The sequence below is a fragment of the Massilia sp. YIM B02763 genome, assembly GCF_030412015.1.
Classification (GTDB): domain Bacteria; phylum Pseudomonadota; class Gammaproteobacteria; order Burkholderiales; family Burkholderiaceae_D; genus Telluria.
The window spans coordinates 57672-115342 of sequence record NZ_JASNRD010000012.1 but is presented as its reverse complement, the minus strand read 5'-3'; the positions used below and the strand labels follow the sequence as shown (position 1 = coordinate 115342).

General features: G+C 65.2%; 47 protein-coding genes and 1 tRNA gene (1 of these 48 only partly in view). 26 read left to right on the top strand and 22 right to left on the bottom strand.

Annotation, left to right across the window (positions count from 1 at the left end):
• The 5 genes from QPK32_RS16270 to QPK32_RS16250 form a co-directional block, all read left to right on the top strand.
• Window positions 1-2375 carry the 3' portion of a DUF4214 domain-containing protein gene (locus QPK32_RS16270; RefSeq protein WP_290413836.1) on the top strand. The gene continues 523 nt to the left of window position 1, outside the view, so 2375 of the gene's 2898 nt are visible here — the last part of the coding sequence; its start codon lies beyond the left edge, outside the window; the stop codon is at window positions 2373-2375.
• A 561-nt stretch (window positions 2376-2936) separates the two neighbouring features.
• Window positions 2937-4733 carry a type I secretion system permease/ATPase gene (locus QPK32_RS16265; RefSeq protein ID WP_290413835.1) on the top strand — a complete coding sequence of 599 codons (1797 nt, stop codon included), beginning with the start codon at window positions 2937-2939 and terminating at the stop codon, window positions 4731-4733.
• Window positions 4734-6092, top strand: a complete 1359-nt coding sequence (locus QPK32_RS16260) for an HlyD family type I secretion periplasmic adaptor subunit (RefSeq protein ID WP_290413834.1) — start codon at window positions 4734-4736, stop codon at window positions 6090-6092.
• A 14-nt stretch (window positions 6093-6106) separates the two neighbouring features.
• Complete coding sequence (locus QPK32_RS16255; protein ID WP_290413833.1) at window positions 6107-7453, top strand: TolC family outer membrane protein; 1347 nt, start codon at window positions 6107-6109, stop codon at window positions 7451-7453.
• A 274-nt stretch (window positions 7454-7727) separates the two neighbouring features.
• Window positions 7728-8315, top strand: a complete 588-nt coding sequence (locus QPK32_RS16250) for a DUF4214 domain-containing protein (protein ID WP_290413832.1) — start codon at window positions 7728-7730, stop codon at window positions 8313-8315.
• A 170-nt stretch (window positions 8316-8485) separates the two neighbouring features.
• On the opposite strand, the gene QPK32_RS16245 is transcribed toward QPK32_RS16250, so the two are convergent.
• The 3 genes from QPK32_RS16245 to QPK32_RS16235 all read right to left on the bottom strand — a co-directional run bounded on the left by QPK32_RS16245 (window position 8486) and on the right by QPK32_RS16235 (window position 10169).
• Entirely contained in the window at window positions 8486-9358 is an 873-nt protein-coding gene (locus QPK32_RS16245) for a sulfurtransferase (RefSeq protein WP_290413831.1), read from the bottom strand.
• Between the two features lie 78 nt (window positions 9359-9436).
• Entirely contained in the window at window positions 9437-9766 is a 330-nt protein-coding gene (locus tag QPK32_RS16240; RefSeq protein ID WP_290413830.1) for a DNA-binding transcriptional regulator, read from the bottom strand.
• On the bottom strand, window positions 9747-10169 hold the full coding sequence (locus tag QPK32_RS16235; protein WP_290413829.1) for a type II toxin-antitoxin system RelE/ParE family toxin: 423 nt from the start codon (window positions 10167-10169) through the stop codon (window positions 9747-9749). Before QPK32_RS16235 ends, QPK32_RS16240 begins: the two co-directional genes overlap by 20 nt.
• Before the next feature lie 157 nt (window positions 10170-10326).
• Between QPK32_RS16235 and dnaE the strand changes: the two genes are divergently transcribed.
• Complete coding sequence (dnaE, locus tag QPK32_RS16230; protein WP_290413828.1) at window positions 10327-13821, top strand: DNA polymerase III subunit alpha; 3495 nt, start codon at window positions 10327-10329, stop codon at window positions 13819-13821.
• 222 nt (window positions 13822-14043) lie between these two features.
• Here the strand turns inward: dnaE and QPK32_RS16225 are convergent, their stop codons facing one another.
• Window positions 14044-14871 carry a glycosyltransferase family 2 protein gene (locus QPK32_RS16225; RefSeq protein ID WP_290413827.1) on the bottom strand — a complete coding sequence of 276 codons (828 nt, stop codon included), beginning with the start codon at window positions 14869-14871 and terminating at the stop codon, window positions 14044-14046.
• A gap of 55 nt (window positions 14872-14926) precedes the next feature.
• Between QPK32_RS16225 and QPK32_RS16220 the strand changes: the two genes are divergently transcribed.
• Genes QPK32_RS16220 through waaF form a run of 3 tightly spaced genes read left to right on the top strand, consistent with a single transcriptional unit; the run spans window position 14927 to window position 18934 of the window.
• Window positions 14927-16168, top strand: coding sequence for an O-antigen ligase (locus QPK32_RS16220; protein WP_290413826.1), 1242 nt, complete (start codon window positions 14927-14929; stop codon window positions 16166-16168).
• Complete coding sequence (msbA, locus tag QPK32_RS16215) at window positions 16146-17891, top strand: lipid A export permease/ATP-binding protein MsbA (protein WP_374046757.1); 1746 nt, start codon at window positions 16146-16148, stop codon at window positions 17889-17891. Before QPK32_RS16220 ends, msbA begins: the two co-directional genes overlap by 23 nt.
• Window positions 17888-18934 carry a lipopolysaccharide heptosyltransferase II gene (waaF, locus tag QPK32_RS16210; RefSeq protein ID WP_290413824.1) on the top strand — a complete coding sequence of 349 codons (1047 nt, stop codon included), beginning with the start codon at window positions 17888-17890 and terminating at the stop codon, window positions 18932-18934. The genes msbA and waaF overlap by 4 nt, the downstream gene beginning before the upstream one ends.
• Window positions 18935-19111: 177 nt before the next feature.
• Here the strand turns inward: waaF and QPK32_RS16205 are convergent, their stop codons facing one another.
• The gene (locus tag QPK32_RS16205; protein WP_290413823.1) at window positions 19112-20065 is read right to left on the bottom strand and encodes a VirK/YbjX family protein; all 954 of its coding nucleotides are present in this window, start codon (window positions 20063-20065) and stop codon (window positions 19112-19114) included.
• A 548-nt stretch (window positions 20066-20613) separates the two neighbouring features.
• Here QPK32_RS16205 and QPK32_RS16200 point away from each other — a divergent pair.
• Complete coding sequence (locus QPK32_RS16200; protein WP_290413822.1) at window positions 20614-22035, top strand: RHS repeat-associated core domain-containing protein; 1422 nt, start codon at window positions 20614-20616, stop codon at window positions 22033-22035.
• A gap of 12 nt (window positions 22036-22047) precedes the next feature.
• A complete protein-coding gene (locus tag QPK32_RS16195; RefSeq protein ID WP_290413821.1) occupies window positions 22048-22515 on the top strand; it encodes a hypothetical protein in 468 nt (155 codons plus the stop codon).
• A 121-nt stretch (window positions 22516-22636) separates the two neighbouring features.
• Here QPK32_RS16195 and QPK32_RS16190 read toward each other — a convergent pair whose 3' ends face one another.
• Window positions 22637-24898: a family 1 glycosylhydrolase gene (locus tag QPK32_RS16190; protein WP_290413820.1), complete on the bottom strand. Its 2262-nt coding sequence runs from the start codon at window positions 24896-24898 to the stop codon at window positions 22637-22639.
• Between the two features lie 213 nt (window positions 24899-25111).
• Here QPK32_RS16190 and QPK32_RS16185 point away from each other — a divergent pair, with 213 nt between their 5' ends.
• The gene (locus QPK32_RS16185; RefSeq protein ID WP_290413819.1) at window positions 25112-25348 is read left to right on the top strand and encodes a hypothetical protein; all 237 of its coding nucleotides are present in this window, start codon (window positions 25112-25114) and stop codon (window positions 25346-25348) included.
• 314 nt (window positions 25349-25662) lie between these two features.
• Here QPK32_RS16185 and QPK32_RS16180 read toward each other — a convergent pair whose 3' ends face one another.
• Window positions 25663-27216: a class I adenylate-forming enzyme family protein gene (locus QPK32_RS16180; RefSeq protein WP_290413818.1), complete on the bottom strand. Its 1554-nt coding sequence runs from the start codon at window positions 27214-27216 to the stop codon at window positions 25663-25665.
• A 159-nt stretch (window positions 27217-27375) separates the two neighbouring features.
• Here QPK32_RS16180 and QPK32_RS16175 point away from each other — a divergent pair, with 159 nt between their 5' ends.
• Genes QPK32_RS16175 through QPK32_RS16165 form a run of 3 tightly spaced genes read left to right on the top strand, consistent with a single transcriptional unit; the run spans window position 27376 to window position 29917 of the window.
• The gene (locus QPK32_RS16175; protein WP_290413817.1) at window positions 27376-28479 is read left to right on the top strand and encodes a hypothetical protein; all 1104 of its coding nucleotides are present in this window, start codon (window positions 27376-27378) and stop codon (window positions 28477-28479) included.
• The gene (locus QPK32_RS16170) at window positions 28479-29189 is read left to right on the top strand and encodes an ABC transporter permease (protein WP_290413816.1); all 711 of its coding nucleotides are present in this window, start codon (window positions 28479-28481) and stop codon (window positions 29187-29189) included. The genes QPK32_RS16175 and QPK32_RS16170 overlap by 1 nt, the downstream gene beginning before the upstream one ends.
• Window positions 29186-29917, top strand: coding sequence for an energy-coupling factor ABC transporter ATP-binding protein (locus QPK32_RS16165; protein WP_290413815.1), 732 nt, complete (start codon window positions 29186-29188; stop codon window positions 29915-29917). Before QPK32_RS16170 ends, QPK32_RS16165 begins: the two co-directional genes overlap by 4 nt.
• 44 nt (window positions 29918-29961) lie before the next feature.
• On the opposite strand, the gene QPK32_RS16160 is transcribed toward QPK32_RS16165, so the two are convergent.
• The 7 genes from QPK32_RS16160 to hemF form a co-directional block, all read right to left on the bottom strand.
• The gene (locus QPK32_RS16160) at window positions 29962-31065 is read right to left on the bottom strand and encodes a glycosyltransferase family 9 protein (protein ID WP_290413814.1); all 1104 of its coding nucleotides are present in this window, start codon (window positions 31063-31065) and stop codon (window positions 29962-29964) included.
• Between the two features lie 364 nt (window positions 31066-31429).
• On the bottom strand, window positions 31430-32893 hold the full coding sequence (rng, locus tag QPK32_RS16155; protein ID WP_290413813.1) for a ribonuclease G: 1464 nt from the start codon (window positions 32891-32893) through the stop codon (window positions 31430-31432).
• Between the two features lie 238 nt (window positions 32894-33131).
• A complete protein-coding gene (locus tag QPK32_RS16150) occupies window positions 33132-33752 on the bottom strand; it encodes a nucleoside triphosphate pyrophosphatase (RefSeq protein WP_290413887.1) in 621 nt (206 codons plus the stop codon).
• 22 nt (window positions 33753-33774) lie between these two features.
• Entirely contained in the window at window positions 33775-34245 is a 471-nt protein-coding gene (gene rlmH, locus QPK32_RS16145; RefSeq protein ID WP_290413812.1) for a 23S rRNA (pseudouridine(1915)-N(3))-methyltransferase RlmH, read from the bottom strand.
• 6 nt (window positions 34246-34251) lie between these two features.
• Window positions 34252-34950 carry a ribosome silencing factor gene (gene rsfS, locus QPK32_RS16140; protein WP_290413811.1) on the bottom strand — a complete coding sequence of 233 codons (699 nt, stop codon included), beginning with the start codon at window positions 34948-34950 and terminating at the stop codon, window positions 34252-34254.
• Window positions 34950-35648 carry a nicotinate-nucleotide adenylyltransferase gene (locus tag QPK32_RS16135; protein WP_290413810.1) on the bottom strand — a complete coding sequence of 233 codons (699 nt, stop codon included), beginning with the start codon at window positions 35646-35648 and terminating at the stop codon, window positions 34950-34952. The genes rsfS and QPK32_RS16135 overlap by 1 nt, the downstream gene beginning before the upstream one ends.
• Complete coding sequence (gene hemF, locus QPK32_RS16130; protein WP_290413809.1) at window positions 35645-36556, bottom strand: oxygen-dependent coproporphyrinogen oxidase; 912 nt, start codon at window positions 36554-36556, stop codon at window positions 35645-35647. The genes QPK32_RS16135 and hemF overlap by 4 nt, the downstream gene beginning before the upstream one ends.
• Before the next feature lie 190 nt (window positions 36557-36746).
• Between hemF and QPK32_RS16125 the strand changes: the two genes are divergently transcribed.
• The gene (locus QPK32_RS16125) at window positions 36747-37040 is read left to right on the top strand and encodes a GIY-YIG nuclease family protein (RefSeq protein ID WP_290413808.1); all 294 of its coding nucleotides are present in this window, start codon (window positions 36747-36749) and stop codon (window positions 37038-37040) included.
• A 69-nt stretch (window positions 37041-37109) separates the two neighbouring features.
• Here the strand turns inward: QPK32_RS16125 and QPK32_RS16120 are convergent, their stop codons facing one another.
• From QPK32_RS16120 to QPK32_RS16100, 5 genes are all read right to left on the bottom strand, one after another.
• A complete protein-coding gene (locus QPK32_RS16120) occupies window positions 37110-37634 on the bottom strand; it encodes a cytochrome b (protein ID WP_290413807.1) in 525 nt (174 codons plus the stop codon).
• Complete coding sequence (locus tag QPK32_RS16115) at window positions 37631-38743, bottom strand: catalase family peroxidase (RefSeq protein WP_290413806.1); 1113 nt, start codon at window positions 38741-38743, stop codon at window positions 37631-37633. Before QPK32_RS16115 ends, QPK32_RS16120 begins: the two co-directional genes overlap by 4 nt.
• Before the next feature lie 188 nt (window positions 38744-38931).
• Window positions 38932-40197 (bottom strand): phosphoribosylamine--glycine ligase, encoded by a 1266-nt coding sequence (purD, locus tag QPK32_RS16110; protein WP_290413805.1) that lies wholly within the window; start codon window positions 40195-40197, stop codon window positions 38932-38934.
• 16 nt (window positions 40198-40213) lie between these two features.
• Window positions 40214-40939, bottom strand: a complete 726-nt coding sequence (locus QPK32_RS16105; protein WP_290413804.1) for a YebC/PmpR family DNA-binding transcriptional regulator — start codon at window positions 40937-40939, stop codon at window positions 40214-40216.
• 69 nt (window positions 40940-41008) lie between these two features.
• Window positions 41009-41404, bottom strand: coding sequence for a DUF2182 domain-containing protein (locus tag QPK32_RS16100; RefSeq protein WP_290413803.1), 396 nt, complete (start codon window positions 41402-41404; stop codon window positions 41009-41011).
• Between the two features lie 174 nt (window positions 41405-41578).
• Here QPK32_RS16100 and QPK32_RS16095 point away from each other — a divergent pair, with 174 nt between their 5' ends.
• Genes QPK32_RS16095 through QPK32_RS16075 form a run of 5 tightly spaced genes read left to right on the top strand, consistent with a single transcriptional unit; the run spans window position 41579 to window position 44720 of the window.
• Complete coding sequence (locus tag QPK32_RS16095; RefSeq protein ID WP_290413802.1) at window positions 41579-42496, top strand: DMT family transporter; 918 nt, start codon at window positions 41579-41581, stop codon at window positions 42494-42496.
• Window positions 42497-42518: 22 nt separating this feature from the next.
• On the top strand, window positions 42519-42896 hold the full coding sequence (locus QPK32_RS16090) for a methylglyoxal synthase (RefSeq protein WP_290413801.1): 378 nt from the start codon (window positions 42519-42521) through the stop codon (window positions 42894-42896).
• A 30-nt stretch (window positions 42897-42926) separates the two neighbouring features.
• A complete protein-coding gene (locus tag QPK32_RS16085; RefSeq protein WP_290413800.1) occupies window positions 42927-43910 on the top strand; it encodes a quinone oxidoreductase in 984 nt (327 codons plus the stop codon).
• 21 nt (window positions 43911-43931) lie between these two features.
• Window positions 43932-44078 carry a hypothetical protein gene (locus QPK32_RS16080; RefSeq protein ID WP_290413889.1) on the top strand — a complete coding sequence of 49 codons (147 nt, stop codon included), beginning with the start codon at window positions 43932-43934 and terminating at the stop codon, window positions 44076-44078.
• A 6-nt stretch (window positions 44079-44084) separates the two neighbouring features.
• Window positions 44085-44720, top strand: a complete 636-nt coding sequence (locus QPK32_RS16075; RefSeq protein ID WP_290413799.1) for a VOC family protein — start codon at window positions 44085-44087, stop codon at window positions 44718-44720.
• 109 nt (window positions 44721-44829) lie between these two features.
• Here the strand turns inward: QPK32_RS16075 and QPK32_RS16070 are convergent, their stop codons facing one another.
• Entirely contained in the window at window positions 44830-45471 is a 642-nt protein-coding gene (locus QPK32_RS16070) for a DUF4136 domain-containing protein (protein ID WP_290413798.1), read from the bottom strand.
• A gap of 358 nt (window positions 45472-45829) precedes the next feature.
• Here QPK32_RS16070 and pepN point away from each other — a divergent pair, with 358 nt between their 5' ends.
• The 5 genes from pepN to QPK32_RS16045 all read left to right on the top strand — a co-directional run bounded on the left by pepN (window position 45830) and on the right by QPK32_RS16045 (window position 53000).
• Entirely contained in the window at window positions 45830-48496 is a 2667-nt protein-coding gene (gene pepN, locus QPK32_RS16065; protein WP_290413797.1) for an aminopeptidase N, read from the top strand.
• 102 nt (window positions 48497-48598) lie between these two features.
• Window positions 48599-49600, top strand: a complete 1002-nt coding sequence (locus QPK32_RS16060) for a class 1 fructose-bisphosphatase (RefSeq protein ID WP_290413796.1) — start codon at window positions 48599-48601, stop codon at window positions 49598-49600.
• A 157-nt stretch (window positions 49601-49757) separates the two neighbouring features.
• Window positions 49758-49833: transfer RNA gene (locus QPK32_RS16055), tRNA-Thr, on the top strand.
• Between the two features lie 443 nt (window positions 49834-50276).
• Window positions 50277-50963: a hypothetical protein gene (locus QPK32_RS16050; protein ID WP_290413795.1), complete on the top strand. Its 687-nt coding sequence runs from the start codon at window positions 50277-50279 to the stop codon at window positions 50961-50963.
• A 348-nt stretch (window positions 50964-51311) separates the two neighbouring features.
• Complete coding sequence (locus QPK32_RS16045; RefSeq protein WP_290413794.1) at window positions 51312-53000, top strand: methyl-accepting chemotaxis protein; 1689 nt, start codon at window positions 51312-51314, stop codon at window positions 52998-53000.
• Between the two features lie 105 nt (window positions 53001-53105).
• On the opposite strand, the gene QPK32_RS16040 is transcribed toward QPK32_RS16045, so the two are convergent.
• A complete protein-coding gene (locus QPK32_RS16040) occupies window positions 53106-56222 on the bottom strand; it encodes an efflux RND transporter permease subunit (RefSeq protein WP_290413793.1) in 3117 nt (1038 codons plus the stop codon).
• Between the two features lie 7 nt (window positions 56223-56229).
• Window positions 56230-57360: an efflux RND transporter periplasmic adaptor subunit gene (locus tag QPK32_RS16035; protein ID WP_290413792.1), complete on the bottom strand. Its 1131-nt coding sequence runs from the start codon at window positions 57358-57360 to the stop codon at window positions 56230-56232.
• Between the last annotated feature and the right edge of the window lie 311 nt (window positions 57361-57671).

Sequence of the window (57671 nt, the reverse complement as noted above, 5' to 3'; positions counted from 1 at the left end):
CTGCTGCAACCGGCCGTTCGCTGCTGCAAGGCGTGAACAGCAGCACCGACGTGACCGCATACCAGTCGAACATCAACGATGCGATCAACACCATCGTTAACGTGTCGGTTCCGGGCTCGACCACCGGTCTGACCATCGGCGTCGATACCTTCAACGGCACCGCTGGCGACGACGTGTTCAACGCCATCCCGCAAAACGCGCAAGGCACTGGTGCCAATACCCTGGGCGCATTCGACACGATCGACGGCGGTGCAGGTAAAGACACGCTGAACATCTACACCGGCACTGGCACTGTCGACGGCGCTGCTGCTAAGTTCAACGTTGTCCAGCAAGGCACGGTGAAGAATGTTGAAACCATCAACATCTACAACCAGACTGGCGCTGTGTTCGGCACCACCACCAACGGCACCACCACTGTTGATGCATCGAAGTTCGTCGGCGCAACCAACATCAACCAAGTTGGCCTGGCTACTGGCGTGACCAAGCTGGCTGCCGGCACCACCGCAACCTTCACCAACGTGTCGGCCACCGGTGCTACCGCTCTGAGCGTTGCAGCTGCTGACGCTGCTACCTCGGCCAAAGTGGCTCTGAGCGGCGTGACTGGCGCTACCGCCAACAATCAAGCTACCCTGAACGTGTCGGGTGCTTCGCTGTCGTCCGTCACCGTGTCGGGCTCCATCGCTCAAGCTGACCCCGAAGGCGACGACGCTGCTTCGCTGGCACTGAACGTCAAGACTGGCGCATCGTCGACCGGCGTTTCGGTTTCGACCCTGACGGTTAACACCGCAGTGAAGACCACCCTGACCGTTGATGACACCGATGCAGACAGCGGTAACGTAACCACGATTGACGCATCGGCTTCGACCGGTGGCATCACCTTCGCTGGCGGCACTGCGGCTGTTCCGGAAGTTCCGGCGGATGAAGATGGTAATGGTGGTTCTGATGCTGTTGATGCTGTTGCGACCAAGGTTCTGACCATCCGCACCGGTACCGGTAACGACAACATCAACGCCATCTTCGCTACCGCTGCTGCTGCTGGCAGCGACGCTGCCAAGAACGCATCGATCTCGACCGGCGCTGGCAAAGACACGATCACTGTCGTGTCGACCGGCTCTGGCGGCTCGATCACCGTCGATGCAGGTGCTGGCGACGATACCATCAACGTCACCAAGACCGCTGGCGTCGCGCTCAACATCATGGGCGGCGAAGGCAACGACACCATCGCTCTGACCGGCACCCTGGCAACTACCGATGTCATCGACGGTGGCGCCGGTACCGACACCATCTCGGTCGCTGGTTCGAAGACCGCTCGTACCGCTGACGACTTCATCGTCTTCAACAAGCTGGTCAAGAACTTCGAAACCCTGAAGCTCACCGGCGTCGAAGGTTCGTCGACCGTCTCGTTCGACGCATCGAAGCTGGCTGCCACCTACACCACGATCAACCTGGGCGCTGGTTCGTACATCGAAAAAGTCGGCTCGCAAGCGATCGTTGCCAACGGCGACCTGCACGTGTCGGCTTCGGGCTACAGCGCAGCGACCGTGGCTGCAGGCAGCACCCCGGCAAAAGACGCTGTCTATGCTGGCACGCTGAACATCACCGAAAAAGCCACCGGCACCGTGACCGCCAACGCCGACATCGTCAAACTGACCGTCTCGGCAGGCACGACCGCCGCTGGCGTTGTCGGTACCCTGGCGGGCGACGCTCAGTCGGCTATCGTTACCGTGACCAACGGCCTGACCGCCGATGGCGAAACCGACACCGTCGCCAAGTTCGTGCTGAATAACAGCGCAACCGACGCAGCACTGAAGTCGGTTACCGTGTCGGGCACCGGTTCGGCAACCATCACCAACGCAGACGACACCGCGCTGGTTTCGGTTGATGCATCGGGCCTGGGTGGCAAGTACACCGTCGGTACCGACGCAGGCAAGGCAATCGCTGGTCTGGAGTACATCTCGACCAACACCGCAGCTGAAACCATCAAGCTGGGTGCTGGCGTTGACAAGATCAGCCTGGGTGCTTCGAACTACGGCGCAATCGACACGGTTACCGGCCTGAACCTGGTTCTGGCTGCTGATGGCAAGTCGCTGGATGCCAAGTCGGACTCGCTGATCCTGACCGGCGTGACCACCACTGACGTCGTCAAGTTCACCACGACCCAGACCGACCTGGATCTGGCCCTGAAAGATGCGGCCGCTGCCATGACCTCGACGGTTCACACCGTTGTGTTCGCCCTGGGCGGTGACACCTACATCTACCACGATGCCACCACCGGTACCGTGGGCGGTGTGGACGCAGCTGACACCATCGTCAAGCTGACCGGCACCATCGATCAGAATGCTCTGATCGTGGATCTGGGCGGCAAGGTTGCTTAATTAAGCGTCGTTTTTGCGGGACCGAGCTTTGCGGGGTTCCGCGAAAACTAAGGTGTTCTTGTTTTGTCGGTCGGTCAGTTTGACTTTCTGTAGTGCTGTCGAATGCGGAGCATTGCTCTGCTGAGTGTCGGCCGGATGGAATAACGTAACGCGAACGCATAACAACGGTACCTTCGAGGGGTCATGCTGAAAAGCATGGCCCTTTTTCATACGCGCCTGACGGCCGGCATTCATCTATTTGCAAGCATCGTACAAGCTAGCCTTGGCGTGAACTGCAACGGAAAAGGGCAGTCGAGTGCGGGCGGAAAGCGGGGGATAAGCCCAACAGCGATATGTCAGCAGCGTCTCCGGTGCAGCCCGTATGCGGATAGAAAATGGTAGGTCACGCTAGCGTCGCCAACGCCTACTGTCGTAACGATCCCGGCACCACAAATCCGCAACATTCTTCTTGGTAAAATGTGATGCTCGTCACATTTCTTGGCGTTTTTAGGCGATAATGTTCCGTCTGCTCGATGCTGGCCAGAATCCAGCTATCAAGCACCTCTTCCTGACGGCCTAAAAATGATCAATAAACTATCCGAAGCAAAGAACGAGATCGCGGTGGCCTTGCGCGGTTTCAAAAGCACGTTCGTCACCGTTGGCACCTTCAGTGCCATTACGAACCTGCTGGCACTGGTGCCTTCGCTCTACATGCTGCAGGTCTATGACCGTGTGCTCGCCAGCCGCAACGAAATCACGTTGCTGATGCTGACGCTGATGATGCTCGGCGCCTATCTGCTGATGTCCTCGCTGGAAATGATGCGCAGCTTCGTGCTGGTGCGTGTCGGCGCCAAGTTCGATATGCTTCTCAACAAGCGCGTCTATACGGCGGCGTTCGAGCAGAACCTCAAGCGTGCTGGTGGTAACGCGGGCCAAGCGTTGAACGACCTGACCAACCTGCGCCAGTTCTTGACCGGCAATGCGCTGTTCGCGTTCTTCGACGCGCCGTGGTTCCCGTTCTACATCATCGTCATCTTCTTCTTCGAACCCTGGCTGGGCCTGTTCGCGCTGTGCGGGACGGCCATCCTAATCGTCCTGGCCGTCGTCAACGAACGCGTATCGCGTGGGCCGCTCAGCGAAGCCAATACGATGGCGCTCGCCGCCGGTAACCTGGCGACCAACAACCTGCGCAATGCCGAAGTCATCGAATCGATGGGCATGCTGCCCAACCTGATGCGCCGCTGGTTCAAGCTGCACAGCCGCTTCCTGAACCTGCAAGCCGAAGCCAGCCAGAAGGCCGGTGTCGTCGGTGCAATCACCAAGTTCTTCCAGACCTCGCTGACCTCGCTGGTGCTCGGTTTCGGTGCGCTGCTGGCGGTCGAGGGCCGTATTACGCCGGGCATGATGATTGCCGCGTCGATCCTCGTCGGTCGCGCATTGGCACCGGTGCAGCAGGTGATCTCCGTCTGGAAATCGTGGGCCAGTACCCGCAGCGCCTACGAGCGTCTGGCAAAACTGCTGAACGACAATCCGGAGCGTAGCGCCGGCATGGAGCTGCCGAAGCCGCAGGGTGCGGTTACGGTCGAAAGCGTGACCGCGGCGCCGCCAGGCGCGCAGCAGGCCGTGTTGCGCGGCCTGTCGTTCGGTATTGTGCCGGGCGATGCGCTGGGCGTCATTGGTCCCTCCGGTTCCGGCAAGTCGACTCTGGCGCGCCTGCTGGTGGGTGTGTGGCCTGCCGTGGGTGGCAAGGTACGCCTCGACGGCGCCGACATCTACAGCTGGAACAAGGCCGAACTCGGCCCGAACATCGGCTACCTGCCACAGGATATCGAGCTGTTCGGCGGCACCGTCAGCGACAACATCGCCCGCTTCGGTGAAGTGGATGCGGAAAAAGTCGTCGAAGCCGCCAAGCGTGCCGGCGTCCACGACATGATCCTGCACCTGCCCAAGGGCTACGATACGCCGCTGGGCGATGGTGGCGCCGGCTTGTCGGGCGGCCAGAAGCAGCGTTTGGGCCTGGCACGTGCCATGTACGACGATCCGGCACTGCTCGTGCTCGATGAGCCGAATTCGAACCTGGATGAAGTGGGCGAACAGGCACTGGTCCAGGCCGTGCTCGACATGCGCCGCCGCGGCAAGACCGTCGTGCTCATCACGCACCGTACCAGCATCATCGGCGCGACCAACAAATTGCTCCTTCTCCGCGACGGTGTCGCCCAGGCATTCGGCCCGACCGACCAGGTGCTGGCGGCCATCCAGGAAGCGAACCAGAAAGCACAGGCGCAAGCCCAGGCTCAACAGCAGGCGGCGCAGCAGGCACGCCAGGCGCAGCTGCAGGCACAGGCAGCTGCTGCCGCGACTGAACAAGGAAGCAAATAAATGAAGCTGATTCAACAGAAGGATGCGGCCACCGAAGTCATCAGCCATGACGTTGCGCCGCTGACCGTGAACACCGATGCGCGCTCGTATGCGCGCATCGGCTGGCTGATCGTGCTGTTTGGCTTTGTCGGTTTCCTGGTCTGGGCGTGCTTCGCGCCGCTCGACAAGGGCGTGCCGATGTCGGGTACCGTGGCTAAAGAGTCGAACCGCAAGAGCGTGCAGCACCAGACGGGGGGCACCATCCAGGAAATCCTCGTCAAGGACGGCGACGTCGTGAAGGCAGGGCAGGTGCTGGTGCGCATGAATGCGATTACCGCCAAGGCCGGCTACGACATCACCGAAGCGCAGTACCTGACGGCGCGCGCCACCGAGGCGCGATTGATGGCCGAGCAACTCGGTCAAAAAACCATCCGCTTCCCGGAAGAGCTGACCAAGCGTGCCAATGATCCGCGCGTGGCCGAGATGATGACGCTGCAAAGCCAATTGCTGGCTTCACGTCAGGCATCGCTGCAGAATGAGCTGGGCGGCGTGGATGAGAACATTGCTGGTCTGAAAGTGCAGATCCAGGGCCTGCAGGAATCGCGCGACAGCAAGAAGGCCCAGGTAGGCTTCCTGAAGGAGCAACTCGAAGGCATGCGCGACCTGGCCAAGGACGGCTACGTTGCCCGCAACCGCCTGCTGGACCTTGAGCGTACCTACGCGCAGCTCCAGGGTGAGATTTCCGAGGACATCGGCAACATCGGCCGTGCCCAGCGTCAGGTCATGGAAATGACGCTGCGTAAATCTCAGCGCATGCAGGAATACCAGAAGGAAGTGCGCACGACGCTGGCCGACACGCAGAAAGAGGCGGAAGCCCAGGGCGCCCGCATGAGCGCCCAGCAATTCGAGCTGTCGAACGTCGACGTCAAGGCGCCGGTCAGCGGCACCGTGGTCGGCCTGGCCGTGTTCACCAATGGCGGCGTGGTGCAGCCGGGCTTCAAGATGATGGACATCGTGCCGACCGACGATCCCCTGATCGTTGAAGGCCAGCTGCCCGTCAACCTCGTCGACAAGATCCATGATGGTCTGCCGACCGAGCTGATTTTCTCGGCATTCAACGCCAACCGTACACCGCATATTCCGGGCATTGTCGAAACGGTGTCGGCCGACCGTAGCGTCGACGAGCGTACTGGCGCTGCTTACTACAAGGTCCGCGTAAAAGTGTCGCAGGAAGGTGCCAAGATGATCGCCCATCATAAGATGGATATTCGTCCAGGCATGCCAGTAGAATTGTTCGTCAAGACTGGCGAGCGCACGATGATGAGCTACCTGCTTAAGCCGGTATTTGACCGCGCCCATTCTTCAATGAGCGAGGACTGACTGTGGCGAAAGTGATGAACAAGGCGAGCGTTTTAAGTTGGAAAGCGTTGGTCACCTCGGCATTGCTGGCGTTTGTTGCCGGCAATGCGGCCGCGGTGAGCCTGCAACAAGCATATGAAGCGGCACTGAAGAATGATCCGCAGTACCGGATGAATTATTATGAAAACGAGTCGGCCAAGGAAAATGTAATCATCGGTCGTTCTAACTTGCTGCCACAGGTGTCGGCAAGTGTTACTGCGAACCGAAATATTGCGGATCGGTATCAGTGCTGTACGAGGGAAGGCGATCGTGTCTTTGACCAGCCACGGTATATCAGTCGTTCTTCGGTAATCCAGGTGAGGCAGCCTATCCTCAACCTTGACGGCATTGTGCGTTATCGACAAGGTAAAGTGCAGACTCAGCAAGGATCGAAAAAGTTCGAATCCGATACGAATGAAGTGATCTTACGTGTCGTCGGCGCGTACGCAGATGCCTTGTTTGCCGAAGATCAGGTGGAGCTCTCCAAGGTGCAGCGTGACATGTACCTTGAGCAGATGAAGGTAAATAATCGTCTGTTCGAAAAGGGCGAAGGGACGAAAACCGACATGCTGGAAACCCAAGCTCGGTTGGATTTGGCCGAAGCGCAGCTGGTGGAGGCCCAGAACAATGCAGTAGCCCAACGCAATACGCTTGCTGGCATCATCGGCATGGACCCGGGAACGCTTGATAAGCTTGGAGAGAATTTCCACTTCCAAGATCTCCCGCTTAAGTCGTTCGACGACTGGCGTACTACCGCGCTGGAGCGAAATCCGCTGCTCGCGGCTGGGCGTCTGGCGATCGAAAACGCTCGCCTGGAAGTCCAGCGTGACAAGGCAGGACATCTGCCTCGTCTTGACCTTGTTGCGTCCTATGGTAAAGACGAATCGGCTACGCTAACGAGCTTTAATCAGGATGTATTGAACCGTGCTGTCGGCGTACAACTAAATATCCCTATTTACCAAGGTGGCGCGATTAGTGCGACGACACGTCAAGCTGCCGCGAATCTGGAACGTACCCGAGCCGATCTCGATAATCGCTCCAACCAGATCATGGTGGAGTTGCGAAAATCTTTCGACCTAGTGCAAAACAGCGTCGCTAAGATCAAGGCGTTGGAGCGTGCTGTCGCTTCCGGTAAGGAACTCATGACTGCCACTGAACAGAGCATCAAGGGGGGAGTTCGTATTAATCTTGATTTGTTGAATGCTCAACAACAGCTATATACGAGCCAGCGAGATTTGGCGCAGGCGCGATATGCTTACCTGATCGGTTTGCTGCGCTTGCGTGCAGATGCTGGTACGTTAGATGAAAGCTCTGTACGTGAGGTGGCAGCGTACTTTCGCTGATTAATAGGTTCGCTTATTCTTTAGAAGAGCAAATTCTACATAGTGACCGCTCATTTAACAGCTCTGTAGAATCACCAAACCGCTGCTCACGCAGCGGTTTTTTTTATTCCCGGAAATTTAATATACGTAACAATTCCATTCGGAAATGTAAGCAATCACTTCCTCCAAGAAATAGTATCCATGAGCAACTAGCTCAGCACGATTGAGCTCGCTTTGCGCCGCCTTATTGTCGAATCGGGTAGTATTTCTTTACATTGTGATATAGGAGGCAGTCATGGCAGATAACACCCAAGCAGTACAAAAGCTGTACATCGAATACTTCCAACGCCCGGCCGACCCGGAAGGCCTGAAGTTCTGGGTCGATGCCCTGAACGGCAACTCCAATCCGAACCTGCTGGCCCAGATCGAGCATGATTTCGCTACCTCGGCGGAATACAACGCCACCTACAGCGGCATGAGCAACCGCGAGATGATCCAGAAGGTCTACAACAACGTGTTCGGCCGTACGGCCGATACCGAAGGCCTGAACTTCTGGACCAATGCGCTCGACACGCATTCGATCAGCGTGGAAACCATGGTGCGCGAAATCGTCAAGGGTGCGCAGACCGCGCAGAACGCGGATGCCGTCGTGTTCAACGGCCGCGTCGCCGTGGCTACCGAATTCACCACCCATATCGACACCCAGGCGGAAATCGACGCCTACCTGAAGCCAAATGGGTTCAAGATCGCGTCGGACTATGTCGGCGACGTCGTCGACCTGGGCAGCGCCGCCCGCGCCATGCAGCCGAGCCTGATCGACGACGCCATCGCGCAGATCGTCGGTACGCAGACGGCCACGGCCGAAGTCGCGCACATCGCCTGAAGCGGCATCCAATGAAAAACGCCCCGGCCGCATGACGCGGTCCGGGGCGTTTTCTTGCGCAGGCAGGCCCCAATTTTGCGAGCGTCTCGATAACGCAGGCGGCAATTGGGTGATAGTGCCGGTGGCACTATCACGCCTGCGCAGGGACGACGTTTTTTCAAGCCGCTTGATTAATACGCGGCAGTGCCTTCGGCTTCCTTGCTGGCCGCCTGCTTGCCCGCACAATGCGGACACGATTTACCAACCACATACTCCGGCGCCAGCTGCTGGCGCGGCGTCACCACGGCGCGGCAGGCGAAGCACTGCACGGTCTCGGTCGGTTCCAGTTTCGGGTTCAGCGCGGTACGGTAGTCGAACACGAAGCAATCGCCCGTGTAGTGGTCGCCGCCGACTTCCTCGAAGTACTTCAGGATGCCGCCATCGAGCTGGTAGACGCGGTCGTAGCCGATGTTCTGCATGTGGATGGCCGCTTTTTCGCAACGGATGCCGCCGGTGCAGAAGGTCACCACGGTCTTGCCCTGCAATTCGTCCTTGTGCGCGGCGACGACGTCCGGGAACTCGCTGAACTTGTCGATGCGGTAGTCGAGCGTGTTGTTGAAGGTGCCGACGTCGACTTCGAACGCGTTGCGGGTTTCCATCATGACGACGGGGACGCCATCGTCGTCGTGGCCCTGGTCGAGCCAGCGCTTCAGGGTCTTCGGGTCGACCGACGGGGCGCGGCCCAGTTCCGGCTTGATGAGGGGCATGCGCATCGTGATGATTTCCTTCTTGATGCGGACCAGCATGCGGCGGTGCGATTGCTCCGTCGATAGGCTTTCCTTCCACTCCAGGTCGGCCAGGCGCGGGTCGCTGCGCACCCAGGCCAGGTACTGGTCGATCTGCGCGCGGGGACCGGAGACGAACATATTGATGCCTTCCGGCGTCAGCAGCACGGTGCCCTTGAGCCCGAGCTCGTTGCACAGCGCCTGGTATTGCGGGCGCATCTCTTCGAGGTTGTCGAGGGTGATGAATTTATAGGCGGCAATGTTGACGTGCGTGGTCATGGTGATCGGTTCGGAAGGCGGAAAGACAGCCGGCTATTATAAGGCAGGGAGGCGGCACAGTCAGCCGAGCGGCAACGCTCACACCATCAGTACTTCTATCCCACGATTTTTCACTACTTGCAGCATTTTCAAGGCAAGCCCGCTTGGGTGCTTTTGGCCGGATTCCCATTTCTGGACGGTGCTTGCACTGGTATTGATCAAGCGCGCAAAAAGCGCCTGGCTCAATTTGTTTTCCACACGAATAGTCTTGATTTCTTCAGGGGCCAAGTTGGCCACAGGTTGAAGACACAGCGCTTCAAAGTGCCGCATCGTCTTGTCGTCCATGGCACCGACGCTGTGTAGTGCAGCTGCGGACGCATGCATTGCAGCGAGCCGAGCGCTCTTCGGGTCAGTCTTCTTTGCAGTCATTGCAAATCTCCAGTAACTTTTTATGGGCAATCAGCTGGTTGAGCTGAGTATCAGTAAGCGCAGCATAACTTTTCGCCAGCATCTTGTAGCCTTGCTCTTCGTCGTTATCGATGTTGGCGCGTTCGTTCTTGGCAAAAAGGTATTCGTACACCCAGCGCTTGCCGGCTTTGGCAAGGATGATTGAACGATGCATATTTTTGTTCAGGCGCTTTTTGTACACCCCGCCGCCCAGATCCGCATCATATTGCCCTTTCATGACCTCTTCGATGGCGACGCATAGATCTTTGTCGGTAATGCCGTCCTTGCGCGCCGACTTCGCAAACAGCGCAGTTTTGAACACGCGCATTGTTTTCGGCGCGCGGTCTGCCGTTGCTGGAGCTTGGATGGATTTCTTCGTCGGCATCCAGTAAGTATAGCACCAAGTCCGTTAGTTGGCCTTTGCGGCTCGTCCGGTGACGCGGCATGCTTGTCAAGATCCTTGCTGTTTGTAAATCGCCACGGAGTATGCAATCCGGCAAGCCGGGATCCCGGACCCGGCCCGGTCGCGGTAAAATGCCCGGATGACTTCCCCGACTTTTACCCACCTTCGCGTTCACTCGGAATACTCGATCGTCGACGGCCTGGTCCGCATCGACGACCTGGTCGCGGCCGCCGTCAAGGACCAGCAGCCGGCCGTGGCGGTCACCGACCTGGCCAATGCGTTCGCCCTGGTCCGCTTCTATAAAGCGGCGCGCGGGAAGGGGGTCAAGCCGATCGTCGGGGTCGATGCCTGGATCACCAACGACGACAACCGCGACAAGCCGTTCCGCCTGCTCATCCTGTGCAAGAACCGCACCGGCTACCTGCAGCTGTGCGAACTGCTGTCGAAGGCGTGGCTGACCAACCAATACAAAGGCCGGGCCGAGATCCGCGTCGAGTGGCTGGAGGCGCTGGCGACCTCGGTCTCCACGCTCGAGCCGGAGGTGCCGCAGGCGAACGGCCTGATCGTGCTGTCCGGCGCCCAGTTCGGCGACATCGGCCAGGCCATCGACAACGGCGACGTAGCCAAGGCCGAGGCCTGCGCGCGGCGCTGGGCGCAGATCTTCCCGGGGCATTTCTATGTCGAGATCCAGCGCGCCGGCCAGCCGAACCAGGAGCAGCAGGTGCGCCATTCGGTGGCGCTGGCGGGCCGCCTGGGGCTGCCGGTGGTCGCCACGCATCCGGTCCAGTTCATCAGCAAGGACGAATTCATCGCCCACGAGGCGCGCGTTTGTATCGCGGAAGGCGAGATGCTGGCCAACGCCAAGCGCGTGCGCCGCTTCAACGAAGGCATGTGCTTCAAGTCGCAGGCCGAGATGGCCGAGCTGTTCAAGGACTTGCCGGGCGCGCTGGCCAACTCGGTGGAAATCGCCAAGCGCTGCAACGTCACCCTCACGCTGGGCAAGCCGCAGCTGCCGAACTTCCCGACCCCGGGCATGACCATCGACGAGTTCCTCGTCGCGGAAACGAAGAAGGGCCTGGAAGAGCGCCTCGTCCAGCTGTATCCGGACCCGGAGCAGCGCGAGAAGGAACGGCCACGCTACGAGGCGCGCCTGCAGTTCGAGAACGAGACCATCATCAAGATGAAGTTCCCGGGCTACTTCCTGATCGTGGCGGAGTTCATCCAGTGGGGCAAGAACAACGGCGTGCCGATCGGGCCGGGCCGCGGCTCCGGCGCGGGTTCGCTGGTCGCGTACGCGCTCAAGATCACGGACCTGGATCCGCTGAAGTACAACCTGCTGTTCGAGCGCTTCCTGAACCCGGAACGCGTCTCGATGCCCGACTTCGACATCGACTTCTGCCAGGAAAAGCGAGAGCTGGTCATCCAGCACGTGAAGGACCTGTACGGCCGCGACGCGGTCTCGCAGATCGCCACCTTCGGTACGATGGCGGCCAAGGGCGCGATCCGCGACGTGGGCCGCGTGCTCGATTTCGGCTATACCTTCTGCGACGGCGTGTCGAAGCTGATCCCGTTCAAGCCGGGCAAGCCGGTGTCGATCGCCGAGGCGATCGAGGAGGAGCCGCTGCTCAAGGAGCGGCTGGAGAACGAGGAGGAGGTCAAGCAGCTGCTCGACCTGGCGCAGCAGGTCGAAGGCATCACCCGCAACATCGGCATGCACGCCGGCGGCGTGCTGATCGCCCCCGGCAAGCTGACCGACTTCTGCCCGCTGTACACGCAGGGCGGCGATGCCGGCGTGGTCTCGCAGTACGACAAGGACGACGTGGAGGCGGCCGGCCTCGTGAAGTTCGACTTCCTGGGCCTGACCACGCTGACCATCCTGGACCGCGCCGTCAACTACATCCGCGCGCTCGATCCGCAGGATGCGGAGTTCGACCTGGCCAAGGTGGCGCTGACCGACCGGCCGTCGTACAAGCTGCTCACCGAGGCGAAGACCGTCGCCGTGTTCCAGCTTGAATCGCGCGGCATGCAGGGCATGCTGAAGGATGCGCGGCCCGACCGCTTCGAGGACATCATCGCGCTGGTGGCGCTGTACCGTCCGGGCCCGATGGACCTGATCCCGGACTTCTGCAAACGCAAGCACGGCGAGAAGTTCGACTACCCGGACCCGCGCACCGAGTCGATCCTGTCCGAGACCTACGGCATCATGGTCTACCAGGAGCAGGTGATGCAGATGGCGCAGATCGTCGGCGGCTACTCGCTGGGCGGCGCGGACATGCTGCGCCGCGCGATGGGCAAGAAGAAGCCGGAAGAGATGGCGCAGCACCGCGAGATCTTCCGCGCCGGCGCGGCCAAGGATGGCCTGACGCAGGAAAAGGCCGACGAGATCTTCGACTTGATGGAGAAGTTCGCGGGCTACGGCTTCAACAAGTCGCACGCGGCCGCGTACGCGCTGCTGTCGTACCACACGGCCTACCTGAAGGTCCACCATACCGCCGCGTTCATGGCAGCCAACATGTCGCTGGCCATGGAAGACACGGAGAAGATCAAGATCCTCGTCGAGGATTCGATCGACGTCTGCAAGCTGACGATCCTGCCGCCGGACGTGAACGAATCGCAGTTCCGCTTCACCCCGGAAGGCCAGCCGCGTTCCGTCACCGGCAAGCAGGTGTCGAACATCCGCTACGGCCTGGGCGGCGTGAAGGGCGCGGGGCAGGGCGCGATCGAGGCGATCATCGCCGCGCGCGAGGAAGGCGGCAAGTTCAAGGACCTGTTCGACTTCTGCAAGCGCGTCGACCGCAAGCAGATCAACCGCCGCACGATCGAATCGCTGATCCGCGCCGGCGCCATGGATTGTTTCGGCGTGGACCGCGCGGTGCTGCTGGCCTCCGTGAGCTTCGCCATCGAAGTGGCCGACCAGGCCGCGGCGTCCGCCAACCAGGTCAGCCTGTTCGGCGGCGACGACAGCGACCTGGTGGCCCCGCCGGAATACGTGAAGGCCACGCCGTGGACGGACCGCCAGAAGCTGTCCGAGGAAAAGATCGCGCTGGGCTACTACCTGTCCGGCCACATGTTCGACTCCTACGCGAAGGAGGTGCGGCGCTTCGCCAAGACCAAGCTCTCCGACCTGGAACCGTCGCGCGACCCGCGCATGCTGTGCGGCGTCATCACCGGCGTGCGCACCCAGCTGACGCAGCGCGGCAAGATCCTGATCGTCCAGCTCGACGACAAGTCGGGCGTGGTCGAAGTCACGATCTACAACGAGCTGATGGAGCAGAACAAGAACATCTTCCGCGAGGACGAGTTCCTGCTGGTGGTGGGCAAGGTATCGGAAGACCGCTTCAACGGCGGCCTGCGCATCACGGCCGAAAAGGCCTTCGACATCGCCGCGGCCCGCATCCAGTATGGCCACAAGCTGGAGATGGACCTGGCCTGCACGGCCTCACCGTCCAAGCTGGCGGAGATCCTGCAGCCCTACCGCCAGACCGACGGCCTCCCGGTGAGCCTGCGCGTGACGCCGCAGGGCATCCCGTGCACGCTGCAGCTGGGCGACGACTGGCGGGTGGCGCCGTCGGATGAGCTCAAGCATGCGCTCGAGTTGCAGCTGGGGGCGAAAGAGGTGGCGGTCGAGTACTAGGACGCGGCGCTAATACCGTCGCCCCAAAAAATACCGTCGCCCATGCGAAAATACCGTCGCCCCTGCGAAAATACCGTCGCCCCTGCGAAGGCAGGGGCCCAATTTTTCACGCGCAACTGCAACGCATACAAGATTGGGTCCCTGCCTTCGCAGGGACGACGGCGCTTTTTATTGCGGAGGTAACGTAGGGTGGGCACCACGTGCCCACCGCACCGCATGCGGTCACGCGGCCTGGTGTTCCCGCAACCCCACCGTCGCCTGCGTCACCTTCGCCTCCGCCCGCTCCAGCACCACGCGCCGGTTGCTCGATTCCTGGTCCCGCTGCGCTTCCCGATGCCACAAATGAAATACCTCGGTGGCAAACGCGCCATCCTTGCGCAGTACGCCGCTGTGGAACAGGCGCACGACCAGGTCGGAATCCTCGTGGCCCCACCCCGTGAAACTCTCGTCGAAGCCGTTGACACGCTCGAGGTCGCTCTTCCAGACGCCCAGGTTGCAGCTCTTGATACGGCGCCAGCTGAATTTCTTCGTCGTGCGGCCCAGGTCCGGCCAGCGCACGGCGAGCTGCAAGACCTTGTTCATGTGGCCGCGCAGGCGCCAGCCGAGGCGCGTCGCCAGCGGCGCCACGGCGACGTCGACACCCTCGTCGAGCACGCGCCGCGTCAGCGCCTCGTCCAGCAGGATGCGGCTGCCGGAGACGAGGCAGCCGGGTTCGGACAGCGCCCGGTGGCGCGCGATGAAGTCGCGCTGGGGAATGCAGTCGCCGTCCAGGAAGACGATGTACTCGCCCGTGGCGGCCAGCGTGCCCCGGTTGCGCGCCATGGCCGCCCGGAATCCCTGGTCCGGCTGCCAGACATGTTGAACAGGCACGGGGCTGCCTTGCGCCAGGCGCTCGATGCAGGTTCGCGTGTTGGCAGTCGAGCCGTCATCAGCGATAATGATTTCGAAATTCTTGTCGTTCTGCATGAAACATGCCCGAACCACCGCCTCCAGCGCGTCTGGCCGGTTATAGGTGGTGATCACGACCGAGATTGTCTGTGCGTGCCGCATAAGGTCCGATGTACACTGCTGTATTCAGGGGCATGAGTATCCCACAAGAACATCAATGAACAGTAATTCGACGAATATGGGGGCGCCGGCCCGGAACTGGATCGGCGCCCTGGCTTTCTTGTTACCCTTTTTGAGCCTCGTCACGCTGTTCGGCGTCAGTCTTGTCAGTTTTCTGTTCCTGATCAGCGCTTTGATCTGGTTCAAACCCAGTCGGGATGCGCTGCGCAGCCATTGGCCCCAAGTACGGTGGGTAGTGCTGGCATTCCTGTTGTACTTCGTGTTCGTGCAGGGTTGCGCGCTGGTGCGCGGGGCCTCGATGGGGCCGGTGGAAAAGCCGGCCCGCATGTTCCTGGCGCTCACCGCGCTGGTGGCCGTGCTGGTGTCGAACGCGCCGCGCCGCGCCCTCTGGTGGGGCGCGAGCACGGGCGCGCTGGCGTCGCTGGCCTTCATCGGCTGGCAGCGCCTGGCGCTGCACATCGACCGTCCGGGCGGCTTGATCAATGCGATCACCTTCGGCGACCTGGCCCTGCTGCTCGGCTTGCTGTCGCTGGCCGGCGCGATCGACCTGCGCGCGTCCCGGCGTGAGACGCTGCTGTGCGGCGCCGGCGTGCTGGCCGGGCTGGCGGCCTCGATCCTGACGGGCACCCGGGGCGGCTGGATTTCGCTGCTGCTGGTGGCCCTGGTGCTGGCGCCGCGCGTGCGCATGATCGACAGCCGCGCGCTGAGCGGCTTGCTGGCCGCCGGATTGTTGCTTCTGGGCACGTCGTGGTTCGTGCCGGCACTGGGTGTGCAGGAACGCTTCGCCGAAGGCGTGCGCGACGCCGAGACCTGGTACGAAGGCGGCAGCGTCTGGACGAATGTCGGCACCCGCCTCGAGCTGTGGAAGGGCGCGGCGATGCTGATCGAGGAAAAACCGCTGCTGGGACGCGATTTCGATGCTGCAAGGACACGTCTTGCCGAATTTGCACAACAAGGACGCCTCGATCCCTTGGTACTGGAGCTGCCGCACCTGCATAATGACGGGTTGCAAGCGCTGGCGACGGGGGGCGTGGTCGGGTTCGTGCTCTGGGCCAGTATCTTGGTGGCACCGTTGGCGTTTTTCCTGCGCCGCCTCGGCCGCGATGCGCAGGCGCCGCAGTTCGCCGCGGCGCTGGCCGGGACGTTCGTCGTGCTCGGCTATATTGGATTCGGATTGACCGAAGTGATCTTCTGGTCGATGAAAGGCAGCCTGTTCTATGCGCTCATGGTGTTCATGCTGATGGGCTTCTGCCTGAATGCGAAAGATAAAATTGGATAACCGTATCATCATCAAGCGCCTGTGGGCGATCCTCAAGCCCTATCGGGGGCGCGCCTTCCTGTCGCTGCTCGCGATGGCGCTGACGGCCGCCACCCAGCCGCTGCTCGGCAAGGCTTTGGAATTGCTGATGGACAAGGGCTTCAACGACAAGGTCGAGTTCTCGCTGTGGTGGATCCCGGGCGTGCTGGTATCGATCTTCGTCCTGCGCGGCATTGGCACCTTCGCCACCGCCTATTACAACAACTGGGTGCTCAGCCGCGTGCTGAACGATTTGCGCGCCAAGGCCTTCGAGCGCCTGCTGCGCCTGCCCGTAGCCAGGTTCCATGAAGAATCGACCGGCAAGGTGATCAATACGGTGGTCGGCGACGTGCGCCAGGTCGTCGACATGATCAATTCCGTCTTCATTTCCTTCGTGCGCGACGTGCTGGTCGTGATCGGCTTGCTCGCCTCGCTGCTGTACCTGAACTGGAAGCTGACGCTGGTCGCCATCGTCGTCGTGCCGCTGACGGCCGTCATCGTGCGCACCACCAGCAAGCGCCTGCGCCACCTGAACCGCGAGAACCAGCGCGTCACGGCCGAGATGACGCAAGTGGTCGAGGAGGCGGCGCGCGGCCACCAGGTGATCCGCGTGTTCTCGGGCGAGCGCTACGAGAGCCGCCGCTTCTACCTGCGCAGCGAGGCGCTGCGCGGCTTCTCCCAGCGCATGACGGTGGCCTTCGCCGCCACCACGCCCGTCACCCAGATCGCCACCTCGCTGGCGCTGTCCCTCGTCGTCGTGCTGGCCCTGCAGGCCGGCATGACGGTGGGCGAATTCACCAACTTCGTCACGCTGATGCTGATGCTGCTCACGCCGCTGAAGGCGCTGGCCGAGGTCAACGGTCCCATGCAGCGCGGGATCGCCGCCGCCGAGACCGTGTTCGAGATGATCGACGCGCCCGTCGAGCACGATCCGGGCACCCGCACGCTCGGCCGCGCGCTGGGCAACGTGCGCTTCGAGAACGTCGTGTTCCGCTACCCGAACGCCCATGCGAACGCGCTGGATGGCGTGTCGCTCGACGTGCGCGCCGGCCAGACCGTCGCGCTGGTCGGCATGTCGGGCGGCGGCAAGTCGACCTTCGTGAACCTGGTGACGCGCTTCTACGAGCCGAACGCGGGCCGCATCCTGCTGGACGGCATTCCCTACCAGGACATCAAGATGGCGTCGCTGCGCGAGCAGCTGGCGCTGGTGAGCCAGAACGTGGTGCTGTTCGACGACACGCTGCGCGCCAACATCGCCTACGGCGTCGAGCACGTGGACGAGGCGCGCCTCATGGCCGCGATCCGCGCCGCCCACCTGACGGACGTGGTCGAGCGCCTGCCGGAAGGCGTCGACACGATGATCGGCGAGAACGGCATGCGCCTGTCGGGCGGCCAGCGCCAGCGCGTGGCGATCGCGCGCGCGATCTACAAGGATGCGCCGATCCTGATCCTGGACGAAGCCACGTCGGCCCTCGACAACGAATCCGAACGCGCCGTGCAGGCCGCGCTCGACACCCTGATGGCCGGCCGCACCACCTTCGTGATCGCGCACCGCCTGTCGACCATCGAGCGCGCCGACCGCATCGTCGTGATGGAACACGGCCGTATCGTCGAGCAGGGCACGCACGACGAGCTGCTGGCGCTGGGCGGCATGTACGCCAACCTGTACCGCCTGCAGTTCACCAACGTGGCGGAAGCGTCATGAACGGGAACGACATGAAGAACGGGCCGCGCACCCTCGTCATCTCGCCGAACTGGATCGGCGACGCCGTGATGGCCCAGCCGCTGCTGCGCATGCTCAAGCAGCAGCATCCGGAGCGCCCTATCGACGTGCTGGCGCCGCCGCAGGTGGTGCCCGTGTGGCGCCGCATCCAGGAAGCGGACGACATCCTCGTGACGCCGTTCCGCCACCGCGCCCTGCAGCTGGGCGAGCGCTTCAAGTACGCGCGCCTGCTCAAGGAGCGCAACTACAGCGACGCCTACGTGCTGCCGAATACCCTGAAATACGCGTTGATCCCCTGGCTGGCAAGGATCCCGCGCCGCATCGGCTACAAGGGAGAGATGCGCTACGGGATGGTCAACGTGATGCACCACGACGACGTCCCGCGCCGTTCGATGGTGCCGTTCTACTCGGCGCTGGCGCGCGAGCCGGAACTGCCGTCGCCGCACGCGGTGCGGCCGATCCTGATCGTGGGCGGAGAAGAATCGAACGACGTGCGCGCGCGCCTGGGCCTGGACCTCGACCGCCCGCTGGTGGTGTTCGCGCCGGGCGCGGAGTTCGGCATCGCCAAGCGCTGGCCGCCGGCCCACTACGGATCGCTGGCCGAGCGCGTCGCGGCCCAGGTGCCGGGCGTGCAGATCGCGCTGCTCGGCTCCCCGAACGACCGCGAGACCTGCGACCAGGTGCAGGAATGCGCCGGCCAGGCCGCGCCCGCCGTCGTCAACCTGGCCGGCCAGACCTCGCTGGACGACGCGATCGCCCTGATCGCCCAGGCCGGCGCCGTGGTCTCGAACGACTCGGGCCTGCTGCACATCGCCTCGGCGCTGAACCGCCCGGTGGTGGCGCTGTACGGCTCCACCGACCCGGACTACGCGCCGCCGCTGTCCGACCTGTCGCGCACCGTGTCGCTGCGCCTGGAATGCTCGCCGTGCCGCAAGCGTGAGTGCCCGCTGGGGCACCACGATTGCATGAACAAGATGAGTGTCGACCGGGTGTGGCGCGAGCTGGCGCCGATCCTGGGCGGGTGAGCGATGTGCGCCCGGGCGGGCGTATGGGAAACACGGAACAAACACCACGTCGTCCCTGCGAAGGCAGGGACCCATGCCGAGTTTCCAACGTCCGCATATTGGATATACCGGAGTGTATTCGACGTACTGAATTCTGATGCTCAGTATGGGTCCCTGCCTGCGCAGGGACGACGGGAATCAGATGCGTGCATCCCGTGCGCGCAACGCCACGCACACCCCCTCCGCCAGCGCACTGACCAGCGCATGCCGCCTCCTCGCCTCCGACCGCTTCTTCGACGCAATCGCCTCCAGGTCCGGCGCCTCCAGCGGCGCGCAATCCAGTTCGTAGTCGCCGTCGGCGCGCCGCACGGCGCCCAGCTCTTCCCACAGCTGGTCGTAGTCGGCCAGCACGCGGCCGTGGCGGATCGCCTTGTAGATCACGCGGTTGCGGTTCGAGACCAGCAGCATGCGCTCGCAGCCGTATTCGTGGCCCAGCTGGCGCGCCAGCGTCACCATCAGCTGCTTCGGGCGAATGCCGTGCAGCTCGCGCGTGGCCAGGCGGATCGCCTCGCGCGCATCCTCCGTCTTGCCGCCCTGGACGCAGCCGATCGAGAGCGTGGGGCGGCCGTCGCGCGGCGCCACCGTGAACGCCACCGTGTAGACGATCTTGTCGTCCTGCGCCAGCTGCAGCACCAGTTCGCCCTCGCGGTCGAAGCGGTCGATCGTACGCAGCTGCACCTGATAGGGCAGGCCGCTCCGGCCGGCCGCCTCGGCCAGCACCACCGGCCCGCGGCTGGCGCGCGCCACCGTGTCGCCCAGGCCGCGCCGGAACATGAACAGGTAGTGGGCGTGGATCGCCTCCAGGCGCTGTTCCGGCGTGATGGCGTGGGTGCAGTAGGGCCGGAAGGCCTTGTACAGGAAGCGCGGGCACTGGCGCACGTAGTCGGAAAACGCCGGGTGCGAATTCAGCAGGGTCAGCCAGTCCCGGGCGAGGCGCCGGTGCTGCAGGGCGCGCAGGCGGATCTTGCCCAGTTCGCGCCAGCGGCGCATGCCGGCGAGGTGCGGCGGCACGGCGCAGGCGAGGGTCACGGATGGGAGGGCGATGGCGACCAGGCGTTCGGCCAGGCCGCGTTCCGGGCTGTACAGCTTCATGCGCGCCGCTCCGGCGCGAGATCGGCAGGGAGGCAACGCAGGACGGCAGGCATGTGGACCTCGATACACGTTAAGTGACGCAGGGTAACGTCATGTAACGCAGTGTATCAATGCGAAATGCTTGCCGTAAATACCATGGACAAATTGTAATGTTCAGAAACAACGGCCGGGGCGTCGCTACCCCGGCCGCCCGCTTACGCTTCCTTGCTCTTCGCAAACCCCGCGGTGCCAGTTTCGGCCCTGGCCTGCACCGCTTCCCGGTCGCTCAGGTAACGCGCCAGGGTGGCCTGGTGTTACCAATCCCTACAGGCTCGGGTCGCAAAACCCCCCAAGACAATCAGATCTGGGGAACTGGCCGGGTAGAACTCGCCAGCGTAGTCACACCGAAAAGTCAGGCAGTTTTCGGTTTCACGATTACGGCCCCGTCGACACCCGGAACGTACAGCTTCAGTTGGGGCATGTTAAGAGAGGGCGCGTACTGGTTCGGCCCAGTCGCCTCTACAACGATCACCGTCACTGCCCCGTCACCAGTCTACGATGCCCAAGTCGTGTCCGCCAATGTACCTTCGCGGGTAACGGCAGGCAGTTATTACAATGTGTCGCTGACCTTGAAAAACACGGGGAACGTAACGTGGACGACGCCTGACTATCTTCTTGCGAACCCGGACGACAACATGATCTGGGGGGTGAATCGTGTCAGCATGAATACGTCGAGTGTCGCACCTGGTCAGAATACGACTTTCAGCTTCCAAATGCGTGCGCCGACGAGCTCTGGCACATATCCCTTCCAGTGGGGGATGGTGTGGGAATACCACCAGCGTTTCGGCCAGACAAGCACCACTTACATCGTCGTCGATCCGGTCACTAGTACGCCGGCGCCTACGATCAGCGCATCGCACACGGCCATGACGGCTGGACAAGCTTTCTCCATGACCTGGGGCACTTCCAATGCGACATCGCTCGTGCATACGTGTTCGGCCGGAGGGACCGGCTATACCGTCAATGAATCGCTCGCAGTCAATGGATCGCGCACGATGACGGCGCAATCGGGATGGGTCAACTATCCGTCGACCTGTACTTGGACGGCCAGCGGCGCTGGCGGAACAGCGACCTATACGGAAACAATGACGACTGCCGCTGGCTCGACCGCGTCAAACGGCGTCACGTACATCCATACCGATGGCCTTGGTAGCCCTGTGGCACGTACCGACGCCAACGGCCAGGTCGTGAGCCGCACGAGCTATGAACCCTATGGCTATGTCGCAGCCGGTACGACGCCCACGATTGGGTTCACGGGACATGTGAACGATGCGGATACTGGCCTGACGTACATGCAGCAGCGGTATTATGATCCGGTGGCCGGACGATTTTTGAGTAACGACCCAGTAGCGGCCGACGTGCTTACGGGAAGTAACTTCAACCGCTATAGCTATGTGAACAATAATCCGTACAGCTACGTTGATCCTGACGGTAGGAATGCAATCGTAGTGGGATTTGTAGGCGGAGCTACCGTGCTCGCAGTCGGTGCCTGGAAATACGCGACCGACCCGCAGGCCAGAGCCGTCATGAACCGTGCATTTGACGTGTGGCGTAACCATTCGGGACCCAAGAGAAGTGACTCGGCAGACGCCTCAAAGCCGAACAAGAACAGCCCGCCGCCAGTTCCCAGCGACTTGGTTGGCGACCAAAGCGACCCGCGTGCAGGCCCAAGTAATAGCGGAAAGCGCCATACGAGCGGACCACTTACGCCAGAAAATGGTGGAACTGGCGATGCTGAAAAGGATTTTGATAAGTTGACTGGTGGTACAGGAAAACCGTTCCCAGATAGTGATGGCCGAAGCAAAATTCCTGGCGCGCAGGTCGGCGATAATGGTGTTTGGATTCGCCCCGGCACCAAGAACCCAGGCGACGGCCCTCGCATTGAGATACCCGGTAATGACAACAAGCTGCCTGAAACCCTTCACTATTAATTAGGAGATATTGTGAAGAAGGTAATGTGTTTTGATGTGGTTTCTGCCCCCGCATTGGCAGCGGGATTGTCCAATGGCTTAAGTGCTTATGCAATTAATACCCCAAAGGTCGGGCCGCCAGCGACATTGTGGCTGCGGTTATGCGATGGCCGAACTCTCAAGGTGGGTGTAGATATGCACGGCATCGGCGGTTGGGAAGAGATTGGCACGCTCACGTTCGAAGTGGTCAACGCGGACGACGCTCCGGAAATGGTGAGCCTGCCTCTATCTTGGTCGGAGGTACGGAGAATTCAAAAGCTTGTCTACCTTTCAGATGAGTACGAAGCTGAATGTGGATTTATGTTATGCACGGGCAATGGGGACGATCTTATAGTCGTGCCTGGCGCAGATGTCTACACTTTGGCAATAAAAGCGCCATTTTACTGGCTGCCTTTTACCCCGGAAAACGATTTAGCGGCCTATGTGTGTAAGGATTTCTAGAGGATTTCGCGGGTGCTGAGCTATCAGCTACCACATGTTGTCGAAGCAGTGAACGAAAAAGGGCCCCTTTCTGAAAGAGAAAGGGGCCCTCTGCTTGTCTTTGCGCCACTTAAAATCGCATTCAAGCCTCTTTCGTGTGCACGTACTCGAACATTCTGCTGCCGTCCGCGGCATTAACTGCCTCCCGGTCACTCAAGTAACGCGCCAGCGCGTCGTCGAACGAGGGAAGCAGCATGCCGCGTTCGCTGCTCAGGGCACTTGCCGCCGGGCGCGGCGCGCGCAGGCCCATGTCGGCGGCGGAGATCTCGCGCAGGCCGCCTGCATCGACGCCTGCGGCCTCCGCGGCGCGGCGCGCCAGGTCCGCCCAGCTCATCGCCTCGCCGTTGCTCAGGTGCCAGATGCCGCATTCGCGGTCGATCAGCAGGTCGAGGGTGGTATTGACCAGGTCCGGCACATAGGTCGGCGTGACCATCATGTCGCCGGCGGCGGCGAATTCGCGGCCGTTGCCGAGGGCGTCGAGCGCTTGCGTGACGAAGTTGTGCTCGTCCCACGGGCCGAAGAAGGCGCTGGTGCGGATGACGAGGGCCTGCGGGTCGGAATCGAGCACGCGCCGTTCGGCGTCGGCCTTGCTGCGGCCGTACACGTTCAGCGGAGATACCCGGTCGGACTCGACGTAGGGACGGCCCAGGGTGCCGTCGAACACCAGGTCGCTGGAGAAGGTCGCGAAGCGCAGCGCATGGCGGATCGCGGCCAGCGCCAGCACCGTCGGGCCGTGCGCGTTCTCGCGCATGCAGCGTTCGACGTCCTCCTCGGCATCGTCGACGCGCACGTAGCCGCCGGCGTTGATGATCGCCCAGGGCTTGAAGCGCACGATCGCCGCCTCCACCGAGGCCGGATCGGCGATGTCCATCTCCTGGCGCGTCAGCACGTGGCAGGCCAGGTTGCGTTCCGCGCAGATGCGGGCGAAGGCGCGGCCCAGCGTGCCGGTGGCGCCCGTGATCAGGATCGGTTGCGGGAAGGTGGAGCGGAAGGCGCCGCGTTCGGCGATGTCGGCCACCGTCGTGCGGGTCGCCACGGGCTTGGCCAGGAAGCGTCCCGGCCGGCGCCACCAGCCCTGGCCCTGCAGCACCGGGGCCGACAGCGGACGGCCGCTGGCCAGCTCGCGCATCAGGGTGGCGACGGCGGTCGGGCGCGGCTGCGGGCCGCGCACGTCGTACGGGCCGGATTCGTAGTAGCCGTTGCAGGCCGTGACCAGGCAGTTCCAGTCGTAGGAGCCGAGCAGCGCCCACACGGTGACGGCGCGGATGTCGGCGCCGCCCTGCTGGACCTTCTTGGCCGCATTCCACATCTCGACGAGCCAGCGCAGCTGGTCTTCGCGGTTGGCGTCGATGTGGGCCTCGGTGATCGCGATCGGCAGGCCGTAGCGGTCCCAGGTTTCCTGCAGCAGCGGGCCCACGCCCGGCGTCGGCGTGGCCAGCACGCGCGGGCATTCGATGTCGGCGTGGGGGATGCCGCGGTACTGGGTGCGGCGGCTTTCCGGATAGCGTTCCAGACGGTGGTCGAGCCAGCGCTCGCTGGTGATGTAGTAGTTGACGCCGATGATGTCCGGCGGGCAGGGGTTCTCCTTGAACCACAGCAGCTCCTCGGCCGTGGCCTCGTTCTCGAGCAGGTAGTTCCACAGCGCGTGCTGTTCGTCGACCTTGCCGCACAAGAGGTCCCAGCCGAGCCAGCGGCGCTCGTTGAAGAAGTTGGTGATCTCGGCCATTTCCGGCGTGCCGTAAGTGCGCGACAGGTCGTCGGTCTGCACCAGCTTGGCGTCCGGGTTGACGGCGCGGATCGCCTGCATCGACAGCACCACGGCACGGCACTGGTTGATCAGCGCGCGGATGAATTCCGCCTCGCTGCTGCCGTGCGGGTACCAGACGCCGTTCAGGCCGGAGAAGCGCGCGGTCGTGCAGGGTTCGTTGACCGGGGTCCAGTACTCGACCCACGGATAACGGCGCGCCACGGCGCCCGCGTATTCGGCAAGCTTGTCGGCGAAATCGGGGGCCATCAGGCTCGTATGGCGCGGGCCGCTGCCGTGGTGGATCAGGCCGACGATGGGCGAGACGCCCAGTTGCTGCAGCACGGGCAGGCGTTCGTCGGACCATGACCAGTCGGCCGACTCGATGCCGTCCGGCGCCGTGCGTTCCCATAGCACGGGGTAGCGGATGGCCTTGATGCCGAGCGAGGCAAAGCGCTCCAGGTCCTGCAGGCGCTCTGCATGGCCGTTGCGGTCCATCTGGGAAAAGTATTCGTCGCGTACGCGGTTGACGGTGCATTCGAGACCGCCCCAGACCTGGAGCGGAGAAGTTGCTGGCTGAATATGACTGTTGAGGTTCATGAGCGTTTCCTGCGTATTTGATCCAAGGCCTTAGCCTAGACAAGCGATCCACCTCCTTGTGTGGGGTGGCCCACATATAGGAAAGATTTAGGAGTAGTCCTACGTGCATAGTCAATTTATATATGACACTGGCCGCTGGACACGCTCCTTGACAGGACACGGGGCGCGCCGACATGCTGCCGGAGGAAGCGCCGAGGCGCAAAAGGAGAAACGATGTACATGGTTTATTGGACGATCGCCGATGCCGCCGGCAGCACGCCGCATGCGCAGGCCTTCGGGACGGACGCGATGGTGGATGCGATGCGCTTCATGGAGGACCTGCGCCGGCGCCAGCGCGAAGGCGAGGGCGTGCGCTTCGTGACGATGTGCTCGGAGCATCCGGACGTGGTGGGGCATCCGGGGGTGGACGTGACGGGGCCGGACTACAACTGGAAGAAGCGGCGCAGGTAGCGGAAAACGGCGGTGGGAAACGGCTACGGAAAACGGCAGCGGAAAACGGCAGCGGAAAACCCCGTCGCCCCTGCGCAGGCAGGGGCCCAATTTTGTCAGAGCGCCACCGAGGTCAAATTAGGCCCCTGCCTGCGCAGGGGCGACGGTAACGTGCGTTAATCACCGTGGCGTAGGGTGGGCACCACGTGCCCACCATCCGGTAACGTGCGTTAATCACCGTGGCGTAGGGTGGCACCACGTGCCTACCATCCGGTAACGTGCGTTAATCACCGTGGCCGTCGGGTGGGCACCACGTGCCCACCATTGCGTACCGCTTACGGCAATTCCAGCGCCATCTTCGCCAGCACGTGCTTGAGGACCTTCCCGCTCGGCGCCGCCGGCAGCGCCGCCAGCGCCACGATGCGCGCCGGCCGCTTGTACGGCGCCAGGCGCGCGGCCGCCCAGGCGGCCAGTTCGTCGGGCGCGGGCGCCTCGCCCGGTGCCGGCTGCACGAACGCCACCACTTCCTCGTTGCCGTCCGCGCACGGCCTGCCCACCACCGCCGATTGGGTGACGCCCGGGTGGCTGTTGAGCGCCGTCTCGACTTCCAGCGGGAACACGTTGAAGCCCGAGCGGATGATCAATTCCTTGCTGCGCCCGACGATGGACAGCGCGCCGTCCGCCGCGCGGGTCGCCATGTCGCCCGTGTTCAGCCAGCCGCCGGGACGCAGCGCGGCCGCACTCAAGGCCGGTTCGCGGTAGTAGCCGCGCATCAGGTTCGGGCCGCGCACCCATAGTTCTCCCGGCGTGCCGTCGCCGGCCAGGTCGTTGCCGTGGCGGTCGACCAGGCGCACCTCGACGCCGGGGATCGGCAGGCCGACGGCCGTGTCGGCGCGGGGCGCGTCCAGGCGGGTCTGGCTGACCGTGGGCGCGGCTTCGGTGAGGCCGTAGCCGTTGTGCAGGGGCGTGCCGAGCAGCGCCTCGACGCGCTCCTTGAGCTGCGGGTCGAGCGGCGAGCCGCCGGCATAGGCGAAGCGCAGGCGCGACGGCAGGTGTAACGGCGAGCGGGTGCCGGCGATGCCGGGCAGCGCCAGCAGGCGCGCGTACATGGCCGGCACGCCCTGCACGATGGTGAGGCCCTCGTCGCGGATGGCGGCCAGCATCTCCTGCGGCGCGAAGCGCGGCGCCAGCTGCAGGCAGGCGCCCGCGCTCAGGGTGCCCAGCATCACCGAGGTCAGGCCGTAGACGTGCGAGATGGGCAGCACGCCCCAGGCGCGGTCCTGCGGCACCAGGCCGCGCAGGCGGCTCGACACGGCGGCCACGTACAGCAGGCTGCGGTGGCTCAGCATCACGCCCTTCGGCTGGCCCGTGGTGCCCGTCGTGTAGACGAGGGCGGCGACGGGGTCGTCGCCGTCGGCTTCCGGCATGCAATCGTCGCTGCGCGGCCCCGCCATCAGGCCGTCGAAGCCGGGGCAGGCCTGCGCACCCGCGCGCGCCGCATGCGTCGCCGCCTCGGCCGACACCCCCGCCGTGTACAGCGCGATGCGCGCGCCGCTGTGCACGGCGATGCCATCCAGCTCGGGCGCGGTCAGGCGCGGATTGACGTTGACGATCCACGCGCCCACGGTCGATGCCGCGAAGATCAGCGCCACCTGGGCGGCGCAGTTCTCGCTCGCCAGCAGCACCCGGTCGCCGCGGCGCACGCCGAGTTCGCGCAGCAGCGCCGCGTGGCGGTCGACGGCGTCGACCAGGGCGCGGTAGGTGACGGTATGGCCGGCTTCGGCCAGCGCCGGGGCGCCGGGCGTGCGCGCGGCGACGGCGCGGGGAATGGCGTCGATGCGGGCCGGCAGGCCGGCCAGCAGCTGCGCCACGTCGAATTCCTGGTTCATGCGCTTCCTTGCTGGGGTCCGGCCGGGCCGGAGAACCGGCGATGATAACCGGGCCGTGCGTCCCTGTCATGCGCCCCCCATCCGCCCGGCGGTTTATGATCCTGCCGACAAGAACCGCTCAGGAACAGCGGCAGGACGAGAACGGACGAGGGGACACGCATGGGAGCGATCGACGACAAGGCAGTGGATGCCGGCTATGTGGACCACGCGGCCTACCGCGCCGCCGGCGGCTACCGCCTGCTGCAGGCCTGCCTGGGCGGGCGCATGCATCCGGAAAGCGCGATCGTGACGATGATGGCCGCCGGCCTGCGCATTCCCGACGCCGGCGGCGGCACCGTCCCGGCCGGCCGGCGCTGGCGCCAGGTGCGCAGCGCGGCCGGCCCGCGCACGCTGCTGCTGGGCGTCGACGGCGGCGGGCCCTGGGCCTTCCGCGACCGCCACTACCTGGGCAGCGACCCGCACCGGGTGCTGGAAGGCGCGCTGGTTGCCGCCTGGGCCGCAGGCATCGACCACGTGCAGCTGCGCCTGCCCGACGGCGAACCCGGCCTGCGCGCCATGCTGCGGCAGGAGCTGGCCCATCTGCGCGCCGATCCGCCGGCGAGCGGCCTGGCGCACATCGCGGTCGACGAGGCCTCGCCGGCCACCGGCACCCTGCTGGAACAGGACGCCGAAAGCCTGCACTGGGTGCGCGACATCCTCGAGCGCGGCGCCGACTGGTTCACGAGCCAGGGCCGGCACGGCAAGCGCGGCCTGCGCTCCTTCGCCGTGTCCGGGGCCGTGCGCGTGCCCGGCGTCAAGCTGGTACCGGCCGGCACCACGGCGCGCGAACTGGTCGACGACTACTGCGGCGGCCTGCGCGAAGGCGCCCGGCTGTACGCCTGCCTGCCGGGCGGCGCCGCGGGCGCGATCCTGCCCGCCGCCATGGCCGACATCCCGCTCGACGCCGATACGCTGGGGCGCCACGGCGTCGACGTGCATCCCGGCACCGTGCTCGTGCTGGCCGAGGGAGAGCGCGCCTGCGACGCCGCCTGCGCCGTGCTGGCGCATTGGCGCGCATCCGCGGGCAATGCCGGCCGCGACGCCATCGACGAAGCGCTGGCGCTGCTGGCGCTGCCTACGCCAGGCGGCACCGCCGCGCGCCTGGCCGCACTGGCGCAGGCCCTGCGCGACGGCAGCCCGGCCGCGTCCCGCGCCATCGACTCCGTGCTCGTCCACTTCGGCCATGAACTGGACGGCCGCGGGGACGTGGCACGCGCCGCGTGATGGCCGCCCTGGACGCCACCCTGCGCGCCTTCGGCCTGCTGTTCACGGGCGATGCCGCCCTGTGGCACCTGGTCTGGGTGTCCCTGATGACCAGCCTGGCCGGCCTGCTGCTGGCCGCGCCGCCGGCGCTGCTGCTCGGCTACCAGGCCGCGCTGCACCGCTTCCGCTGGCGCCGCGCCGTCGTCTGGCTGGCCGAGGCGATGCTGGCCGTGCCGACGCTGCTGGTCGGCCTGCTGCTCTACCTGTTGCTGGCGCCCGCGGGACCGCTGGCCGGCCTGCGCTGGCTGTTCGCCGAACCCGGCATGGTGCTGGGCGTGTTCGTGGTCACGTTTCCCGTGCTGTTCGCCTACACGCTGGCGGCCGTGCAGGCCGTCGACCCGCTGTATGCGGAGACGGCGCTGGCGCTGGGCGGTACGCGCAGCCAGGTGATGCTGCGCGTGCTGCACGAAGCGCGTTTCGGGGTCATGGCGGCCATCCTGCTCGGCTTCGGACGCGCGATCGCGGAGATCGGCTGCGCGCTGGTCCTGGGCGGGAATATCGCGGGGCACACGCGCAGCCTGGGCACGGCGCTGGCGCTGGAGGCGGGCCGTGGCGACGTCGACCAGGCCATCGCGCTGGGCATCGTGCTGCTGGCGTTCGCGCTGCCCCTCACGGGCGTGCTGGCGTGGCTGCAGGGCGCGCCGCGCGTATTGCGGAGGCAGCCGGCATGATCCAGAGCATATCGATCCAGAGCATGCTGGCAAGCGTGGACGTGCGCACCGGCGACGAGCGCCGCAAGGCGCTCCTGGGCGTGCGCGGCCTGCGCAAGCGGCTTGGCGCGCATCCGGGCGAGCGTCTGCTGCTGGACATCGACCGCATCGAGATCGCCACCCACGGCGCCTACCTGCTGACGGGCATGAACGGCGCCGGCAAGAGCACGCTGCTGCGCGTGCTGGGCGGCCTGGAGCGGGCCGAGATCGACAGCCTGCGCTTCGAAGGCCTGGACGTGATCCCGCATCCCTACCCGTGCGCCATGCGCACCGGCATCGTCTACGTGCACCAGCATCCGGTGCTGTTTTCCACCAGCGTGGCCCACAACATCGGCTACGGCCTGGCGGTGCGCGGCGTGGCGCCGGCGGAGATCGCGGCGCAGGTCGAGGACGCCATGGCCTGGGCCAACGTCGCCCACCTGCGCGACATCGATCCGGCGCGCTTGTCGCGCGGCGAGCAGCGGCGCGTGGCGCTGGCCCGGGCCAAGGTCCTGAAACCGAAACTGATGCTGCTGGACGAGCCCACGGCCGACCTGGACGAGGTCGCGCGCGAGCGGCTGTTCGGGTCGATCGCCGCGCTGATCGATGCGGGGGGCAGCGTGCTCATTGCGTCGCACGACCGGAACCTGGTGGGGCAGGAGGGGGTGCAGCTGATGGAGCTGCGGGAGGGAAGGTTGGAGATCAGTTAGCACGTCGTTCCCGCCTTCGCGGGAACGACGTATTGTCGTTTAACTTACGCCAGCGCGTGCATCACCGCCTGCACCGGAATCGCCTTGACCCAGTCGCGCCGCTGGTCCGCCGTGATGACGGTGGAGTTGGCCTTGTCGACCGGCGCCCATTCCGGCGTCTTCTGGCGCATCAGCGCGACGACCGGCACGCCCACGGCATTGGCCAGGTGCATCACGGCCGTCTCGACCGAGACGATCAGGTCGCACTGGGCCAGCATGGCCGGCAGCTGGAAGAAATTCTCGTTGGCGCTGAACAGTTCGGTGCGGTCCAGCTTGCGCTCGGCCAGCATCGCCTTCACGCGCTCGACTTCCTGCGGCACCGCATTGACGATGAAGCAGGCGTCGCGCCATTCCGGCTGGGCGCGCATGGTCGTGATCAGCTCGGCGACGCGCTCGACGGGCCAGCAGCGCTTGCGGGTCTTGGCGAACGGGTTGATGAAGACCAGCTTGCCCTGGCGGCCGTCGAAGCCCCAGTCGTGCAGGCGCGCGCGGGCGCCTTCGATGAATTGCTGCGGAATATGCACGAAGGGAATGCGTGCCGTCGGCGGGATGTCGACGTTGGCCAGCTGGCGGAACCATTCGGCATGCACGTCGCTGATGTGCGGTGCGCTGTTGCGGTCGGCCACGTCCGGGTTCAGGCTGGCGTCCAGCTTGCGGTAGGCGAACCAGTGCGGCAGGTCGAGCAGGCCCAGCGGCTTCTTGAGGCCGACGACGAAGCCGTCCGGGCTGATCTCGCGCGCCAGGTTGGCATAGAAATGCGGACGCAGCGTGCCGAGCGAGACGACGATCGGGTAGCGTTCCTGCCGGGCTTCCTTGATGGAGGCCTGGAACAGCTCGGGCGAATAGTTGCGGTCGTAGACCTTGTCGATGAAATCGCAGGCCGCCAGCCAGTCGTACAGCACGTTCTTCTTCAGGTGCGGCCACTGCGAGGCGTCGCCCGTGCGGCGCACTTCGTCGACCCACAGGTGCAGCTTCAGGTGCGGATACGCTTGCGCGAACGCCTGGAAGCAATTCTGCAGGTACGTGTAGTCGCCCAGCGCCAGGTGGGCGATGAACAGGATTTTGTCCGACTTCTGCAGCAGTTCGGAAGGAATGAGAGGTACGTTCATTGTCTCTTACGGGTCGCCTGCCTGTGTGATGACGCCGCCAGTGGTCCATTCAGGGGAGCCGCGGCGTACAAGCTGCGCCAGCAGCACCAAACGGGAACCGCGACACCCCGTTGTTCGTCAACAATGACGTCTCTCCACGGTTGATCAAGGTTCCCTGCCGGTCGGCTGGCCGCATCCCGCAAACGTCGCTGGAAACGCGCTACCGCCAACTCTCTAATTCAGCAAATTGTCACGAATTGTAGTCTAAACCGGGGAGCGGCGTGTCCGCCAGCCCTATTTTCGGACGCTTTGTCCATCGGCAGCAACAAGCCTTGAACTGCTTGGCAAGTGTTTGTCGCGCCCCGTACATTTTACAGACAAAATTTCACATCAAAATGACATCGTACTGCTCCTGGTGGTAGCCTTTTTCCACCTGCAGCGAGATTTTCTTGCCGATGAAATCACCCAGCATGGCCAGGTGCTGCGACTCTTCTTCCAGGAACAGGTCGACCACTTCCTGCGAGGCCAGGATGCGGAATTCGCGCGGGTTGAATTGCTTGGCTTCGCGCAGCAGTTCGCGCAGGATCTCGTAGCAGATCGTGCGCGAGGTTTTCACTTGGCCCTTGCCGCTGCAGGCAGGGCAGGGCTCGCACAGGATGTGCGCCAGCGATTCGCGCGTGCGCTTCCTCGTCATCTCGACCAGGCCCAGGGCCGAGAAGCCGCTCACCGACACCTTGGTGCGGTCGCGCGACAGGGTTTTCTTGAGCTCCGCCAGCACGGCATTGCGGTGCTCGTTGTTCTCCATGTCGATGAAGTCGAGGATGATGATGCCGCCCAGGTTGCGCAGGCGCAGCTGGCGCGCGATGGCGTGGGCCGCTTCCAGGTTGGTCTTGAAGATCGTGTCGGCGAAATTGCGCCCGCCGACGAAGCCGCCCGTATTCACGTCGATGGTGGTCATCGCCTCGGTCTGGTCGACGATCAGGTAGCCGCCCGACTTGAGGTCCACGCGCCGGCCCAGCGCGCGCAGGATTTCCTCCTCGACGCCGTACAGGTCGAACAGCGGGCGTTCGCCCGTGTAGTGCTGCAGGCGCGACAGCACGCTCGGGGTATAGACCTGGGCGAATTCGACCAGCTTCAGGTAGTTCTCGCGCGAGTCGACGAGGATCGCCGCCGTCTCGTCGTGGACGAAGTCGCGCAGCACGCGCTGGGCCAGGCTCAGGTCCTGGTACAGCAGGCTCGTCGCCGGACGGGTGCGCGCGCCCTTGGTGATCGCGCCCCAGGTCTTGCGCAGGTAGTCGATGTCGGCGGCCAGGTCGGCGTCGGACGCGTCCTCGGCCTGGGTGCGCACGATGTAGCCGCCTTTCTCGTCCGGCGGCAGCAGGCCCTGCATGCGCGCGCGCAGCGCCTCGCGCTCGGATTCCTTCTCGATCTTCTGCGAGATGCCGATGTGTTTATCTTGCGGCAGGTACACGAGCATGCGGCCGGCGATGGAGATCTGGGTCGACAGGCGCGCGCCCTTGGTGCCGATCGGGTCCTTGATCACCTGCACGGTGAGTACCTGACCGTCGAACAGCAGTTTCTCGATCGGGGTCGGCGGCACGTTGGCGCCGTCGTGCGGACGGGCTTCCCAGATGTCGGCCACGTGGAGGAAGGCGGCCCGCTCCAGGCCGATGTCGATGAAGGCGGACTGCATGCCCGGCAGCACCCGCACGACCTTGCCGAGATAGACATTGCCGGCCAGCCCGCGGGTGAGCGTACGCTCGATATGCAATTCCTGCACGGCACCCTGCACCACCAGCGCGACGCGTGTTTCCTGGGGGGTGATATTGATCAGGATGTCTTCAGTCATTGGGGGCGGGCCGTGCGTTATTGTTCAGAACGACATCATACACGGTGGGGGAAAGGGCCGTTGGCCCTGAACACCGTCGTCCCTGCGAAGGCAGGGACCCATGCTGAGCATCCGAAGTCCGTATTTCTGAAACGCTAGAATGCATCCAGCATACCGAATTTTGATCTTCAGTATGGGTCCCTGCCTGCGCAGGGACGACAGGTTTTATTGAGCGGGAGCGATGATATGCCGCTATTGCTTATAAAGGATTGATCCCCGCCTTCCGCAGCAGCTGCACCGTCTCGAACACCGGCAAGCCCATGATGCCCGAATGGCTGCCCTCGATGTGCTCGATGAACAGCGCCGCCAGGCCCTGGATGCCGTAGGCGCCCGCCTTGTCGTAGGGTTCCGCGGTGGCGCAATAGGCGCGGATGGCGTGCGGGGACAGCTTGGCGAAGCGCACGTGCGATACCTGCGTGACCTGCTCGACCAGGTTGTGCGCATGCACGGCGATCGACGTCAGCACCTGGTGCGTGCGGCCCGACAACTGCTCCAGCATGGCCACGGCTTCGCGCACGTCGGCCGGCTTGCCGAGGATCTCGCCATCGATGGTGACGGTGGTGTCGGCCGACAGCACCGGGCGGATCTGCATGCGCCGCTGGTGCAGCACGTTCCAGGCCGCCGCGCCCTTGGCCAGCGCGACCCGTTCCACGTAGGGCAGCGGTTCCTCGCCGGGCAGCACGTCCTCGCTGACGTCGAGGCTGCGGCCCAGGTCGGAGCGCAGGCTGAGCAGTTCGAAATCGATGCCGACCTGGCGCAGCAGTTCGCGCCGGCGCGGGCTCTTGGAGGCGAGATAGATCTTCTGGTCGGGCGTTTTCAGCGAAGGCATGGACGGGGCAGGTTCAAACGCGGTGGTATGGGTGGTTCTGGGTGATCGACCAGGCACGATACAACTGTTCCGCCAGCATCACGCGCACGATGCCGTGCGGCAGCGTCATGCTGGAAATGCGGATCAGGCCGTCGGCCCGCGCCTTCAGCTCGGGATCGAGGCCGTCGGCGCCGCCGATCAGGAAGGCCACGTCGCGGCCGTCCTGCTGCCAGCTTTCCAGCTGCTGGGACAGGCCGACGCTGGTGAGGTCCTTGCCGCGCTCGTCCAGGGCGACGATGCGCACGCCCTTCGGCAACACGGCTTCGATGCGCTCGCGCTCGAGCGCCATCGCGGTCGCCGCGGTCTTGCTGCCGGAGCGCTCGACCGGCTTGACTTCCTTGAGCACGATGCGCAGCTCGGGCGGCATGCGCTTGGCGTACTCCGTGAAGCCGGTCTCGATCCAGGCCGGCATCTTGTGGCCGACCGCGACGATCATCAACTGCATCGAGGATTACTCTTCGGTCTTCTTGATGCGGCGGATGACTTTCTTGGCCGGTGCTGCTGCTGCGGCGGCTTCGGCCGGGGCGGCCTTGGCACGCTTCGGCGCGGCGGCTTTCGCGGCCTTGGCGGCGGCGGCCGAGGCGACGGCGGTCTTCGGCAGGGCGACCTTCACCTTGGCGCCGGTCGGGATCTTGGCGGCCGGTTTCTTGGCGGCGGCGGTGGCGGTGGTGCCTGCGGCCTTCTTGGCCACCGGCTTGCGCTCGCGCACCGGCTTGGCTTCCGGCTGGTCCTGGTTGGCGGCCAGGTGCTTCGACTTCGTCTTCGGCGCGGCGGCGGCTTCCTGGCCTTCGGCGCTGGCCTTGCGCTTGGCGGCGCCCAGCTTGACGGGCTTCTCGCCCCAGATTTCTTCCAGGCGGTAGTACTGGCGGATGGCCGGCTGCATGATGTGGACGATCATGTCGCCCAGGTCGACCAGCACCCATTCGCCCGTGTCCTCGCCTTCCAGGCCGACCACGTCGCCGCCTGCTTCCTTGACCTTGTCGCGCACCGAGGCGGCCAGCGCCTTGGTCTGGCGGTTCGACGTGCCCGAGACGACCGCGATGCGGTCGAACAGGCTGGTCAGTCCGGTCGTGTCGAACAGGACGATGTCCTGGCCCTTGACGTCTTCGAGGGCGTCGACGACGAGCGTTTGCAGTTTCTTGATATCCATTAGCTCTTGTATAAGTTATGTTGTTGAATATAGTCTAGCACTTGCGGGGAGAGCAGCGCGCCGACCTTGGCCTGCGCGCCCGCGTCCGTCGCATCCGATTCCTTGCCGGATTCCCCGCCTTGTTTCAATGCCTCGCGCACCTGCGTGGCCGAGATGTCGACCGCCAGCGTGTGCACGATGCAGACCTTGCCGGCCGCGCTGGCGCAGAGCGCGCCGGGTTCCACGCGCCGCGCCGCCACTTCGCGCGCCACCGCAAGCGGCAGCGCGGCCTCGTCGAGCCGGTAGCCGGGGCGGGCGGCGACGCCGAAGCTGGCCAGCGCGAACAGGCTTTCCCAGTCGCGCCAGGTATCGAGCTTCTGCAACTGGTCGGCGCCCATCAGGAACACGATCGCCGCCTCGGGGCCGAGCTCGGCGCGCAGCTCGCGCAGCGTGTCCACCGTATAGGTCGGGCTGCGGCGCGCGATCTCGCGGGTATCGATCGTCACGGGAGCGCTGCTGCCGGCGAAGGCCAGCTCCAGCATCCTGATGCGGTCGGTATCGCCGGCCTGCAGGCCGTTCGATTTCTGCCACGGCTGGCCCGCCGGCAGCAGGCGCAGCTCGTCCGGGTTCAGCAGGCGTGCAAACAGTTCGGCCAGCGCGACGTGGCCGTGGTGCACCGGGTCGAAACTACCTCCCAGCAAGGCGACACAGCGGGTCACGGGGCCAGCCAATCCCGGTGGGGGAGGAAGTCGCGGTACAGCGCCTCCTCGGCGCTGCCGGCTTCCGGGTGCCAGTCGTAGCGCCATTTGACGATCGGCGGCATCGACATCAGGATCGCCTCGGTCCGTCCGCCCGATTGCAGGCCAAACAGCGTGCCGCGGTCCCAGACGAGGTTGAACTCGACGTAGCGGCCGCGCCGGTAGGCCTGGAAATCGCGTTCGCGCTCGCCGTAGGGCTGGTCCTTCCTCGCTGTCACGATCGGCAGGTAGGCATCGAGGAAGCCGTTGCCGACGCTTTGCACCAGCGCGTACGACTGGTCGAAGCCGAGTTCGTTGAAGTCGTCGAAGAAGATGCCGCCGACGCCACGCGCTTCCTTGCGGTGCTTCAGGTAGAAATACTCGTCGCACCACTTCTTGAAGCGCGGATGCAACGCGTCGCCGAACGGCGCCAGCGCGTCGCGGCAGGTGCGGTGGAAGTGCACGGCGTCGTCGGCGTTGCCGTAGTAGGGCGTCAAGTCCATGCCGCCCCCGAACCACCACACCGGTTCCTTGCCCTCGGCCGTGGCTTCGAAGAAGCGCACGTTCATGTGCACGGTGGGCGCATACGGGTTACGCGGATGCAGCACCAGCGACACGCCCATCGCTTCCCAGGCGCGCCCGGCGAGCTCGGGCCGCGCGGCCATCGCCGACGGCGGCAGGCTCTTGCCCTGCACGTGCGAGAAATTGCAGCCGCCGCGCTCGAACACATTGCCTTCCTCGATCAGCCGCGACACGCCGCCCCCGCCTTCTTCGCGCTCCCAGCTGTCGCGCAGGAACGGCTTGCCGTCGACCTCTTCCAGCCCCGCGACGATGCGCGCTTGCAGGTCGAGCAGCCAGGCCTTGACGGCGGATGGGTTGGGGGTGGACATGTCGGAACGAGGTGGAAAAAATCAACGGGGGATTGTACACCATGCGCGCGGATGGCCAGGCAAGAACTACGTCGTCCCTGCGAAGGCAGGGACCCATGCTGAGCCTGATAGTTCGATGAATATCATTGACCAGCTACGCGGATGAGGCAGCGATTCAAGGTGACCATGTATCGTCTACAGATAAACGATCATGGAAAAATCCAGCTACGTCTACATATTGGCCAGCGCCCCTTACGGCACCCTTTACGTCGGCGTTACGGCGGATCTTGTCAGGCGTGTATGGGAGCACCGCGAAGGCGCGGTTGCCGGCTTCACGAAACAATACGATGTCGCGCGACTGGTGTGGTACGAAGTGCACACCGATCTCTATGAAGCCATTCGTCGCGAAAAGCAGATCAAGGCTTGGAAGCGTGCCTGGAAGGTGCGCATGATCGAAGAAATGAATATTCGCTGGCGCGACCTTTATGCGGATTTTACGGCTTGAATCATTTCAGCATGGGTCCCTGCCTTCGCAGGGACGACGTGCTTGTTGTGCTGTAGAAAAACTGTCGATTCAGTTTTTTCGTCCCAGCGAAATCGCCCCGAACACCCCATCCCTGAGCAGCAGCGCATGCAGCAGCCCCGCCATGATGTGCGCGAGCACGGTCAGGAAGAACAGCTCGCCCAGCACCGTGTGAAGCGAGCGCAGTTGCGCGTAGCGCACCACGTCCGGCGCCAGCAGCGGCGGCAGGTGCAGGGGCAGCGGGAAGCCGCCGGCGGACAACATGGCCCAGCCGATCAGCGGCATCGCCAGCATGCAGCCGTACAGCAGCCAGTGCGACGCATGGGCGGCCAGGCGCATCGGCAGCGGGAGCGTGGACGGCAGCGGCGGCGTCTTGCCGGCCAGGCGCAGCAAGAGGCGCAGTACGGCCAGCACCAGCAGCGCCAGGCCCAGCGGCTTGTGCAGGTTCAGCAGCGACAGGCGCCAGGGCGAGACGGTGGCGACCATGCCGGTGCCGATCAGGAGCATGGCCAGCAGCAGCGGCGCCATGGTCCAATGCAGCAGGCGCGAGGCCAGCGAGAAGCGTTGCGGGGTCATTGGGCGCCTCCGTGGGTGATGCGGGCAGCTTGTTCGCCGGTGCGCAGGTTGTACGAACGCGAGTAGGCGCCGGAGCGGGCGGCCAGCAGCGGGTCGTCCGATACCAGGATGCCTTTCGGCAGGATCGTCGGATCGAAGTTGACGTCGCGGCAGGGGCCGTCGTCCTGCGAGACCGCGCGCTCCAGCGTCAGGACGCCGGCATCGACCACGCGGCGGTCGTCGGGCCAGGCGCGCGTGGCGTCGTTGCCCGGGTCGCCCGGCTGGGCCAGCTGGATGGCCAGGTGCCAGCGCAGCGGTCCCTGCTGCAGGCGTTGCACCAGGTCGTCCTGCAGCACGTTCGGGGTTGCCTGGGCCTTGTCGAGCGGGACGGCCGGCGTTTCCGGTACCACCGACCAGCGCGCCAGGTGGATGCCGCCGGCGGCGTCGACGAAGCGGAACGCATTGATGCTGTAGAAGCGCGTGCTGGCGAACGAGGACGTCGCGCGGAAGTCCTTGAGCCAGGCACGGAACGGCGCCGATTCCGGGTGCGCGTCGAAATAGGCCTTCAGGCGCGCCGGGTCCGGCTTGCCGGTGGCCGGATCGGGGCGCGATGCCACCACGTTGTCGAAGAAGCCTTGCGGGGTGTTGGACACGACGATGGGGGAGCTGTTCATGCCGGTGCGCCACTGTTCGCCGTTGGGCAGCTGGAACAGCAGGGCCAGGCTGCGCACGGGACTGGCGGCATCCGGTACGGCCGGGTTGCCGCCGGGGACGGCGAAGCGGCCGATCACGGGGGTGCGTCCGGGCGCGAATACCGTGGCGCTGGACCACGGCGTGGCCATGCCGTTGGCGTCGAAATGGCCGGTCACGCAGATGCCCTTCGTATGGTTGCGGCGCAGGCCGGGATGGACGCCGAAATTGGCGCCGAAGGCATCCACGACGTGTTGCGGCGTCAGGCGCTGCGGCGTGACCCAGCCGGCCGCATAGGCGTAGCCGGCGGCGAGCAGGGCGCCGGCGCCGGCGATGGCCGCCAGCGGCAGCAGGATCGGGGCCCGGTCGGGCAGGCCGAGGGCGCGCCGCAGCGCCTCGGCCGGGCCGCCCGCCGGCTGGGAATCGGAATGGTCGCGCATGGTTGTCTGCCGTCGAGTGGATCGAAGCGCCATTCTAGGAAGCGCATGGTGACGCAAGATGGCTGTCGGATGACAATCTTGTCATTTTGCACGCGCACACACCCCGGTCGAACGGCCGGGCAGGCCCCGAAAACAAACGGGACGGCGCCTCGCGGCAGCCGTCCCGTCTTCGTGCCGTCAGGCGGCGCTTACTTCACGCCGCGCCAGCCGATGTCGCGGCGGTACTGGGCGCCATTGAAGTGGATCTTTTCGACCGTCTCGTAGGCCTGCTTCTGCGCCATCTTGACGCTGTCGCCCAGGCCCACCACGCACAGCACGCGGCCGCCCGCCGTCTGCAGGGTGCCGTCCACCAGTTTGGTGCCGGCGTGGAAGGTGACGCATTCCGGCGTCTCGGCCGGGATGCCGTCGACGACGTCGCCCTTGGCCGGATTGTCCGGATAGCCGGCGGCGGCCATCACCACGCCCACGGCGGTGCGGCGGTCCCATTCGAGTTCGACGGCGTCCAGCGTGCCGTTGCAGGCGTGTTCCAGCACCGTCACGAAATCGCTCTTCAGGCGCGACATGATGGGCTGGGTTTCCGGGTCGCCCATGCGGCAGTTGAATTCCAGCGTCTTCGGGTTGCCGGCGGCGTCGATCATCAGGCCCGCGTACAGGAAGCCCGTGTACGGGATGCCGTCCTTGGCCATGCCCTGGATGGTCGGGTTGATGATCTCGCGCATCACGCGTGCGTGCATCGACGGGGTGACGATGGGGGCCGGGGAATAGGCGCCCATGCCGCCCGTGTTCGGGCCCTGGTCGTTGTCCTTCAGGCGCTTGTGGTCCTGCGAGGTGGCCAGCGCCAGCACGTTCTTGCCGTCGCACATGACGATGAAGGAAGCTTCCTCGCCGGCCAGGAATTCCTCGATGACGATGCGCGCGCCGGCGTCGCCGAAGCGGTTATCCGACAGCATGTCGTCGACGGCGCCGTGCGCTTCTTCCAGCGTCATGGCGACGACGACGCCCTTGCCGGCGGCCAGGCCGTCGGCCTTGATGACGATCGGCGCGCCGTTGGCGTCGATGTAGGCGTGGGCTTGCGCGGCGTCCGAGAAGGTCTGGTACTTCGCGGTCGGGATGCCGTGGCGCTCCATGAAGGCCTTCGCATAGTCCTTCGAGCTTTCCAGCTGGGCCGCCTCGCGGGTCGGGCCGAACACCTTCAGGCCGCGCGCGCGGAACAGGTTCACGATGCCGGCCGCCAGTGGCGCTTCCGGGCCGACCAGGGTCAGGCCGATGTGCTCGGCGACGACGAAGTCGGCCAGCGCGGCCGGGTCCGTGATGTCGATGTTGACCAGGCGGGCATCGCGCGCGGTGCCGCCGTTGCCCGGCGCGACATAGACCATCTGCACGCGATCGGATTGGGCCAGTTTCCAGGCCAGGGCATGTTCACGGCCGCCAGAGCCGACTACCAGGATTTTCATGGATGGGTTCCGCTGCTTATTCGTCGATCACGGCGTTGGTGTACACCTCTTGCACGTCGTCCAGGTTTTCCAGGGCGTCGAGCAGTTTCTGCATCTTGAGCGCGTCTTCGCCGGTGAACACGGTTTCCGTGTCCGGCTTCATGATGACTTCGGCCGAGTCGGCCTTGAAGCCGGCCGCTTCCAGCGCTTCCTTGACGCCGGCGAAGGCGTTCGGGTCGCACAGCACTTCGAAGCCGCCTTCCTCGTCGGCGACCACGTCGTCGGCGCCGGCTTCCAGCGCCGCTTCCATCAGCTTGTCTTCCTCGACGCCCGGGGCGAACAGGAACTGGCCGACGTGCTTGAACATGAACGAGACCGAACCCTCGGTGCCCATGTTGCCGCCGAACTTGCTGAACGCGTGGCGCACTTCGGCCACGGTGCGGACACGGTTGTCCGTCATGCAGTCGACGATGATCGCGGCGCCGCCGATGCCATAGCCTTCGTAGCGGATTTCTTCGTAGTTGACGCCTTCCAGGCCGCCCGAGCCGCGCTGGATCGCACGGGTGACGTTATCCTTCGGCATGTTGGCATCCGCCGCCTTGTCCACGGCCAGGCGCAGGCGCGGGTTCGACGCGATATCGCCCCCGCCCATGCGCGCGGCGACGGTGATTTCCTTGATCAGTCGGGTCCAGATCTTGCCGCGCTTGGCGTCGGTGGCGGCTTTCTTATGCTTGATGTTGGCCCATTTGCTGTGTCCAGCCATGTCGAGAATTCCTTGAGAGGGTATACGTAATCCTCGACATTTTAGCATAGGGCCTTTGTACAAAAACTGTCAGGGAAACAACAAGGTAGTGCCCCAGGCCACCAGCCCGAGGCCCGTGGCGCAGGCGAATATGTGTCCTCCTGGTAACATTTTTTCGGCCAGGATCAGGGCCGCCAGCCCGCCGGTCACGGGCAGGTTCGGCACCCCGGCGGGCAGCATCACGGCCAGCAGCAGCCAGCAACAGCCCATGCCGCAGCGGGCGTCGGCCATGCCCATGCGTAGCGCGCCCCGGGCGCCGCGGTGCCAGTGCGTGAGGAGGACGGCCAGCGGCTCGCGGCAATTGTCCAGGTACCAGTGCTTGGCCGGCGTCCATTGGTAGACGCCGGCGGCGACCAGGGCCAGCGCCACGGCGCTCGGATGCGCCACGGCCAGCGTCTCGTCCAGCAGGCCGGCGTCCTCGCTCATTGGCTGGCGGCTCCGTCGACGACCTGCGCGATGTGCGCGAGGTGCAAACTCCTGCGGCAGCGCATGTGTTTCCTCCGTAACGTCTGGTTGACGATGTGGCTTGGACCGCATCGGGCCCGGCCGCGTTCTTGGCCGGCCTCAACGGACCGTAGCAATTCGCCTTACAATCGTCGGATGAGCAAAACTGCAAGCGACATATCCGTTGCGCCGGCCACACGCCCGGCCCTGATCGCCGGTCTGGCCATTGCCATTGGCGGCGCCGTCCTGTTCTCTACGAAGGCGGTGGTCGCCAAATTGCTGTACCGCTACCACATCGACGCCGTTACCTTGATCGCGTTCAGGATGCTGTTCTCGTTTCCTGTATTCGCCGGCGTGGCGATCTGGAAGATGCGCACCGAACCGCCGCTGTCCGGCAGCGACCGCTGGCGCCTGCTGGCGCTGGGCCTGGTCGGCTACTACCTGTCGAGCTACCTGGATTTCCTCGGCCTGCAATACATCTCGGTGGGCCTGGAGCGCCTGATCCTGTTCCTGACGCCGACCTTCGTGCTGCTGGTCAGCGCCGTCTTCCTCAAGCACCGCATCGGCCGCACCCAGTGGGCGGCGCTGGGCCTGTCCTATTGCGGCATCGTGCTCGTGTTCGTGCACGACCTGCAGGGCGGTTCCAGCATCGCGCTCGGCTCGCTGCTGGTGCTGGGCTCGGCCGCCGCCTACGCCGTCTACCTGCTGGGCACTGGCGGCATGGTCAAGCGCATCGGCTCGCTGCGCCTGGTCGCCTACGCGATGTGCGTGTCCAGCGTGGCCTGCGTCGCCCAGTTCTTCCTGCTGCGCCCGGCCAGCCTGCTGGTGCAGCCGCTGCCCGTGTATGGGCTGTCGCTCGTGAATGGGATATTCTGTACGATCTTCCCGGTCTTCATGACCATGGTCGCGGTGCAGCGCATCGGCGCGGCGACGGCCTCGCAGGCCGGGATGATCGGCCCCGTGTCCACGCTGTTCCTCGGCTGGGCGCTGCTGGGCGAACCGATCACGGCCATCCAGCTCGCGGGCACCGCCCTGGTGCTGGCCGGGATCTACATGTTGTCGCTGAAAAAATAACGAAACCCATCACGGAGAATCAATGAAGCCGCGCATCGCCCTGATTGCCCACGACAAGAAAAAAGACGAGATGATCGCCCTGGCCGGGGAATACCTCGGCTTCCTGAAGGGCTGCACGCTGTCCGCCACCGGCACCACGGGCGGGCGCCTGATCAACGAGCTGGGCCTGGAGGTGACGCGCATGCATTCCGGCCCCGTGGGCGGCGACCTGCAGATCGGCGCCCAGCTCGTCAACGGCGAGATCGATTGCGTGATCTTCCTGCGCGACCCGATGACGCCGCAGCCGCACGAGCCGGACATCAATGCCCTGGTGCGCGCCTGCGACGTCCACGACATTCCCTGCGCCACCAACGTGGCGACGGCGCACCTGGTGCTGTCGCAGCTGATGGCGCGCGCCTGATCCTGTCAACCCGAATCGAGGAGAACGACCATGGCAACAGCGGCCAAAGCGATCCGCATCGCCCGCACCGGCGGTCCCGAGGTGCTGGAATACGTCGACGTCGAGGTGGGCGAGCCGGGACCCGGCGAAGCGCGCGTGCGCCACCACGCGATCGGCGTGAATTTTATCGACGTCTATTTCCGCACCGGCCTGTACCCGCAACCCTTGCCGAGCGGCCTGGGCCAGGAAGGGGCGGGCGTGGTCGAGGCCGTCGGCGCCGGCGTGACCCACGTCAAGCCGGGCGACCGCGTCGCCTACGCCGCCCGCCCGAACGGCGCCTACAGCGAAGTCCGCACGATGCCGGCCGACATCCTGGTGCGGCTGCCCGACGCCATCTCCTTCGAGACGGGCGCCGCCATGATGCTGCAGGGCCTGACCGTGCAGTACCTCCTCAAGCAGACCTACCAAGTGAAACCGGGCGAGACGATCCTGTTCCATGCGGCCGCGGGCGGCGTGGGCCTGATCGCCTGCCAGTGGGCGCGCGCGATCGGCGCGAACCTCATCGGCACCGTGGGGTCAAACGAGAAAGCGGAGCTGGCCAGGGCGCACGGCGCCGCGCACGTCATCAACTACAACACGGAGGACGTGGTGCAGCGGGTCATCGAGATCACGGGCGGGGCCAAGGTGCCGGTCGTCTACGATTCGGTCGGCAAGGATACCTTTACGCGCTCGCTCGACTGCCTGCAGCCCCGTGGCCTGATGGTCAGCTTCGGCAATTCCTCCGGCGCCGTGCCGCCGTTCGCGCTGTCCGAGCTGAATTCCCGCGGCTCGCTGTTCATCACCCGTCCGTCGCTGCCGGCCTATGCGGGCACGCGCGCGCAGCTGGAAGCGATGGCGGCCGACCTGTTCGAGATGGTCGCGAGCGGCAAGGTCGGCATCGAGATCCACCAGCGCTTCCCGCTGGCCGACGCGGCCCAGGCCCACATCGCGCTGGAAGCCCGCAAGACCACGGGCAAGACCATCCTGCTGCCCTGAGCACTGTTCGCGGGGACGACCATGAGAGAGTTCAGCGACGACCACGAACCGCAGATGGAGCCGCAACAGGCGCCGCAGCCGAAGTTTGGCCGCCTGCTGCTGGTGCTCCTGCTGGCGGTGCTGCTGATCGTGGCCATCACGTTCGCCTCGCAGGCGTATTTTTCCTGAGGCCGCATGGAACTGGACCACGTCTTCCTGCGCGCCCGTGCCGGCGGTCCCGAGGCGCAAGCACTGCGCGGCGCCGGCCTCGCCGAGGGCAGCCCGAATACGCATCCGGGCCAAGGCACGGCCAACCGCCGCTTCTTCTTCGGGAATGCCTATATCGAGCTGCTGTGGATCGAGGATGAGGCCGAGGTCGACAGCGACCTGACGCGGCCGACGCAGCTGGGCGAGCGCCTGCGTGCCGGCACCGCATCGCCGTTCGGCATCTGCTTCAGGCCATCGTCAGGCCCGGCCACGGTGCCGTTCCCCGCGTGGGACTACCGGCCTGCCTACCTGCCGGCGGGCATGGCGATCCAGGTCGGACGGGACGTGCCGCTGGCCGAACCGATGTGGTTCTACCTGGCCCAGGCGCGGGCGCCGCAGGCTTTCGCTGAACATGCCGCGGGCCTGCGCGAGATCACGTCGGTGAAGGTGATGGTGCCTGGCGTGTCGGCCTGGTCGGCGGCGGCGCGGGCGGCGATGGAAGAGGGCGGGATTGTGCTGGTGGAGGGGGAGGCGCACTGCCTGGAGATCGGGTTCGATGGCGCAGCGTCAGGGCGGATACACGATTTTCGGCCGGTGCTGCCGCTGATATTCAAGCTTCCATAACACGTCGTCCCCGCGAAGGCGGGGACCCAATGTTGCATGCGTAGACGCGACGCGCGGAAATTGGGTCCCTGCCTTCGCAGGGACGACGTTGTCGAGCGCTGCTTGAAGATCAGGTCTTCGGCTCCTGCTTCAACTCGATCAAGCGCGACCCCCCGTTCGGCCCCGGAAACCCTTCGAACGCGCTCTGCACCAGCGCCGGCATCACTTCCGGCGTCGACATATTACTGCTGACGTTGCGCACCGTGACGTCGAACAGGCGCTTGCCGTCGCGCGCTTCCACGATGCCGACCTGCAGCTGGCGGTGGTAGCGGTGCTCGGTTTGCACGTCATAGGCGGGGAACGGGCCCCAGAACGGGTCGTAGAACGGGCTATACCAGCCGCCGCCCCACACGCGGCGGTGCCAGCCCAGGTAGCCGAAGCGCGGCGAATACGGGCCGTACATGGGCGCGTAGTTCGGATAGATCACCTGGGTGGGCACGTCGATGGTCGAGAAGCGCATCGACACCTTCAGGGCCGGCCCTTGCGGCGCCTCGCGGAAGCCGAGGCGGCCGAGCTGGCCGCGCACCAGGTTCTGGTAGGCCTGCAGTTCCAGCGTATTGTCCTGCGGCGGCGGCGCCTCGAAGGCATAGCTCTTGTCCGGCAGCTGGGCCGGCCACTGGTGAAAGGTGGTGACGTCGCTGCGGATCGTGGTCGCGCAGCCACCCAGCAACAGGCTCAGCGACGTTACCGCAGCGAGCATCGTGAATTTCATGACTTTCTCCAAAGATTCTATTCGGCAATCGGTAGAGTCTATCCCAATAGGCGGGGGGAAGTTGATGGCAGTGCATGGGAAGTGCGGGCAAGGCGCGAGGAGGCGCGTGGCTGTGCCACGCAACGACGAGCAACGCCGCCCGCGCTTTCCAGGCGCGCCAGCAACGACTCCAGCCTATTGGGATAGACTCTTATACAGGGGACATGATATGCCTGTTGTTTGATATTCGTCGATACATTTACGAGCGGTTACGAGCACTACATGAAGATACATGGAACGCGCGAAAATGCGCGCGTTTTGCAAGCCCGTCATGTTGGTAAAATAGGCACTTCACCAACGGCCTTGCGGATTCCTCACCATGCGCACCGATACGCCCCTGACCATCTACCGGAAAGACTATACCGCCCCCAGCTACCTGGTCGATACCGTGGAACTCGGCTTCGACCTCGACCCGCGTCGCACCGTCGTCGCCAACCGCCTGACGCTGCGCCGCAACCCGGCCAGCGCCCAGCGCGAGATCGAACTGTTCGGCGAGGAGATCGAACTGGTGGCCATCCGCCTGAACGGCAAGACCCTGGGCGAGCGCGAGTATGCGATCGACGGCACCGTCCTGCGCATCGCCAACGCGCCCGACGACGTCGTGTTGGAGATCGAAAGCATTTGCGTGCCGGAAAGCAATACCACGCTGAGCGGCTTGTACACCTCCAACGGCAGCTTCTATACCCAGTGCGAGGCCGAGGGCTTCCGCCGCATCACCTATTTCCCGGACCGCCCGGACGTGATGGCCAAGTTCACCGTCATGCTGCGCGCCGACAAGGACAAGTACCCGGTGCTGCTGTCGAACGGCAACCTGATCGAGCAGGGCGACCTGGAAGACGGCCGCCACTACGCGCTGTGGGAAGACCCGTTCAAGAAGCCTTCCTATCTGTTCGCCCTGGTGGCCGCGCGCCTCGTCTGCCAGGAAGAGACCTTCCGCCTGGCGGACGGCCGCGACGCGCTGCTGCAGGTCTGGGTCGAGGAGGGCAACCTCGACAAGACCGATTACGCGATGCAGTCGCTCAAGCACAGCATCCGCTGGGACGAGGAGCGCTGGAACCTCGAGCTCGACCTGGACCGCTTCATGATCGTCGCCGTGGGCGACTTCAACATGGGCGCGATGGAGAACAAGGGCCTGAACATCTTCAACACGAAGTATGTGCTGGCCAACCCGCGCGTCGCCACCGACACCGACTTCCAGGGTATCGAGGCCGTGGTCGGCCACGAGTACTTCCACAACTGGACGGGTAACCGCGTCACCTGCCGCGACTGGTTCCAGCTGTCGCTGAAGGAAGGCCTGACCGTGTTCCGCGACCAGGAATTCTCGGCCGACATGATCGGCACCGACACCGGCCGCGCCGTCACCCGCATCGACCAGGTGCGCACGTTGCGCCAGGCCCAGTTCCCGGAAGACGCCGGCCCCATGGCGCACCCGGTGCGTCCCGACTCCTTCGTCGAGATCAACAACTTCTACACGGTCACCGTCTACGAGAAGGGCGCCGAGGTCGTGCGCATGTACCAGACCCTGCTGGGCCGCGAAGGCTTCCGCAAGGGCATGGACCTGTACTTCGCACGCCATGACGAGCAGGCCGTCACCTGCGACGACTTCCGCATGGCCATGGCGGACGCCAACAATCGCGACCTGACGCTGTTCGAGCGCTGGTACAGCCAGGCCGGCACGCCCGTCGTGCAGGCCGAGACCCGCTACGACGCGGAAAATCAGACCTATACGCTGCGCCTGCTGCAATCCTGCCCGCCGACCCCGGGCCAGCCCGAGAAGCTGCCGTTCCACATCCCCGTCGCCGTCGGCCTGCTGGGCGAGGACGGACGCGATTTGCCGCTCGTCGTCGACGGCAAGGAATACGGCGGCACGGCGGTGCTGGAGCTGACGGAAGCGGACCAGACCTTCGTGTTCACGGGCGTGGCCGAGCAGCCGACCCCGTCGATCCTGCGCGATTTCTCCGCGCCCGTGATCCTCAAGTACGGCTACAGCGACGCCGAACTGGTCCACCTGTTCAGCCATGACAGCGATCCCGTCAACCGCTGGGAAGCGGGCCAGCGCCTGGCGATGAGCCGCCTGCTCAAGCTCGCGGCCCAGGTCGATACCGCCAACCCTGACAAGGTCAAGCTGGACCTGGACGACGTGTTCGTCGAGGCCATGCGCAAGATCCTGGCCGACGAGACGCTCGACCCGGCCTTCCGCGAGCAGGCCCTGCTGCTGCCGTCGGAAACCATGGTCGCCGACCAGCTCGAGGTGGTCGATCCGCTGGCCATCCACGTCGCGCGCCAGTTCGTGCGGGCCGACATCGGCGCGCGCCTGCGTGCCGAGCTGCTGGCCCAGTACGAAGCGAACCAGACGCCGGGCGAATACAGCCCGGACGCCGAATCGATCGGCAAGCGCGCGCTGAAGAACCTGGCGCTGTCCTACCTGTGCGCGGCGCCGGACGCCGAATCGATCGCGCTGGCCCAGAAGCAGTTCGACGAGGCCGGCAACATGACCGACCGCGTCGCCGCCCTGGCCGCCCTCGTGCATGCGCGCGCGGCCGGCGCGGCGGCGAATTCAGCTGATTCGCTGCAGCGCTTCTACGACGAATTCCAGAACGAGGCGCTGGTGGTCGACAAGTGGTTCGCGATGCAGGCCTCGGCCCCGACCACGAACGTGGCCGCCGTGCGCGAGCTGATGACGCACAAGGCCTTCACGCTGCGTAATCCGAACCGCGCGCGCAGCCTGGTGTCCACCTTCTGTGCCGGCAACCCGGTCGGCTTCCACGCGCCGGACGGCAGCGGCTACGCGTTCTGGGCCGAGCAGGTGATCGCCCTCGACGCCCTGAACCCGCAGGTCGCCAGCCGCCTGGCCCGCGCGATGGACCGCTGGCGCCGCTACACGCCGGCCCTGCAGGCGCACATGAAGAAGGCGCTGCAGCAGGTGGCCGGCCAGGCCAAGCTGTCGAACGACGTGCGCGAAGTCGTCGGCAAGGCGCTGGCCTAGGGGTCAGAGCCCGGTGTTGCTTTTAAAAGGGCTCTGACCCCGGTGTGCAGCCACCGCAGCCAACGACATGTGATAACGAATTTAAACAAACCGAAAGAAACCATGAAACGTGTCAGCCTGACCCAATACCTCGTCGAGGAACAACGCCTCCACGACAACATCCCGGCATCGCTGCGCCTCCTGCTGGAGGTCGTGTCGCGCGCCTGCAAGACGATCTCGCACTCGGTCGGCAAGGGCGCCCTCGGCGACATCCTGGGCAGCGCGGAAACGGAGAACATCCAGGGCGAGGTGCAGAAGAAGCTCGACGTGATCTCGAACGAGATCCTGCTCGAGGCGAACGAGTGGGGCGGCCACCTGGCGGCGATGGCGTCGGAAGAGATGGAATCGATCCACCCGATCCCGAACCGCTACCCGATGGGCGAATACATGCTGCTGTTCGATCCGCTCGACGGCTCCTCGAACATCGACGTCAACGTCTCGATCGGCACCATCTTCTCGGTGCTGAAGGCGCCGGAAGGCATGAGCCAGCCGACCGAGCAGGACTTCATGCAGCCGGGCAGCAAGCAGGTGGCGGCCGGCTATGCCGTGTACGGCCCGCAGACGATGCTGGTGCTCACCACCGGCAACGGCGTGCAGTGCTTCACGCTGGACCGCGAGATGGGTTCCTGGGTACTCACCCAGCGCAATATGCAGATTCCGGTGGAGACGAAGGAGTTCGCCATCAATATGTCGAACCAGCGCCACTGGTACCCGCCGGTCCAGCGCTACGTGTCCGAAATGCTGGAAGGGAAGACCGGCCCGCGCGGCAAGGATTTCAATATGCGCTGGATCGCCTCGATGGTGGCCGACGTGCACCGCATCCTGAACCGCGGCGGCATCTTCATGTACCCGGCCGACAGCCGCGACCCGTCTCAGCCGGGCAAGCTGCGCCTGATGTACGAGGCCAACCCGATGGCGATGATCGTCGAGCAGGCCGGCGGCGCCGCCACCGACGGCAAGGGGCGCATCCTCGACATCCCCCCGCAGAAGCTGCACCAGCGCGTGCCGGTCTTCCTCGGTTCGAAGAGCGAAGTGGACCGCGTCACGTCCTACCACGCCGAGTAAATCCACAGCGCGGCCGCACCCGCGCCGCGAGCCCCCGTCGCCCCTGCGAAGGCAGGGCCCAATTTCCTGTGCAGCACCTTTATTTTCGCGCTGCCCAAATAAAATTGCCGAGTTACTCTAGCAATCCTGTGAACTTCTTTGCTAGAATACGGCTCCCGCCGCTGTAGCTCAGTCGGTAGAGCAGCGCATTCGTAATGCGAAGGTCACCAGTTCGATTCCGGTCAGCGGCACCAAATACATCAAGCCCAGCTTCATCGCTGGGCTTTTTGTTTTCGGCTTCCATCCTCGTATTCCGCGCCGCCGCCGGCGTCCTGCTCGCGCCGACTTCCCCGTTCCCTCTTGTTTGTTATGCACCGCACAGTGCACGATGACCAAAAGTTATATTTTTTCTATTGCGACGCCGCATTTCGACGTTGTCGATTTTCAGGCACCCGCTGCACCCAATGAGACGCGAGGGGGATCGGACATCGATGGAACTTTTGAGCAGCTGCGCGGTCAACGCCAACAAAACTTGATCCCGTGCACTGTCCACTAGAGTCCGTTGATGTAACGCAGCCCATTCTCGTGCCTTCGTTTTGTTTCGAGGGGAATACAGGAAGAATGTGGTGATGGTCGAGTTTCGGTCCTATCCGCGCTGGTCTTACTCTCAGGTCCTACTTTTAACGAGGAATACATCATGGATAATCAGAAGTCGAACGAAGCAAAAGGCAGCACCATCGGCAAGGACAACAACGTCAGCAACCTGGGCAAGGACAGCGCCAACAGCCAGTCGTCCGTCAGCGGTTCGGGCAACCTGGGCAGCACCTCGGGCTCGGGCAGCATGAGCAAGAGCTCGCCGATGAACCAGGGCAAGGACCAGCAAGTCTCGACCGGCAGCAGCACCGGCGGCGCCACCGCATCGAGCATCGGCTCGACCGGCGGCTCGGTGGGCGGCTCCATGAGCGGTTCGGCCGGCAGCCAGAACAGCCAGAGCGCCGGCGCGGCCACCGGCTCGGGCACCGGCGGCGACAGCAAGGACCTCGGTTCCCAGGTCGATGCCAAGGCGCAGAACCTGCACCAGTCGATCGACAAGGCAGCGGACGCCGCCAAGCCCTACGTCGACAAGGCCGTCAACAGCGTGCAGCCGGTTGTCGAGCGCCTGGCTACCAGCGCCCACGCCGGCGTGGACAAGCTGCAAGGCATGCTGAGCGGCGCAACGAGCGGCCTGGGCGAGCGCCAGCAGCAGCTGACCGACGCCTACGGCAAGTGGAAGGAAGCCAGCTTCGACTACGTGCGCGAAAAGCCGGCTACCGCCCTGGCCATCGCCGCTGCCGCCGGCTTCGTGCTGGCCAAGCTGCTGGGCGGCTCGCGCCGCGACTACTGATCGGCGCCCAGCCGATCGCCATCGACTTCCGATAGCGGCCTGGCCTGGGGCCTGGCCGGACGCGGAAGGATCGATTCGACCCGGAAGCCGGCTGCGTGCCGGCTTTTGCCGTTGTTGCCCATCAAAACCGGTAGTTTTCCGCGGCCGTGCAATGTATCCGTTGTTCTAGATCGACAAATCTATCAAAAAATTGCATTAAGGGAACAATTCGGTTAGTCTTCCGCCTTTCAAGCGCATTTGCGCTTCGCGTGCCGCCCCACCTTCCGCCGGCTCCCCGACCATTCCCCGTGCTGCCTTCTGCGCGCCCCCGTCTCCGGCGCCCGTCGCTCGCGTCCATTTCTTCTCGCCATGCGTCTTTTGAACCTGAATATCGCCAATCGGCTGCGGCTCGGCTTCGGCTTGCTCGTTGCCCTGATCCTCGTGCTGGCGTTCGTCGGCATCCAATCCCTCGACAAGGTCCATACCAGCACCCAGGACCTGGCCAAGGGCGTCTGGCCGCGTGCCCGCCAGGCCAACGTCGTGCTCGACCAGGTGCGCGGCAGCATGGCGCGCGTGGGGCAGCTGGTGGGCAGCGACGACCCTGCCGTGCGCGCGGCCGCGGGCGAACACCTGCAGAAGAATCTGGACGCCATCGGCGCGGGCCTCGACAAGCTCGACACGCTGCTGGTCACGCCGGCCGACAAGGCGTTGCTGCAGGAAGCGAAGGCGCGCCGCGACGATTATGTCGCCCAGGTTGCCAAGGTGCGGACTATGGTCGCCCAGGGGCACATCGACGAGGCGACCGTGCTCGCGTTCAGCAAGACCTACGACGCCCTGCAGGCCTTTGCCGCCGTGCTGCGCAAGCAGGTCGACTTCCAGGAAGACCGGTTCGATGCCTTGTCCAGGGATGCGGACGGCGTCGCCTCGTATGCCTCGCTCGAGATCGGCATCGGTACCGTCGTCAGCGTGCTGCTGGCCCTCGGCGCCGCGTTCCTGACCACGCGCTCCGTCGTGCGCCCGCTGGGCCGCGCCGTCGACGTGGCGCGCACGGTGGCTGCCGGCGACCTGACCAGCGACATCGAGGTCCGCGGCAAGGACGAGGCGGCGCAGCTGATGCGGGCGCTCAAGGAAATGAACGACGCGCTGCGCAAGGTGGTGTCCGAAGTGCGCATGGGCAGCGACGAGATCGCAACCGCGTCGCGCGAGATCGCCTCCGGCAACCTGGAACTGTCCTCGCGCACCGAGCAGCAGGCGAGCGCGCTGGAAGAGACGGCGTCGTCGATGGAGGAAATGACGTCGACCGTCAAGCAGAATGCCGAGAACGCCCAGCAGGCCAACCAGCTCGCGCAGAACGCGTCCGACGTCGCGCGCAAGGGCGGCGACGTGGTGGCGCGCGTCGTCGGCACGATGGGCGAGATCGACACGGCTTCGCGCAAGATCGTCGAGATCATCGCCGTCATCGACGGCATCGCCTTCCAGACCAATATCCTGGCGCTGAATGCCGCCGTGGAAGCGGCAAGGGCCGGCGAGGAGGGCCGCGGCTTCGCCGTGGTGGCGAGCGAAGTGCGCGGCCTGGCCCAGCGCTCGGCCTCGGCCGCCAAGGAAATCAAGCAGCTGATCGACGATTCGGTGGCCAAGGTGCAGCTGGGCTCCGAGCTCGTCAACCAGGCCGGCAGCACGATGGAGGAAGTGGTGGCCAGCGTGCAGCGCGTGACCGACATCATGGGAGAAATCAGCAGCGCCAGCAACGAGCAGCAGGGCGGCATCACGCAGATCAACCAGGCCGTGGGCGAGATGGACGCGGTGACGCAGCAGAACGCGGCCCTGGTCGAGGAAGCGGCCGGCGCCGCCGGCAGCCTGCAGGAGCAGGCGGAGCGGCTGACGCAGATGGTGGCCGTGTTCAAGGTGGATGCGGGCGGCGCGAAGGCGGCTGCGCCGGTAGCGACGCAGCGCGAGGCGGTGCAGGCACCGGCACGCAAGCCGGTGGTTGCCGCCGCCAAGCCGAAGGCGAAGCCGGCATCGAAAGCGGCGTTGGCGGAGGAGTGGGAAACCTTCTAAATCGTTAGCACACGCACGTCGTCCCTGCGCAGGCAGGGACCCAATTTCGCAAGCGTTACGACAGCGCCAGCAACATTGGGTCCCTGCCTTCGCAGGGACGACGCGTCATTCGATCGTGCTTTCCTGATGCGGCGTAATCTTCCGCCCCTTCCCGCGCACCTTCCCCACCATCCTCCCCATCAGGTGCTCCGCATCGTCCACGTAGGTGAACACGGCCGGCACCACCAGCAGGCTCAGTAGCGTCGACGTGATCAGTCCCCCGATGACGGCGATCGCCATCGGCGAACGGAAACTCGGGTCGCCCGACAGGCCCAGCGCCAGCGGCATCATGCCCGCGCCCATCGCGATGGTGGTCATGACGATCGGGCGCGAACGCTTGTGGCAGGCGTCGACGAGGGCGTCGAAGCGATTCATGCCCGCCTTGCGCGCGAGGATCGCGTAGTCGACCAGCAGGATCGAGTTCTTCGTCACGATCCCCATCAGCATGATCAGGCCGATCATGGTCGGCATCGACAGCGCGCTGTGCGTCAGCAGCAGCGCCACGAAGGCGCCGCCGATCGACAGCGGCAGCGCGGCCAGGATCGTCACCGGCTGCAGGAAATCGGTGAACAGCAGCACCAGCACGCCGTAGATGCACAGCACGCCGATCAGCATCGCCAGGCCGAAGCTGGCGAACAGCGCCTGCATCTCCTGGGCGTCGCCCAGTTCCGCGATCTGCACGGAGGCCGGCAGGTTCTTCAGCGCGGGCAGGGCGCGCGCCTCGGCATTCACTTCGCCCAGCGAGCGGCCGTTCAATTCCACGTCCAGCGTCACGTTGCGGCTGCGGTTCAGGCGGTCGATCTGGGCGGGGCCGCTTTCCACCGTGATGTCGGCCACGTTCGCCAGCAGCACGGGGCCGTTCTTGCCGGGCACCGTCAGGCGGCCGATGGCGTCCAGGTCGGCGCGCGTAGCGTCCGGCAGCTTGACCCGGATCGGCACCTGGCGCTCGGACACGTTCATCTTGGCCAGCACCTGGTCGTAGTCGCCGGCCGTGGCCACGCGCACCGTCTCGCCGATGCTGGCGGCCGTCACGCCCAGGTCGGCGGCGCGCGCGAAGTCGGGGCGCACGATGATCTCGGGGCGCACCAGCGAGGCGCTGGACGTCACGTTGCCGATGCCGTGCAGGCCGCGCAGTTCGCGCTCGGCCTGGCGCGCGGCCGCGTTCAGCGCCACCGGGTCCTCGCTGCGCAGCACCAGTTGCATCTTGACGCCGGTGTCGGGCGGGCCCACCGTGAAGCGCGCGCCGGGAATGTCGGCCAGCTTCGCGCGCAGCGCGGATTCGATGGCGGCCAGCGATTCCTTGCGGTCGTCGCGGTGCACGGTGGTGAGCGTCAGCACGGCGCGGCGCGCCTCGGCCGCGGCGCCGGGGGCGAAGGCGTCGCCGCTGGAGCCGCCGCCGATGGAGCTGAACACGCCTTTCACGTTCTTGACGTCCATCGCGGCCAGGCGCACCCGCTCGGCCACGGCGCGCGTCTCGGCCAGCGTGGAGCCGGGCGCCAGCTCGACGTTGATCTGGGTCTGGGAGCGGTCGGCGGCGGGCACGAAGCCGGTCGGCAGCAGGGGCACCAGGGAAATGGAGGCGACGAAGAACAGGGCGGCCGCGATCATCGTCAGGCCGCGGTGCCGCAGGCACCAGCGCATGGTGCGCATGTAGCGCCGCATCAGCGGACCGTCCTTCTCCTCGTGGACCTTGGCCGGCTTGAGGAAGTAGGCCGCCATCATCGGCGTGAGCAGGCGCGCCACCAGCAGCGAGGCCAGGATCGCCAGCACGGCGGTCCAGCCGAACTGCTTGAAGAATTTACCCGGGATGCCGCTCATGAACGCTGTCGGCAGGAACACGGCCACGAGCGAGAAGGTCGTGGCGATCACCGCCATCCCGATCTCGTCGGCCGCTTCCAGCGCGGCCTGCATCGGCGTCTTGCCCATGCGCAGGTGGCGCGAGATGTTCTCGATCTCGACGATGGCATCGTCGACCAGCACGCCCACCACCAGCGCCAGCGACAGCAGCGTGACCATGTTCAGCGTGTAGCCGAACAGGTACTGGCCGAGGAAGGCGGGGATGACGGACAGCGGCAGCGCGGCGGCGGCCACCACCGTGGCGCGCCAGTCGCGCAGGAACCACCACACGACCAGCACGGCCAGCACGGCGCCTTCGTACAGCATCTCCATCGAGGCGTCGAAGTTTTCCTCGACCGGCGCGGCATTGTCGATCACTTCGCGCAGCACCACGTTGCCGTGCTTGCGCTGCAGCTCGGCCACGGCCGCGCGCACGCCGCCGGCGACATCCATCTCGCCGGCGCCGCGGGTGCGGAAGATCTCGAAGCCGACCACCGGCTTGCCGTCCTGCTCGGCGATGGCGCGCGGCTCGGCGACCGTGTCCATCACCCGCGCCACCTCGTCCAGGCGCACGCGACGGCCGTCGGGCAGCGGAATGTCCATGCGCGCCAGTTCGCCGGCCGTCTGCACGGTGGCCAGCGTGCGCACCGACTGCTCGGCGCCGCCGACGTCGCCGCGCCCACCCGGCTCCTCGCGCTGCACGTTGCGCAGCTGGCGCGAGACGTCCAGCGCCGACACGCGCAGCGCCGCCATCCGTTCGGCATCCAGCTCCACGCGCACTTCGCGGTAGACGCCGCCCACGCGCTTGACGGCGCCCACGCCGGGAACGCTGAGCAGGCGCTTGGCGACCGTGTTGTCGACGAACCAGGACAGGTCCGGCTGGTCGAGCGCGGCAACGCCATTCGCCTGGGTGGCCTGCGCCGTGTAGGTCAGCACGACGCGGCCGGCCGTCGTCGTCTTGGTGACGCTGGGGTCGCGCATCTCGGCCGGCAGGTCGGCGCGCACGCGCGAGACGGCGTCGCGCACGTCGTTGACGGCATCCGACAGGTTCTTCTCGAGGATGAACTCGACGGTGATGGTGGCCACGCCGTCGAGCACGCGCGTATAGATGTTCTTGATGCCTTCCAGCGTCGCGATCGAGTCCTCGATCTTGCGCGCGACCTCGGTTTCCAGCTGGGCGGGCGCGGCGCCGTCGAGCGTGGCGGTGACGGTGACGATGGGCAGCTCGATGTCCGGGAAGTCCTGCACCTTGTTCGCCTTGAACGCCAGCACGCCGGCGAAGGTGAGCAGGGCGAACAGCATGATCGCCGGGATCGGGTTGCGGATCGAGAGGGCGGAAAAATTCATGGTGCGCTCAGCGTCGGGCCACGGGGGCGGCGGCCACGTTCTTCACCAGGTCGCCGTCGTTCAGGAAGCCGGCGCCGCTGGTGACGACGGCCGTGGCGGCATCGATGCCCTGGACGACCTCGAGGCGCTCGCCCAGGCGCCGCCCCGTCGTCACCTTGACCTGGCTGACGCGGCTGTCGGGATTCAGGCGGAACACGTAGGAAAAGCCGTCGCGCACGACGACGGCCTGTTGCGGCACCGTCAGCGCTTCCGATTCGCCCAGCGCGAACTGGCCGCTGGCGAACATGCCGGCCTTGAGCGGCGCATTGGCGGCAAGCGCTGGCGGCAGGTCGACGTAGACGATGGCGAGGCGGGTCTGGGCGTCGACGGTCGGGGCCACCGCGCGCACGGTGCCCGTGACGCTGCTGCCGTTGGCGGCCTTCACGACGGCCTTCCGGCCCGGCGCGATGCGCGGGAGCTCGGCCGCCGTGACCTCGGCGCGCCATTCGAGCCGGCCCTGGCGGATCAGGCGGAACAGCTCCGTGCCGACGCCGGCCACGGCGCCCACGGTCGCGCTGCGCGCCGAGATGACGCCGCTGTCCGGCGCCACCACGCGCGCATATTGCAGGCGCAGGCGCTGCTGCTCGAGCGTGGCCTTGGCCGAGGCCACGCGCGCCTGCGCCGTGCGTTCGGTCGTGATGTATTGCGTGATCTGCTGGGCGCTGATCGCGCCGGATTCCTTCAGCGCCGCGGCGCGCTGCGCATCGGCGGTGGCGGCGGCGGCATTCGCCTCGGCTTCCTGGACGGCGGCCCTGGCCTGGGCCAGGTCGGCCTCCACCGTGCGCGCGTCGAACACGGCCAGCACCTGGCCCTTCCTGACCACGTCGCCGACGTTCACGCGCACCTCCTGCAGGCGCAGCCCGTTCGATTCGCTGCCGATCACGGCTTCCTGCCAGGCGGCCACGTTGCCGTTGGCGGCGAGGCCGAGCGGCAGGCGCGCCGTTTGCGGACGGGCCGTGGCGACGGCGAGGGCGGGCCGCGCCGCGGCGGGCTTGTTCTCGTCGGCGGCGCGGCTGGTGGCGAACAGGGAGACTGCCGCGGCCAGGGCAAGGAGGAGCGCGGCAGGGATGGCGAGGCGGCGATTGCGATCTGAAGTCATGGAATGTCGGTGAGTGGAAACCCAGGCTGACTGGGACTTCTACAGTGTAACAAACCATGCTGCATAGCCAGCGTTTTGTATGGACGCGTGCAGGGGGAGATGTCCGCGGAAAATCTTTCCCGCGTTGCCGCAGAAGTCCCCTGCCATGTGGCCTGGATGACGGCAAACGTCACTCTAATGCGACAGATTTCGACTACGTAGTTCTACTGTATTGCGGTGCACAAAAAATCGGACTATATTGGAACCGTCTCCTCCAGTTTTTCTCCGAAAAACCTGGATTACGGCCCGGTCCCCTGGACACGGGCCATTTT

Excerpts from the sequence above, each read along its gene's own strand:
- QPK32_RS16265 (WP_290413835.1), top strand. The coding sequence starts at position 2,937 with ATGATCAATAAACTATCCGAAGCAAAGAACGAGATCGCGGTGGCCTTG.
- QPK32_RS16260 (WP_290413834.1), top strand. The coding sequence starts at position 4,734 with ATGAAGCTGATTCAACAGAAGGATGCGGCCACCGAAGTCATCAGCCAT.
- QPK32_RS16255 (WP_290413833.1), top strand. The coding sequence starts at position 6,107 with ATGAACAAGGCGAGCGTTTTAAGTTGGAAAGCGTTGGTCACCTCGGCA.
- QPK32_RS16250 (WP_290413832.1), top strand. The coding sequence starts at position 7,728 with ATGGCAGATAACACCCAAGCAGTACAAAAGCTGTACATCGAATACTTC.
- QPK32_RS16245 (WP_290413831.1), bottom strand. The coding sequence starts at position 9,358 with ATGACCACGCACGTCAACATTGCCGCCTATAAATTCATCACCCTCGAC.
- QPK32_RS16240 (WP_290413830.1), bottom strand. The coding sequence starts at position 9,766 with ATGACTGCAAAGAAGACTGACCCGAAGAGCGCTCGGCTCGCTGCAATG.
- QPK32_RS16235 (WP_290413829.1), bottom strand. The coding sequence starts at position 10,169 with ATGCCGACGAAGAAATCCATCCAAGCTCCAGCAACGGCAGACCGCGCG.
- dnaE (WP_290413828.1), top strand. The coding sequence starts at position 10,327 with ATGACTTCCCCGACTTTTACCCACCTTCGCGTTCACTCGGAATACTCG.
- QPK32_RS16225 (WP_290413827.1), bottom strand. The coding sequence starts at position 14,871 with ATGCGGCACGCACAGACAATCTCGGTCGTGATCACCACCTATAACCGG.
- QPK32_RS16220 (WP_290413826.1), top strand. The coding sequence starts at position 14,927 with ATGAACAGTAATTCGACGAATATGGGGGCGCCGGCCCGGAACTGGATC.
- msbA (WP_374046757.1), top strand. The coding sequence starts at position 16,146 with ATGCGAAAGATAAAATTGGATAACCGTATCATCATCAAGCGCCTGTGG.
- waaF (WP_290413824.1), top strand. The coding sequence starts at position 17,888 with ATGAACGGGAACGACATGAAGAACGGGCCGCGCACCCTCGTCATCTCG.
- QPK32_RS16205 (WP_290413823.1), bottom strand. The coding sequence starts at position 20,065 with ATGAAGCTGTACAGCCCGGAACGCGGCCTGGCCGAACGCCTGGTCGCC.
- QPK32_RS16190 (WP_290413820.1), bottom strand. The coding sequence starts at position 24,898 with ATGAACCTCAACAGTCATATTCAGCCAGCAACTTCTCCGCTCCAGGTC.
- QPK32_RS16185 (WP_290413819.1), top strand. The coding sequence starts at position 25,112 with ATGTACATGGTTTATTGGACGATCGCCGATGCCGCCGGCAGCACGCCG.
- QPK32_RS16180 (WP_290413818.1), bottom strand. The coding sequence starts at position 27,216 with ATGAACCAGGAATTCGACGTGGCGCAGCTGCTGGCCGGCCTGCCGGCC.
- QPK32_RS16175 (WP_290413817.1), top strand. The coding sequence starts at position 27,376 with ATGGGAGCGATCGACGACAAGGCAGTGGATGCCGGCTATGTGGACCAC.
- QPK32_RS16170 (WP_290413816.1), top strand. The coding sequence starts at position 28,479 with ATGGCCGCCCTGGACGCCACCCTGCGCGCCTTCGGCCTGCTGTTCACG.
- QPK32_RS16165 (WP_290413815.1), top strand. The coding sequence starts at position 29,186 with ATGATCCAGAGCATATCGATCCAGAGCATGCTGGCAAGCGTGGACGTG.
- QPK32_RS16160 (WP_290413814.1), bottom strand. The coding sequence starts at position 31,065 with ATGAACGTACCTCTCATTCCTTCCGAACTGCTGCAGAAGTCGGACAAA.
- rng (WP_290413813.1), bottom strand. The coding sequence starts at position 32,893 with ATGACTGAAGACATCCTGATCAATATCACCCCCCAGGAAACACGCGTC.
- rlmH (WP_290413812.1), bottom strand. The coding sequence starts at position 34,245 with ATGCAGTTGATGATCGTCGCGGTCGGCCACAAGATGCCGGCCTGGATC.
- rsfS (WP_290413811.1), bottom strand. The coding sequence starts at position 34,950 with ATGGATATCAAGAAACTGCAAACGCTCGTCGTCGACGCCCTCGAAGAC.
- hemF (WP_290413809.1), bottom strand. The coding sequence starts at position 36,556 with ATGTCCACCCCCAACCCATCCGCCGTCAAGGCCTGGCTGCTCGACCTG.
- QPK32_RS16125 (WP_290413808.1), top strand. The coding sequence starts at position 36,747 with ATGGAAAAATCCAGCTACGTCTACATATTGGCCAGCGCCCCTTACGGC.
- QPK32_RS16120 (WP_290413807.1), bottom strand. The coding sequence starts at position 37,634 with ATGACCCCGCAACGCTTCTCGCTGGCCTCGCGCCTGCTGCATTGGACC.
- QPK32_RS16115 (WP_290413806.1), bottom strand. The coding sequence starts at position 38,743 with ATGCGCGACCATTCCGATTCCCAGCCGGCGGGCGGCCCGGCCGAGGCG.
- purD (WP_290413805.1), bottom strand. The coding sequence starts at position 40,197 with ATGAAAATCCTGGTAGTCGGCTCTGGCGGCCGTGAACATGCCCTGGCC.
- QPK32_RS16105 (WP_290413804.1), bottom strand. The coding sequence starts at position 40,939 with ATGGCTGGACACAGCAAATGGGCCAACATCAAGCATAAGAAAGCCGCC.
- QPK32_RS16100 (WP_290413803.1), bottom strand. The coding sequence starts at position 41,404 with ATGAGCGAGGACGCCGGCCTGCTGGACGAGACGCTGGCCGTGGCGCAT.
- QPK32_RS16095 (WP_290413802.1), top strand. The coding sequence starts at position 41,579 with ATGAGCAAAACTGCAAGCGACATATCCGTTGCGCCGGCCACACGCCCG.
- QPK32_RS16090 (WP_290413801.1), top strand. The coding sequence starts at position 42,519 with ATGAAGCCGCGCATCGCCCTGATTGCCCACGACAAGAAAAAAGACGAG.
- QPK32_RS16085 (WP_290413800.1), top strand. The coding sequence starts at position 42,927 with ATGGCAACAGCGGCCAAAGCGATCCGCATCGCCCGCACCGGCGGTCCC.
- QPK32_RS16080 (WP_290413889.1), top strand. The coding sequence starts at position 43,932 with ATGAGAGAGTTCAGCGACGACCACGAACCGCAGATGGAGCCGCAACAG.
- QPK32_RS16075 (WP_290413799.1), top strand. The coding sequence starts at position 44,085 with ATGGAACTGGACCACGTCTTCCTGCGCGCCCGTGCCGGCGGTCCCGAG.
- QPK32_RS16070 (WP_290413798.1), bottom strand. The coding sequence starts at position 45,471 with ATGAAATTCACGATGCTCGCTGCGGTAACGTCGCTGAGCCTGTTGCTG.
- pepN (WP_290413797.1), top strand. The coding sequence starts at position 45,830 with ATGCGCACCGATACGCCCCTGACCATCTACCGGAAAGACTATACCGCC.
- QPK32_RS16060 (WP_290413796.1), top strand. The coding sequence starts at position 48,599 with ATGAAACGTGTCAGCCTGACCCAATACCTCGTCGAGGAACAACGCCTC.
- QPK32_RS16050 (WP_290413795.1), top strand. The coding sequence starts at position 50,277 with ATGGATAATCAGAAGTCGAACGAAGCAAAAGGCAGCACCATCGGCAAG.
- QPK32_RS16045 (WP_290413794.1), top strand. The coding sequence starts at position 51,312 with ATGCGTCTTTTGAACCTGAATATCGCCAATCGGCTGCGGCTCGGCTTC.
- QPK32_RS16040 (WP_290413793.1), bottom strand. The coding sequence starts at position 56,222 with ATGAATTTTTCCGCCCTCTCGATCCGCAACCCGATCCCGGCGATCATG.
- QPK32_RS16035 (WP_290413792.1), bottom strand. The coding sequence starts at position 57,360 with ATGACTTCAGATCGCAATCGCCGCCTCGCCATCCCTGCCGCGCTCCTC.